The sequence below is a fragment of the Halostagnicola alkaliphila genome, from assembly GCF_055379965.1.
The window spans coordinates 2790317-2846215 of the sequence record NZ_AP043826.1; the positions used below are offsets into that span (position 1 = coordinate 2790317).

56 protein-coding genes and 1 tRNA gene (2 of these 57 only partly in view) are annotated in these 55899 nt (G+C 61.5%); 35 read left to right on the forward strand and 22 right to left on the reverse strand.

Annotated elements, in window-relative coordinates; translation table 11 throughout:
• Together trpE and trpG are read left to right on the forward strand one after the other, a co-directional pair.
• On the forward strand, positions 1–1513 hold the 3' portion of the coding sequence (gene trpE / locus ACZ5C7_RS19215) for an anthranilate synthase component I (protein ID WP_464377869.1). 200 nt of this gene lie to the left of the window's left edge; 1513 of the gene's 1713 nt are visible here — the last part of the coding sequence; its start codon lies beyond the left edge, outside the window; the stop codon is at positions 1511–1513.
• Complete coding sequence (gene trpG, locus ACZ5C7_RS19220; RefSeq protein WP_464377870.1) at positions 1510–2121, forward strand: anthranilate synthase component II; 612 nt, start codon at positions 1510–1512, stop codon at positions 2119–2121. The genes trpE and trpG overlap by 4 nt, the downstream gene beginning before the upstream one ends.
• Positions 2122–2384: 263 nt before the next feature.
• On the opposite strand, the gene ACZ5C7_RS19225 is transcribed toward trpG, so the two are convergent.
• The gene (locus ACZ5C7_RS19225) at positions 2385–2561 is read right to left on the reverse strand and encodes a hypothetical protein (protein ID WP_464377871.1); all 177 of its coding nucleotides are present in this window, start codon (positions 2559–2561) and stop codon (positions 2385–2387) included.
• Between the two features lie 418 nt (positions 2562–2979).
• On the opposite strand from ACZ5C7_RS19225, the gene ACZ5C7_RS19230 reads away from it, so the two are divergent.
• Both ACZ5C7_RS19230 and ACZ5C7_RS19235 read left to right on the forward strand, forming a co-directional pair.
• Entirely contained in the window at positions 2980–6105 is a 3126-nt protein-coding gene (locus ACZ5C7_RS19230) for an adenosylcobalamin-dependent ribonucleoside-diphosphate reductase (RefSeq protein WP_464377872.1), read from the forward strand.
• Between the two features lie 200 nt (positions 6106–6305).
• Complete coding sequence (locus ACZ5C7_RS19235) at positions 6306–6479, forward strand: HVO_2523 family zinc finger protein (RefSeq protein ID WP_464377873.1); 174 nt, start codon at positions 6306–6308, stop codon at positions 6477–6479.
• A gap of 3 nt (positions 6480–6482) precedes the next feature.
• Here the strand turns inward: ACZ5C7_RS19235 and ACZ5C7_RS19240 are convergent, their stop codons facing one another.
• The 4 genes from ACZ5C7_RS19240 to dnaK form a co-directional block, all read right to left on the reverse strand.
• Positions 6483–7280, reverse strand: coding sequence for a hypothetical protein (locus ACZ5C7_RS19240; protein ID WP_464377874.1), 798 nt, complete (start codon positions 7278–7280; stop codon positions 6483–6485).
• Positions 7281–7376: 96 nt separating this feature from the next.
• Complete coding sequence (locus tag ACZ5C7_RS19245) at positions 7377–7970, reverse strand: DJ-1/PfpI family protein (RefSeq protein ID WP_464377875.1); 594 nt, start codon at positions 7968–7970, stop codon at positions 7377–7379.
• Between the two features lie 133 nt (positions 7971–8103).
• On the reverse strand, positions 8104–9270 hold the full coding sequence (dnaJ, locus tag ACZ5C7_RS19250; protein ID WP_464377876.1) for a molecular chaperone DnaJ: 1167 nt from the start codon (positions 9268–9270) through the stop codon (positions 8104–8106).
• 89 nt (positions 9271–9359) lie between these two features.
• Positions 9360–11330: a molecular chaperone DnaK gene (dnaK, locus tag ACZ5C7_RS19255; protein ID WP_464377877.1), complete on the reverse strand. Its 1971-nt coding sequence runs from the start codon at positions 11328–11330 to the stop codon at positions 9360–9362.
• Positions 11331–11534: 204 nt separating this feature from the next.
• On the opposite strand from dnaK, the gene ACZ5C7_RS19260 reads away from it, so the two are divergent.
• Complete coding sequence (locus ACZ5C7_RS19260; RefSeq protein WP_464377878.1) at positions 11535–12218, forward strand: helix-turn-helix domain-containing protein; 684 nt, start codon at positions 11535–11537, stop codon at positions 12216–12218.
• Positions 12219–12307: 89 nt separating this feature from the next.
• Positions 12308–13108, forward strand: coding sequence for an alpha/beta fold hydrolase (locus ACZ5C7_RS19265; protein WP_464377879.1), 801 nt, complete (start codon positions 12308–12310; stop codon positions 13106–13108).
• Between the two features lie 9 nt (positions 13109–13117).
• Here ACZ5C7_RS19265 and ACZ5C7_RS19270 read toward each other — a convergent pair whose 3' ends face one another.
• Positions 13118–14392, reverse strand: coding sequence for a DUF418 domain-containing protein (locus ACZ5C7_RS19270; protein ID WP_464378479.1), 1275 nt, complete (start codon positions 14390–14392; stop codon positions 13118–13120).
• 241 nt (positions 14393–14633) lie between these two features.
• Positions 14634–15572, reverse strand: a complete 939-nt coding sequence (locus tag ACZ5C7_RS19275) for a nucleotide exchange factor GrpE (protein WP_464377880.1) — start codon at positions 15570–15572, stop codon at positions 14634–14636.
• A 167-nt stretch (positions 15573–15739) separates the two neighbouring features.
• Between ACZ5C7_RS19275 and ACZ5C7_RS19280 the strand changes: the two genes are divergently transcribed.
• The 3 genes from ACZ5C7_RS19280 to ACZ5C7_RS19290 all read left to right on the forward strand — a co-directional run bounded on the left by ACZ5C7_RS19280 (position 15740) and on the right by ACZ5C7_RS19290 (position 19149).
• On the forward strand, positions 15740–17167 hold the full coding sequence (locus tag ACZ5C7_RS19280; protein WP_464377881.1) for a DEAD/DEAH box helicase family protein: 1428 nt from the start codon (positions 15740–15742) through the stop codon (positions 17165–17167).
• A gap of 65 nt (positions 17168–17232) precedes the next feature.
• Positions 17233–18795: a DUF790 family protein gene (locus ACZ5C7_RS19285; RefSeq protein WP_464377882.1), complete on the forward strand. Its 1563-nt coding sequence runs from the start codon at positions 17233–17235 to the stop codon at positions 18793–18795.
• A gap of 60 nt (positions 18796–18855) precedes the next feature.
• Complete coding sequence (locus ACZ5C7_RS19290) at positions 18856–19149, forward strand: hypothetical protein (protein WP_464377883.1); 294 nt, start codon at positions 18856–18858, stop codon at positions 19147–19149.
• A 156-nt stretch (positions 19150–19305) separates the two neighbouring features.
• Here the strand turns inward: ACZ5C7_RS19290 and ACZ5C7_RS19295 are convergent, their stop codons facing one another.
• Positions 19306–20544, reverse strand: coding sequence for an alanyl-tRNA editing protein (locus tag ACZ5C7_RS19295; protein WP_464377884.1), 1239 nt, complete (start codon positions 20542–20544; stop codon positions 19306–19308).
• A 94-nt stretch (positions 20545–20638) separates the two neighbouring features.
• Positions 20639–21160, reverse strand: a complete 522-nt coding sequence (locus ACZ5C7_RS19300; protein ID WP_464377885.1) for a transcriptional regulator — start codon at positions 21158–21160, stop codon at positions 20639–20641.
• Between the two features lie 135 nt (positions 21161–21295).
• On the opposite strand from ACZ5C7_RS19300, the gene ACZ5C7_RS19305 reads away from it, so the two are divergent.
• From ACZ5C7_RS19305 to ACZ5C7_RS19315, 3 genes are all read left to right on the forward strand, one after another.
• Positions 21296–21380 (forward strand) — tRNA-Leu (locus ACZ5C7_RS19305).
• Between the two features lie 219 nt (positions 21381–21599).
• The gene (locus tag ACZ5C7_RS19310; RefSeq protein WP_464377886.1) at positions 21600–22163 is read left to right on the forward strand and encodes a DUF420 domain-containing protein; all 564 of its coding nucleotides are present in this window, start codon (positions 21600–21602) and stop codon (positions 22161–22163) included.
• A gap of 72 nt (positions 22164–22235) precedes the next feature.
• Positions 22236–22817 carry a DUF7097 family protein gene (locus ACZ5C7_RS19315; RefSeq protein ID WP_464377887.1) on the forward strand — a complete coding sequence of 194 codons (582 nt, stop codon included), beginning with the start codon at positions 22236–22238 and terminating at the stop codon, positions 22815–22817.
• A gap of 55 nt (positions 22818–22872) precedes the next feature.
• On the opposite strand, the gene ACZ5C7_RS19320 is transcribed toward ACZ5C7_RS19315, so the two are convergent.
• Entirely contained in the window at positions 22873–23502 is a 630-nt protein-coding gene (locus ACZ5C7_RS19320; protein ID WP_464377888.1) for a DUF4013 domain-containing protein, read from the reverse strand.
• A 245-nt stretch (positions 23503–23747) separates the two neighbouring features.
• On the opposite strand from ACZ5C7_RS19320, the gene ACZ5C7_RS19325 reads away from it, so the two are divergent.
• Positions 23748–24356 carry a twin-arginine translocation signal domain-containing protein gene (locus ACZ5C7_RS19325; RefSeq protein ID WP_464377889.1) on the forward strand — a complete coding sequence of 203 codons (609 nt, stop codon included), beginning with the start codon at positions 23748–23750 and terminating at the stop codon, positions 24354–24356.
• Positions 24357–24402: 46 nt separating this feature from the next.
• Here ACZ5C7_RS19325 and ACZ5C7_RS19330 read toward each other — a convergent pair whose 3' ends face one another.
• Positions 24403–24600, reverse strand: coding sequence for a DUF5800 family protein (locus tag ACZ5C7_RS19330; RefSeq protein WP_464377890.1), 198 nt, complete (start codon positions 24598–24600; stop codon positions 24403–24405).
• A 228-nt stretch (positions 24601–24828) separates the two neighbouring features.
• Between ACZ5C7_RS19330 and ACZ5C7_RS19335 the strand changes: the two genes are divergently transcribed.
• From ACZ5C7_RS19335 to ACZ5C7_RS19355, 5 genes are all read left to right on the forward strand, one after another.
• The gene (locus ACZ5C7_RS19335; protein ID WP_464377891.1) at positions 24829–25683 is read left to right on the forward strand and encodes a polymer-forming cytoskeletal protein; all 855 of its coding nucleotides are present in this window, start codon (positions 24829–24831) and stop codon (positions 25681–25683) included.
• A gap of 262 nt (positions 25684–25945) precedes the next feature.
• Positions 25946–26809: an electron transfer flavoprotein subunit beta/FixA family protein gene (locus ACZ5C7_RS19340; RefSeq protein WP_464378480.1), complete on the forward strand. Its 864-nt coding sequence runs from the start codon at positions 25946–25948 to the stop codon at positions 26807–26809.
• A gap of 2 nt (positions 26810–26811) precedes the next feature.
• Positions 26812–28503 carry an electron transfer flavoprotein subunit alpha/FixB family protein gene (locus ACZ5C7_RS19345; protein ID WP_464377892.1) on the forward strand — a complete coding sequence of 564 codons (1692 nt, stop codon included), beginning with the start codon at positions 26812–26814 and terminating at the stop codon, positions 28501–28503.
• Positions 28503–30200 (forward strand): flavoprotein, encoded by a 1698-nt coding sequence (locus tag ACZ5C7_RS19350; RefSeq protein ID WP_464377893.1) that lies wholly within the window; start codon positions 28503–28505, stop codon positions 30198–30200. The genes ACZ5C7_RS19345 and ACZ5C7_RS19350 overlap by 1 nt, the downstream gene beginning before the upstream one ends.
• Before the next feature lie 43 nt (positions 30201–30243).
• A complete protein-coding gene (locus ACZ5C7_RS19355; protein WP_464377894.1) occupies positions 30244–30618 on the forward strand; it encodes a hypothetical protein in 375 nt (124 codons plus the stop codon).
• A 28-nt stretch (positions 30619–30646) separates the two neighbouring features.
• Here ACZ5C7_RS19355 and ACZ5C7_RS19360 read toward each other — a convergent pair whose 3' ends face one another.
• The 3 genes from ACZ5C7_RS19360 to ACZ5C7_RS19370 form a co-directional block, all read right to left on the reverse strand.
• The gene (locus ACZ5C7_RS19360; RefSeq protein WP_464377895.1) at positions 30647–30877 is read right to left on the reverse strand and encodes a hypothetical protein; all 231 of its coding nucleotides are present in this window, start codon (positions 30875–30877) and stop codon (positions 30647–30649) included.
• Between the two features lie 163 nt (positions 30878–31040).
• On the reverse strand, positions 31041–31712 hold the full coding sequence (gene phoU, locus ACZ5C7_RS19365) for a phosphate signaling complex protein PhoU (RefSeq protein WP_464377896.1): 672 nt from the start codon (positions 31710–31712) through the stop codon (positions 31041–31043).
• Positions 31713–31804: 92 nt separating this feature from the next.
• Positions 31805–32227, reverse strand: a complete 423-nt coding sequence (locus tag ACZ5C7_RS19370) for a hypothetical protein (RefSeq protein ID WP_464377897.1) — start codon at positions 32225–32227, stop codon at positions 31805–31807.
• A gap of 142 nt (positions 32228–32369) precedes the next feature.
• On the opposite strand from ACZ5C7_RS19370, the gene gfcR reads away from it, so the two are divergent.
• Positions 32370–33020 (forward strand): transcriptional regulator GfcR, encoded by a 651-nt coding sequence (gfcR, locus tag ACZ5C7_RS19375; protein WP_464377898.1) that lies wholly within the window; start codon positions 32370–32372, stop codon positions 33018–33020.
• Positions 33021–33279: 259 nt separating this feature from the next.
• Here gfcR and ACZ5C7_RS19380 read toward each other — a convergent pair whose 3' ends face one another.
• Positions 33280–34242 (reverse strand): transcription initiation factor IIB, encoded by a 963-nt coding sequence (locus ACZ5C7_RS19380; protein ID WP_049953109.1) that lies wholly within the window; start codon positions 34240–34242, stop codon positions 33280–33282.
• 160 nt (positions 34243–34402) lie between these two features.
• On the opposite strand from ACZ5C7_RS19380, the gene rnhA reads away from it, so the two are divergent.
• Both rnhA and ACZ5C7_RS19390 read left to right on the forward strand, forming a co-directional pair.
• Positions 34403–34996, forward strand: a complete 594-nt coding sequence (gene rnhA / locus ACZ5C7_RS19385; protein WP_464377899.1) for a ribonuclease HI — start codon at positions 34403–34405, stop codon at positions 34994–34996.
• 108 nt (positions 34997–35104) lie between these two features.
• Positions 35105–35773: a DUF7108 family protein gene (locus ACZ5C7_RS19390; protein WP_464377900.1), complete on the forward strand. Its 669-nt coding sequence runs from the start codon at positions 35105–35107 to the stop codon at positions 35771–35773.
• Between the two features lie 54 nt (positions 35774–35827).
• On the opposite strand, the gene ACZ5C7_RS19395 is transcribed toward ACZ5C7_RS19390, so the two are convergent.
• Positions 35828–36187 carry a PadR family transcriptional regulator gene (locus ACZ5C7_RS19395; RefSeq protein ID WP_464377901.1) on the reverse strand — a complete coding sequence of 120 codons (360 nt, stop codon included), beginning with the start codon at positions 36185–36187 and terminating at the stop codon, positions 35828–35830.
• Between the two features lie 200 nt (positions 36188–36387).
• On the opposite strand from ACZ5C7_RS19395, the gene ACZ5C7_RS19400 reads away from it, so the two are divergent.
• The 11 genes from ACZ5C7_RS19400 to ACZ5C7_RS19450 all read left to right on the forward strand — a co-directional run bounded on the left by ACZ5C7_RS19400 (position 36388) and on the right by ACZ5C7_RS19450 (position 45907).
• Positions 36388–36921, forward strand: a complete 534-nt coding sequence (locus ACZ5C7_RS19400; RefSeq protein WP_464377902.1) for an inorganic diphosphatase — start codon at positions 36388–36390, stop codon at positions 36919–36921.
• A gap of 239 nt (positions 36922–37160) precedes the next feature.
• Complete coding sequence (locus tag ACZ5C7_RS19405; protein ID WP_464377903.1) at positions 37161–37283, forward strand: hypothetical protein; 123 nt, start codon at positions 37161–37163, stop codon at positions 37281–37283.
• 216 nt (positions 37284–37499) lie between these two features.
• Positions 37500–38843, forward strand: coding sequence for an alkaline phosphatase family protein (locus ACZ5C7_RS19410; RefSeq protein WP_464377904.1), 1344 nt, complete (start codon positions 37500–37502; stop codon positions 38841–38843).
• Between the two features lie 72 nt (positions 38844–38915).
• Positions 38916–39419, forward strand: coding sequence for a DUF371 domain-containing protein (locus ACZ5C7_RS19415; protein WP_464377905.1), 504 nt, complete (start codon positions 38916–38918; stop codon positions 39417–39419).
• Between the two features lie 80 nt (positions 39420–39499).
• On the forward strand, positions 39500–40336 hold the full coding sequence (locus ACZ5C7_RS19420; RefSeq protein ID WP_464377906.1) for an endonuclease III domain-containing protein: 837 nt from the start codon (positions 39500–39502) through the stop codon (positions 40334–40336).
• 69 nt (positions 40337–40405) lie between these two features.
• Complete coding sequence (locus tag ACZ5C7_RS19425) at positions 40406–40777, forward strand: rhodanese-like domain-containing protein (protein ID WP_464377907.1); 372 nt, start codon at positions 40406–40408, stop codon at positions 40775–40777.
• Positions 40778–40985: 208 nt separating this feature from the next.
• Positions 40986–41672: a 5,6-dimethylbenzimidazole synthase gene (gene bluB, locus ACZ5C7_RS19430; RefSeq protein WP_464377908.1), complete on the forward strand. Its 687-nt coding sequence runs from the start codon at positions 40986–40988 to the stop codon at positions 41670–41672.
• A gap of 217 nt (positions 41673–41889) precedes the next feature.
• Positions 41890–43032, forward strand: a complete 1143-nt coding sequence (locus ACZ5C7_RS19435) for an ABC transporter substrate-binding protein (protein WP_464377909.1) — start codon at positions 41890–41892, stop codon at positions 43030–43032.
• 26 nt (positions 43033–43058) lie between these two features.
• A complete protein-coding gene (locus ACZ5C7_RS19440; RefSeq protein WP_464377910.1) occupies positions 43059–44192 on the forward strand; it encodes an ABC transporter ATP-binding protein in 1134 nt (377 codons plus the stop codon).
• A 1-nt stretch (position 44193) separates the two neighbouring features.
• Positions 44194–45111, forward strand: coding sequence for an ABC transporter permease (locus ACZ5C7_RS19445; protein WP_464377911.1), 918 nt, complete (start codon positions 44194–44196; stop codon positions 45109–45111).
• Positions 45104–45907 carry an ABC transporter permease gene (locus tag ACZ5C7_RS19450; protein ID WP_464377912.1) on the forward strand — a complete coding sequence of 268 codons (804 nt, stop codon included), beginning with the start codon at positions 45104–45106 and terminating at the stop codon, positions 45905–45907. Before ACZ5C7_RS19445 ends, ACZ5C7_RS19450 begins: the two co-directional genes overlap by 8 nt.
• 45 nt (positions 45908–45952) lie before the next feature.
• Here the strand turns inward: ACZ5C7_RS19450 and ACZ5C7_RS19455 are convergent, their stop codons facing one another.
• From ACZ5C7_RS19455 to ACZ5C7_RS19465, 3 genes are all read right to left on the reverse strand, one after another.
• The gene (locus ACZ5C7_RS19455; protein WP_464377913.1) at positions 45953–46759 is read right to left on the reverse strand and encodes a ZIP family metal transporter; all 807 of its coding nucleotides are present in this window, start codon (positions 46757–46759) and stop codon (positions 45953–45955) included.
• Between the two features lie 256 nt (positions 46760–47015).
• A complete protein-coding gene (locus ACZ5C7_RS19460) occupies positions 47016–47978 on the reverse strand; it encodes an EamA family transporter (RefSeq protein WP_464377914.1) in 963 nt (320 codons plus the stop codon).
• A 176-nt stretch (positions 47979–48154) separates the two neighbouring features.
• A complete protein-coding gene (locus tag ACZ5C7_RS19465) occupies positions 48155–50089 on the reverse strand; it encodes a beta-CASP ribonuclease aCPSF1 (protein ID WP_464377915.1) in 1935 nt (644 codons plus the stop codon).
• Between the two features lie 318 nt (positions 50090–50407).
• On the opposite strand from ACZ5C7_RS19465, the gene ACZ5C7_RS19470 reads away from it, so the two are divergent.
• On the forward strand, positions 50408–50896 hold the full coding sequence (locus ACZ5C7_RS19470) for a hypothetical protein (RefSeq protein ID WP_464377916.1): 489 nt from the start codon (positions 50408–50410) through the stop codon (positions 50894–50896).
• 113 nt (positions 50897–51009) lie between these two features.
• Here ACZ5C7_RS19470 and ACZ5C7_RS19475 read toward each other — a convergent pair whose 3' ends face one another.
• Positions 51010–51624: a hypothetical protein gene (locus ACZ5C7_RS19475; protein WP_464377917.1), complete on the reverse strand. Its 615-nt coding sequence runs from the start codon at positions 51622–51624 to the stop codon at positions 51010–51012.
• 161 nt (positions 51625–51785) lie between these two features.
• On the opposite strand from ACZ5C7_RS19475, the gene nucS reads away from it, so the two are divergent.
• Positions 51786–52502 (forward strand): endonuclease NucS, encoded by a 717-nt coding sequence (nucS, locus tag ACZ5C7_RS19480; RefSeq protein WP_464378481.1) that lies wholly within the window; start codon positions 51786–51788, stop codon positions 52500–52502.
• A 63-nt stretch (positions 52503–52565) separates the two neighbouring features.
• On the opposite strand, the gene ACZ5C7_RS19485 is transcribed toward nucS, so the two are convergent.
• Positions 52566–52937: a 4a-hydroxytetrahydrobiopterin dehydratase gene (locus ACZ5C7_RS19485; RefSeq protein WP_464377918.1), complete on the reverse strand. Its 372-nt coding sequence runs from the start codon at positions 52935–52937 to the stop codon at positions 52566–52568.
• Between the two features lie 129 nt (positions 52938–53066).
• Between ACZ5C7_RS19485 and ACZ5C7_RS19490 the strand changes: the two genes are divergently transcribed.
• On the forward strand, positions 53067–55025 hold the full coding sequence (locus ACZ5C7_RS19490) for an ATP-binding protein (protein WP_464377919.1): 1959 nt from the start codon (positions 53067–53069) through the stop codon (positions 55023–55025).
• A gap of 3 nt (positions 55026–55028) precedes the next feature.
• On the opposite strand, the gene mutS is transcribed toward ACZ5C7_RS19490, so the two are convergent.
• Positions 55029–55899, reverse strand: the 3' portion of a protein-coding gene (gene mutS / locus ACZ5C7_RS19495; protein WP_464377920.1) for a DNA mismatch repair protein MutS. It continues 1922 nt past the right edge of the window; only the last 871 of its 2793 coding nucleotides appear in the window; its start codon lies off the right edge, out of view — the gene reads right to left on this strand; the stop codon is at positions 55029–55031.

The following is a 55899-nucleotide window of genomic DNA, read 5'->3' on the forward strand; positions in this document are numbered from 1 at the left end:
GAACCCCAACGTGGCTCAAAAGCAAGACGGCGGAAAAAACCCCTACGCCTTCTTGCTGGAAAGCGCACAGAAGACGCCCTCGAGCGATCCGGACGGCGCGTTTCGGCCGAGTTCCGCGGAGGCCGAACGCCACGCCCGGTTTTCGTACGTCGGCTACGATCCCGAGGCCGTCGTAACTGTCGGCCCCGACGGGACGACCGTCGAGGCGCTTTCCGACAGCGCCCCGATCGACCTGATCGAACCGAACGAGAGTGGCGACACCGTCGATTCGCTCCGTGGCGCGCTCCCGGATGTCCGACTTGCGAACATCCCGGATCGCGATCGACAGCACCTCGAGGGCGGCCTCGTCGGTTTTCTCGCCTACGACGCCGTCTACGATCTCTGGCTCGAGGAAGTCGGACTCGAGCGACCCGACTCACGGTTTCCGGACGCCCAGTTCGTCCTCACGACGAAGACGCTCGCGTTCGACGAGCGCGACGGAACGATCTCGCTCGTGTTTACGCCGGTTCTGGAGCCGGATGACGATCCAGCCGCCGTATACGAGGATATTTGCGAGGAAGCAAAGAGAGTCGGGTCAATTCTCGACGCAGCGGAGGAACCCGAAACTGGCGGGTTCGTCCGCGAAGGCGAGGTTGCGGGCTCGAAAGACGAGTACGAGGAGAGCGTTCGGCGGGCGAAAGAGCACGTTCTCGACGGCGACATCTATCAGGGCGTGATTTCGCGGACTCGAGAGCTCTACGGCGATATCGACCCGCTCGGCTTCTACGAGGCGATGCGCGACGTGAATCCCTCGCCGTACATGTACCTCCTCGATCACGGCGACCTCACCGTCGTCGGCGCGAGTCCTGAAACCCTGCTTTCGGTACGAGGAACGGAGGTTATGTCGAATCCGATCGCCGGAACTTGCGACCGGGGCTCGAGCCCCGTCGAGGATCGACGGTTAGCGGGCGAGATGCTCGCCGACGACAAGGAACGATCCGAGCACACGATGCTGGTCGACCTCGCGCGCAACGACGTTCGACGCGTCTCGAAAGCGGGCTCGGTCCGCGTCGAGGAGTTCATGAACGTCCTCAAGTACAGCCACGTCCAGCACATCGAATCGACCGTAACCGGCCAGATAACCGCCGACGCCGACGCGTTCGATGCAACTCGAGCGTCGTTCCCCGCCGGAACGCTCTCGGGAGCCCCCAAGGTTCGCGCCATGGAGATCATCGACGACCTCGAGACCGAACCGCGCGGACTGTACGGCGGGGGCGTCGGCTACTACTCCTGGACCGGCGACGCGGATTTCGCCATCGTGATTCGAACGGCGACGGTAGAGGACGACACGCCCGCGGATGTCACGGCTTCGCAGCGAATAACGGTTCGGGCGGGCGCGGGTCTCGTCGCCGATAGCGACCCGACCGCGGAGTACGAGGAGACCGAAAAGAAGATGGGCGGCGTACTCGCCGCCCTCGAGCGGATCGAGGAGGAGCCCCCCGCCGTGACGGCCGCCACGGAGGTGTCCAAATGAGTACGACCGCATCCTCGAGCGACGCCGCTCGTCCGACCGTGCTGTTCATCGACAACTTTGACTCCTTCACGTACAACCTCGTCGAGTACGTGAGCCAGCACGCCGACACCGAGGTGCTAAAGAACACCGCCTCGCTCGCCGAGGTGCGAGCCGTCGATCCGGATGCGATCATTATCAGTCCCGGCCCCGGCCATCCGAAACACGACCGCGACGTCGGTGTTTCCATGGACGTACTCCGAGAAGTGAGTACCGACGTTCCGACGCTCGGGGTCTGTCTCGGGCTCGAGGCAGCCGTCTACGAGTACGGGGGATCGGTCGGCCGAGCCCCGGATCCGATTCACGGAAAGGCGTCCTCGATCGATCACGACGGAACGACCGTCTTCGACGGACTCGAGGACGGATTCCGCGCGGGCCGGTATCACTCGCTCGTCGCGACGGAGATTCCGGAGTGTTTCGACGTTTCGGCGACGGCCGACCACGGTTCCGAAACGCTCGTGATGGGCGTGCGTCACCGCGAGTATCCGATCGAGTGCGTGCAGTTCCATCCAGAGAGTGTGCTGACCGCAGTCGGACACGATTTGATCGAAAACTTCCTCGAGATCGTTTGAGGAAGCTTCGAACAGCCTCCCTCAGCGATATCGAGTCCCGTAACTAGTCAGTTCCCGGTGACTATCTACTACCGTTCCAAGCGTCGACTGATGAGTGAAATCGGGAACACGCCATCGATTTCACCCATTAGTTCAGGCTTGGACCGCCACTACTCGATGTCTCTGGGTACTTCGAAAGAACGTGGAGAGAACCGTTGCATGATCGATTTTGGAAGTACTGCGATTTCCGCTATCAAGCGGTACTGTGGATGTTTCGGTGTCGACTATCCGACATATCCTAAGTAGCCAGCGGTATAGTAGGCACCGAGAACGACCGCGGCCAGTATGCCAACCCGGATTGCGAGTTTGATTGCGATACGAATAGCGATGACAGCGACCAGGAGGGCAGCGAGTGCTGCCATGACGAGGAACATCGTCGATCCTGTGAGTACGCCGATCATATTGGATATGTTGAACGGAAGGACGTAACCTTTCTGGTGTCGTGAAAAACGATGCGCGATGAACGTAACTACCACGAGACTGTCCCGTAACACCCTGAACGGGTGGATATGGATGAATAAATCAACTGAATATTCTACTTTCAGTTCGGTCTGAAAATCATTAAGACCGTCCACTCCCTACTAGCTGTTACCCACGCAGACGGCCGTCTCGGCTGTCGCACTACAGACCATCGCACAATACTTGGCAGAGACTTCTGTCCAAGTGAAATTGTGCTAATACAAGAAAGATAGGACTGGATCACCACGTTTTATGAGGAATGCATGAATACCAGACTTTCGTCACGAATGATTCGAACGAGGACCAACTTCAGCACGGAAATGGCAGGCTGCGACGTCTTTGCCTCGAGGTGTCTCGCGCATGAGTAAGTCAGATCTCTCTGCGGACGATCTAACACTGCCGATCAAGCGCACCGACGGGGACGCCCTCGAAGAGCGCATGACCGACAACGCGTATCAGAATATTCTGCCGGCTCGCTACCTTCGCAAGGACGCAAACGGCGACCTGATCGAGAGTCAGGAAGATCTCTTCGAGCGCGTCGGACGGAACATTGCGCTCGCAGAAGCGCCGTATGAAGCTGAAAGACGCGATCTCGAGATCGCGGTTACGCCCGATCAGCTCAAGCCGGACCACCCGCGACGCGACGAGCTCGCCGAGGAGGTCTTTGGCGAGGGTGTCACGGCAACCGACGACGTGGAAACGACGCTCACGGAAGCGAACGTCAACAAGTTCGCCTACGACACCGTCGTTCCGGAACTCCCCGCGGAGGTCCGTGAGCACGTCGAAGACGTCGCCGGGACGTTCACCGAGGGAATGGAATCGCTTTCGTTCATGCCGAACTCGCCGACCTTGATGAACGCCGGCGACGAACTCCAACAGCTCTCTGCCTGTTTCGTCATGTCTCCGGACGACGACCTCTCGGATATTCACGAGACCGCAAAGAAGGCGGCCGAGGTCTTCCAGTCCGGCGGCGGCGTCGGCTACGGCTTCTGGAAGCTCCGTCCGTTCGGCGACTCCGTCGGTTCGACCGGCGGCATCGCCTCCGGACCGATCACGTTTATGCGGACCTACGACCAGCTCTGCGAGACCATCGCCCAGGGCGGGACCCGACGCGGTGCCCAGATGGGGATCATGCGCGTCTCCCACCCCGACGTTATCGAGTTCATCCACGCGAAGAACAAGGACGTCTCGTTGGCCCACACGCTCCGTCTCAACGACCCCGACGACTACACCTACACTTCCTTTAGCGAAGCGCTCGAGGAGTCTCGGGATCTGATCGACGAGGACGGCCGCGTTCCCAAACACCTGCGCAACGCCGTCGAAGGCCACCTCTCGAACTTCAACATCTCCGTCGGCGTCACGGACGACTTCATGGAAGCCGTCCAGAACGACGAGGAGTACACGTTCACCAACCCACGCACGGAAGAGCCACACATCGCAACCGAGGAGACCAAGGAGATGTACGGTCGCTACGATCTCGCCGAGCACGTCGAGGTCGGCGAACCGCTCTCGATTCCCGCCGAACTCATCTTCGAGCGCATCGTCGAAGGCGCGCACGAAAACGGCGAACCCGGCGTCATCTACCTCGAGCGAGTCAACAAGCAACACTCCTTCGACGTCGAGCAAGAGCCAGACCACCAGATCCTCGCGACGAACCCCTGCGGCGAACAGCCCCTCGAGGAGAACGAAGCCTGTAACCTCGGCCACATCAACCTCTCGACGCTCGCAGACCTCGACGCGCCCGACTGGCGCGTCTGGTCCGAGGAACACGCCGATGAGTTCGACTCCCACGAAGCCGCCATCGAGGCCTTCCTCGAGGAGGCCATCGACTTCGAGGAGTTCGACGAACGCATCGAGTACGGCACGCGCTTTTTGGAGAACGTCGTCACGATGTCGGACTTCCCCGTCGAAGACATTGAACAGACCGTCCGCGACATGCGCAAGATCGGTCTGGGCGTCATGGGTCTCGCGCAGCTGTACGTCCAACTCGGCGTGAAGTACGGCAGCGAGGAGGGCAACGAGATCGCCAGCCAGCTCCTGACTCACATCAACCACGGCGCGAAGGCAAAGAGTCACGAACTCGCGACCGAACGCGGTTCGTTCAACGACTGGAACGAGTCCAAGTACGCGAACCCGACCGACTACCGCGAGTGGTTCGAACACCAGACCGGCGAGGACGCCGACGACTGGGCCGACGGCTTCCCGATCCGCAACCACAACGTCACCACGATCGCGCCGACCGGAACGACGTCGATGGTCGGTAACACGACCGGCGGCTGTGAACCGATCTACAACGTCGCCTACTACAAGAACGTCACCGACGACGTGCAGGGCGACGAGATGCTCGTCGAGTTCGACGACTACTTCCTGCGCACCTTGGAGGACAACGATATCGACGTCGACGCCGTCAAGGAAGAGGCCCAAGAGCAGATGGCGACCAACCGGTTCGACGGCGTCGAAGGCCTCGAGACGGTTCCAGACGCCATCGGCGAACTGTTCGTCATCACCAGCGACCTCTCGGCGAAACAACACGCTGCGGTCCAGTGTGCCTGCCAGAACGGCGTCGACTCGGCGATTTCGAAGACGGTCAACGCCCCGAACGACTCCACGCTCGAGGACGCGAAGGAAGTCTTCGAGTGGGTCTACGACAACGGCGGTAAGGGCGTCACCTACTACCGCGACGGCACCCGCTCGAAACAGGTGCTGACGACCCGCGCGGACAACGCCGACTTCGCCGACGAAACCGAAGCGGCAGAAACGCTCGTCGACCAGATCGAGGAAATCTTCGGCGGACTCGAGGCGTTCCTCGAGAGCGAGAACGTACAGGACATCCTCGAGGAAGACGTCGAATCGCTGCTGGCCGATGTCGATAGCGAACCGGTACACGTCGACTTCACCGAGAAGCGCGAGCGACCGGACGCCCTGCAGGGCGTCAGCCAGCGCATCGACACCGGGTACGGGAAAATCTACGTGACGATCAACGAAGATCCCGAGACCGGCCAGCCGTTCGAACTGTTCGCGAACATCGGCCACTCCGGTGGCTTCACGAACTCCTTTACCGAAGCCCTGGCGAAGGTCATCTCGACCTCGCTTCGCTCCGGCGTCGATCCCGAGGAGATCGTCGACGAACTCTGTGGCACGCGCAGCCCGAAAGTCGCCTGGGACAAAGGCGAGCAGATTCAGTCGATTCCGGACGCCATCGGAACCGCGATGCGTCGATACCTCGACAACGAGATCGACAAACCGTATCCGAAACAGGCGACTCTCGAGGAGTCGGCCGACGCCGACGTGGCCGTCGAGCCGGCCGATGATCACGAGACCGACGGCGGTGCCAAAGCCCAGTCGCCTGTCAAGGAGGACCACGACGCCACCCAGGATCTCATCGACGCCGGTGAGTCCCCGGAGTGTCCGTCCTGCGGATCGCTCTCGCTGTACTTCTCCGAAGGCTGCAAGACCTGCGAGTCCTGCGGCTGGAGCGAGTGCTAACCGGAACCGTATCGACTCGTAGCTGAGTTTCTGCGATTCGAACACCGACTCGTCGATTTCACCTTCGATTCGTCAACGCGACGTTTGGCTCGTCGATTCGATTTTCCGAACGTCTCTCTCGAGCAGTCGTCACGTTGATAGTGACGCCAGCCGTCGAACGGGATACGAGAAGTCGGCCGGAATGCGGACGAAGAATACCAATGAGCAACCGTAACGAGACTGATTCCGGGGAGACGACCGGAGTAGAACGCGACCTCGAGCACGGAACCGGACCGCCGTGTCCGTTCTGCGAAACGGCGATGTACAAGCGCCACTGCAAGTACGTCTGCCCACAGCACGGCGTCGTCATCGACTGTAGCGATCCGTTTCTCTGAAGTCTAGAGCGAGACGCTCTCGAGATCGATGCGCCGGGGCTCGGGAGTCGATTCGCGATTCTCAGACGATACGGCGTAGGCCCCACGCTCGCCCGTAGGTGCGTCCGAATTGACCGCTTCGGAGTTCTCGGGACCACTCGAGAGGACGCAGACGCCGTCGGCGAGCAGGGGCGCGATCAGGCCGGCAGCAACCGCCCGGGGATCCGAAAGCGGCGCCCGCAGAACGACGCGGTCTCCCGACTCGAGTCCGTAGGATTCGACGACCTCCCGCCCGCTCTCGACGATTTCTCCGTGGGTGAGGGTTCGTTCGCCGTCGGTCAACAGGGGCGTCTCGGGAGCGATATCGATCGGCGGGAAGGAGGGGTTCTCGCTCCAGAGGCCGGTATCGAGGTGATGGACGGCCGGATCCTCCGGACTCTCGCCGTAACTGATCCGTTGAGCACCCTCCGGCAGGCGATAGTCGCCGACGCTCGAAGTGGGTGCAACTATCGCCCGGTACGCGTCGACATCCGCGGACGACGCTCCGGGAGCGTCGGAGGCGAGGCTCTTCGGCGGATCAAATCTGGCCGTCCCCTCCAGCAGCGCGGTACCAAAGAACGAGAGGAGCGCCATCGGTCCCGATCCGATGACGCCGACGCGGACGCCCTCCCGCACTCCGCTGTGGCGGAGGAAATTCCCGGCCTTCCAGGTGCTCGTACAGAGCCAGTGGGTGTCGTAGGTTCGGCCGGTCGTATCCTCGAGTGCGGGTCGGTCGGTTCGGCGCTCTCGAGTGAACAAGTCACCGACCGTTGCTGCGGTCATACGTGGCAATTCGTTCGGAGCGGAAAAAGACCGCCGACTCGAATCGTCCGAACGGAGACTGCGATCGGACGGTCCTGTCCGATCCGGCCAACGGCATCAGTCGTCCGCCGGAGCCGGCTTCGCGTGATCGATTTCGGTTCCGAGCACGTCTAAAAACTCGGCGAGCCATTCCGGATGATCGGGCCACGCCTGTCCCGTAACGAGGTTGTCGTCTCGAACGACGCCGTCTTCCCACGTCCCACCTGCGCCTTCGACGTCCGCTTGCAGTGCAGGATAGGCCGTACAGGTTCGTCCCTCGAGGACGTCCGCGGCGGCGAGGATCTGCGCGCCGTGACACAGCGCCGCAACGGGTTTGTCGGCCTCGAAAAAGTGGCGGACGATCTCGAGGACCTCCTCGTACGTTCGGAGATACTCGGGTGCGCGCCCGCCCGGAACGACGAGCGCATCGTACTCGTCCGGATCTACGGCGTCGAAATCGTGATTCAACTCGAAGTTGTGCCCCGGCTTCTCCGTGTAGGTCTGGTCGCCTTCGAAATCGTGAATCGCCGTCGGACAGGTATCTCCGGCTTCTTTCTCGGGACAGACCGCGTGGACCTCGTGGCCGACCATCTCGAGGGCCTGAAACGGAACCATTACTTCGTAATCTTCGACGAAATCGCCGGCGAGTAGCAGGATTTGTTGTGCTGGCATGGGTTTGGGTTCACCCATCGGCCACTCCCACGGCCACCGAAATAAGCCTCGTTCCGTGGTATCGAGACTGACAGGAAATTCAGCCGTTCGTCGATCGACCGACGACAACGAAATCCCGAGACAGGTTAGCCGCTTAGAACGCCCGCTTGATCTTCTCGAAGAACCCTTCGTTGACTTCGATCTCGTCGCCGCCGGCTTCCGCGAACTCCTCGAGCGCTTCTCGCTGTTCGGCGTTCAGACTGTCGGGTGTGACGATCTGGACTTGCACGAAGAGGTCGCCGCTCCCGCGTCGCTGGAGTCGCGGCATGCCCTTGCCCTCGAGGCGGAACGTTTCGCCGCTCTGGGTGCCGTCCGGAATCTCGAACTCGGCCGCGCCATCGAGCGTCGGCACTTCGACCGTGTCGCCGAAGGTCGCCTGCGGGAACGAGATCGGGAGTCTGTATCGGAGGTCGTTCCCGTCGCGTTCGAACTCCTCGTGCTCGCGGATCGAGACGTCGATCAAGAGGTCGCCGCTCGGACCGCCCTCCGGACTCGGACTCCCTTCGCCTTCCATCCTGAGCGTCTGGCCGTCCTGGATGCCCGCCGGAACGTCGACGGTGAGGGAGACTTCCTCGCGGACGTAGCCCTCGCCGCGACAGTCGCTACAGGTTTCGGAGTAAAGCGTCCCCTCGCCCTCACAGCGCGGGCACGAGGTCGTCTGTTGAACTCGTCCGAGCGGCGTCTGCTGGACCTGGGTAACCTGTCCGCGACCCTGACACTCCGGACAGGTTTCTGCGTCCGCTTCCGGCGGATGGCCCTCGCCGTGACAGGTGTCACACTCCTCGGGACGGGCGATCGTGAACTGCTTTTGGGCCCCGTCGTAGGCTTCCTCGAGATCGATCTCGAGTCCGGTTCGCATGTTTCTGCCTTTTCGAGGGCCGCGTCTTCCGCGGCCGCCGCCTCCGCCGAAGACCTGTTCGAAGATATCGCCGAGGCCGCCCCCGCCGCCACCCATACCGCCGCCGCCCATACCACCGAAGGGGCCACCACCCATGCCGCCAGCACCGCCACCGCTCGCGTCGTAGCCGTGTTTTTCGGCCTGTTCGTACTGATCGTGGCCCATCCGGTCGTAGGCGCTTCGTTTCTCTTCGTCCGTCAGGACCTGCTTTGCCTTCTGAATCTTCTTGAACTTCTCTTCGGCGTTGGGATCGTCGCTGACGTCGGGATGATACTCCGTCGCTTTCGTTCGATAGGCCTGCTTGATCTCCTCGGGAGAGGCGTCCGGACTCACGCCGAGAACATCGTAGAAATCCTCACTCATTCGTTAGTCCACGGTAATCGATTGAGCCACTTGAAACGAACGTTTGTGCTGCTCGCTGAAGAATCGCCGCAACCGAGCGTTCGAAGTCGCTAGGAGTCGTCGCCGTCGGCGTCTTCGTCGCTGTCGTCCTCGACGTCTTCGAAGTCGGCGTCGACGTACTCGTCGTCATCCGCGTCCGGGCCGCCCGCTCCCGGGTTGGGTCCGCCACCCATGCCGCCGCCCATGCCTGCACCGGCTGCTGCGCCTGGTCCTGCTCCTGCACCAGCGGCTCCGCCCGCCCCAGCGCCGGGACCTGCACCGCCCGCCGCCGCACCTTCGCCGGCGTCTTGGTATACCTGTTTGCCGATCTCTTGAAGCTCCTTGCTCAGCGTCTCGGTCGCCTCCTCGATGTCGTCGGCTTCGGCATCCCCGTCGTCGATCGTCTCCTCGAGATCCTCGACGGCTGCTTCGACGTTCTCTCGAAGCTCGTCGTCGACGTCCTCGTTCTCCTCGAGGAGCGTCTCGGCGCGCTGGATCGCGGCTTCGGCGGAATTCCGAGCCTCGATCCGCTCGCGGCGCTGCTGGTCCTCTTCGGCGTGTTCCTCGGCTTCTTCCTGCAGTCGGTCGATCTCGTCGTCCGAGAGACCGGCGCCGCCTTCGATCGTGATCTCCTCGCTCGTGCCGGTTCCTTTGTCCTCCGCGGAGACGTTGACGATCCCGTTCTCGTCGATCGAGAAGCCGACTTCGATCTGGGGCGTTCCGGCCGGTGCCGGCGGGATGCCGGTCAGGTGGAACTCGCCGAGCAGTTCGTTCTTCTCGGCGAGTTCGCGCTCGCCTTGGAAAACCCGAACCTGGACCGAGGTCTGGTTGTCCGCGGCGGTCGTGAAGACCTTCGACTCCTCGGTCGGAATCGTCGTGTTCTTCTCGATGAGTCGCTCGAAGAGGCCGCCCTTGACCTCGATGCCCAACGAGAGCGGCGTCACGTCGAGCAGAACGACGTCGTCGACCTCGCCGCCGAGGACGCCGCCCTGAATCGCCGCGCCGAGCGCGACGGCTTCGTCGGGGTTGACGTTCTTCTGTGGCTCCTCGCCGATGAGTTCCTCGACCTTGTCCGAGACCTGTGGCATCCGGGTCGAGCCGCCGACGAGCAACACTTCGTCGATGTCGCCTTTCCCGTAGCCCGCGTCCTCGAGCGCCTGCTCGGTCGGTTCGACCGTGCGCTCGATGAGATCCGACGTGAGCGACTCGAACTTGGCTCGAGTCATGCTCTCTTCTAAGTGGATCGGGCCGTCGTCGGTCGCCGTGATGAACGGCAGGTTGATTTCGGTTTCCTTTCGGCTGCTGAGCTCGATCTTGGCCTCCTCTGCGGCGTCTTTGAGCCGTTGGAGGGCCTGTCGATCCTCGCGGAGGTCGACGCCGTGTTCGTTCTCGAACTGCTCTGCCAGCCAGTCGATGATGGCGTGGTCCCAGTCGTCGCCACCGAGGTCGTTGTCGCCGTTTGTCGCGACGACCTCGTAGACGCCGCCGCCCAGATCGAGGATGGAGACGTCGAACGTTCCGCCACCGAGGTCGTAGACGAGAACGGTCTGATTGGAGTCGTCCTCGAGGCCGTAAGCCATCGACGCCGCGGTCGGCTCGTTGATGATCCGCTCGACGTCGAAGCCGGCGATTTCGCCGGCGTTTTTCGTCGCCTGGCGCTGTCGGTCCGAGAAGTACGCCGGCACCGTAATCACGGCCTTCTCGAGGTCGTCACCGAGGTACTCCTCGGCGTCGTGTTTGATCTTCTGGAGAATCATCGCCGAAATCTCTTCGGGCGTGTACTCCTCGCCCTCGATTTCGACGGTGTAATCCTCTTCGCCCATGTGGCGTTTGATCGAGGAGATGGTCTTTTCGGGGTTCTGAATCGCCTGATTCTTGGCCGGTTTACCGACGAGCCGTTCGTCGTCGGTGAACGCGACCATCGACGGCGTCGTTCGGTCTCCCTCCGAGTTGACGATGATCTCCGGGTCACCGCCTTCCATCACTGCGAAGGCACTGTTCGTCGTCCCGAGGTCGATCCCGAGAATCTTGTTGCTCGTCATCTGGGATGGTCTAATGCGCACTTTGTTTTAAAGCTTACTAGCTACGATCGCCGTGCGAATAAAACGCCACGTGAGCCCGTTTACCGCCGACTCTCGGTACTTGGGAATCGAATAAAATATCGGGGTTCTCGAGTCTCCGGTCCGCGAATCGACGGGCTCGGTCGTATCAACACATGGATAGCCATCGATCGAAACCGTCTCAGCATGGGACTGGTCGCCGAGTTCGAAATCCACTGCGAAGCGCTCCCGTTAGTCGAAGTGGCCGACGCCGTCCCGGCAGCGACCATCGAGGTTCAGATCCAGTTCAACCACGGTGATCGCCCCCCGTTTATTGTCCACGTAACGGACGGTTCACACGATGCGGTCGAGCGCGCGCTCGAGTCGTCGTCGTTCGCCGCGGCGTATACGGTACTCGGAGAGGCGGGCGAGACCCGTCGCTATCAGGTGGTCCCAGCCGTCGGGGTAGCGGATCAGCTCGGCGGCCAGGTCGACCTCTCGGGGCTCCGTGCCCTGGCGACCACCGAGTCGGCCATCGAGCGGATCAGAGCCACGCCGAACGGGTGGATCCAGACCGGCTGGTTCGCCAACCGCGGCGCGTTCCACGAGTTCCGCCGATTCTGGCAGGAGAACGCGGGATTTTCGCTTCGACGACTCGGCCGCGGCGGCGAACCCGAGGAGCCGGGCGACGGACTGACCGATCCCCAGCGCGAGGCGCTCCGGATCGCCTACGAGATGGGATACTACGAGATCCCCCGTGGTGCCTCGCTCGAGGCGGTCGCAGACGAACTCGAAATCTCGCCGTCGTCGCTCTCCGAACGGCTCCGTCGCGCGCAGACGCACCTGATCGAGACCACCGCCGCTTCGACCTGGCCGCCGTTACCCGAATGAGCCGACGAGGCCACGCCGACCTCGTATAAACTGCCGAATCATTTCGAGACGGGCTTAGGCTGACTGGCATCCTCCCTGTTCTTGTACCCATGCAAACGATCACGTCAGCGGATGGGACCAGTATCGCGTACGAAACAGACGGCGACGGACCGCCGCTGGTCCTCCTCCATGGCGGCGGGACGCGCCACTACTGGAAACCGCTCGTTCCCCGACTAGCCGACGACTTTACCGTCGTCCGTCCGGACCGGCGCGGACGCGGCGACAGCGGCGACGCCGAGGAGTACGGAATCAAACGAGAAGTCGAAGACGCTCGAGCAGTGATCGACTCGGTCACCGGCGATCCGATCCTGTTCGGCCACTCCTTCGGCGGCCTCCAGGTGATCGAGGCCGCCCGCGAGCGGTCGGTCGAGGCGGTCATCGCCTACGAACCCGCCTACCTCGTCGGCGAGTACCGGAAGCGAGCGGACCTTGCATCCCAGATGCAGGCGCAACTCAAGGACGGAAACCGCCGCGAGGCGATGAAACTGCATCTCGAGGAGGTGATCCACGGCGGCGAGATCGACGACCTCGGCCGTTGGCTCGAGGAGTGGCCGGCCTGGCCCGACTGTGTCAAACACGTCGAAAACACCGCTCGGATGGACCGAGCGCTTGAGGAGCATCGCCTTCCCGACACGCTCGAGGTCGACGCGCCGACGCTCTTGCTTACCGGGAGTGAGGGGCCGTCGCACCTTCGAGATAGCGTCAGTGCGGTCCACGATGCGCTCCTCGACGGTCGCCTCGTGGAGTTCGAGGGCGTCGGTCACCTCGGGGCCGTCGAAGCGCCGGAACGGACCCTGGCCGAGGTTCAGCATTTTCTCGAGGACGTGCGGCGAACGAATTCGACGGAGTAGCGTGTTCGACTAGTTCCCGAGACGCATCGGCTGACGCTCCCCGTAGGTGAGCATCCGCCAGAGCCACTCGACGGGGCCGAATCGGAACCGCTGCAGCCAGGCGACCGACAGCGGCACCTGGATCGCCCAGATCACTACGACCACACCGAGGAGTTCGGCCCTGCTCAACGTGGCGAATAACCCGAGGCCGTGGCCGTAGAAGATCGTCGTCGCGAGGACGGTCTGGAGGAGGTAATTCGAGAACGCGGTTCGGCCGACGGCCGAGAGCGCGGTTGCGACGTATCCGCTCGCCGCCGCTCGACAGAGCAACATGATCCCCGACACGTACGCGAGTGCGAGCAACAGCGATCCCCAGTAGTTGAACTGATGGGCCAACAGGAGAACGTACCCGGTATCCCAGCCGACCAGTTCGCGGTACCAGACGCCGGTGAGGATCAGACCCACCCCCGCTATCCCGCCGACGGCGAGGAGCCGTCGGTAAAACCGCGTGCTCCGCTGGTTCGAGAGAACGCCCCACTTGAAAAGCGCCATTCCGACGATCATGAGCCCGCCGTACGTCCAGAAGGACTCGAGCGCGAATCCGACGGTCTGGAGCATCAAGACGGTCGAGAATCTGTGCTCGAGTTGCTCGCTCCAGCTCCCCCGATAGGCGTCGATTTCATCGTCGATCGCGTCGGGATCTGCGCCCGATCCGACGAGGATTTCGTTCTCGATTTCAGTTTGCATTCCCGGCTCAGCCGCCACGTAGCCGACGCCGGTCAGAAGATAGAAAAGGGCCGGGAGCGCGAACATGACGAGTCCGAGCGCGAGGAGCCGTTTCGGTCGCCAGTTCCGGACGAACACGACGAGAAAGCCACAGAGCGCGTAGATGACGAGGATGTCCCCATACCACAGCAGATAGGCGTGGGTCAGCCCGATCACGAGCAACCAGAACGTCCGCTTGAAGTGGAGTTGTCGCGCCGGCTGGTGCTTTCGCTCCTTCGAGTTCATGAACAGAACGATCCCCGCGCCGAAGAGGAACGTAAACAGCGTGACGAACTTCTGTTCGAAGAAGACGTGACCGAAGAGCCAGGCCGCGTAATCGACGCCGGAAAAGCTCCCGTACATCGACGGATTTAGCCAGCCGATCGTCGGCAGGGCAAAGAGCCAGATATTGATAACGAGAATGCCCAGAAGTGCGAATCCCCTGAGCACATCAAGACTCAGGATGCGGTCCGAGGGTGCTGTCGGTCCCGGATCGTCAACAGATTCGATGTCGGTCGATTCAGTTCGCCCGTCGACCATTGAGCTTTCAGCCGACACGGTGATCGCTCGCACATTTCGTGTATTCTCACTTATAATTTTACACGAGTGAGTACGGCCGGCCGACACCTTCTGGTCGCAGCGACTGCGAAAACGTCGAAAAAGCGGTTCGGCTTCGGTTCATAGGGATTATCGTAGCCAGCCGGATGTTTCGCCTCATAAGGGTTGACACCGTGTTTCGATTTTCGAACAAGAAATCTATGAATCCCTACGATAATCCCTATCAGTTCCCGGCGGTGTCGTCTACAGACCCGTCGCCGCCGCTCGTGTCCTCGGTAGCAGAGGCGGTCTCGTCTCCGCTCTCGTCGTCCGCGTTTTCCTCACCGCCGTCGGCGAGCTCCCCGTTCGAGACGGTTATCTGTGCGTTCTGGATGACCTTCTCGCCCATCTCGTAGCCTGGTGTGAACACGTCCGCGACGGTCCCCTCGGGCTGGTCGCTGTCGACGTTCATCATGACCTCGTGCCGTTGGGGATCGACCTCGGCTCCCGGTTCCGGATCAATCTCTGTGACGTTCTCGTCCTCGAGAATCCGGTCGAACTCCCGGAGGGTCATGTCTACGCCGTCCCGAAGGCTTTCGACGTCGCCGCTTTCCTCCTCGAGCGCGCGTTTGAGGTTGTCCCGAACGCCGACTAGTCGTTCGACCAAGTCTTCGGTCGCGCGCTCTTTCATCTGCTCTTGGCGTTTTTTGGCCCGTTTCTTGTAGTTCTGGAAGTCGGCCTGCTTGCGTTTGAGCCGGCTCTGGAGGTCCTCGACTTCGGCTTCTGCCTCCTCCAGTCGTCCGTCTCGTTCCTCGAGTGCGGCCTGCAACTCGCCGATGGTCTCGGCTTGCTCTTCGATGCGGTCGGTAAGGTCCTCCTCGCGTTCGACGAAGTCCTCGAGCAGTCGGTCGACCTCGGCCGAGGTTTCCTCGTCCGAAAGCTCCTCGACGGAGTCCGAGAGCGTCGCGGAGAGCATCGGGTCGACTGCGCTCTCGTCCTCGGTCGACTCGTCGACTGGCGTTTCGGTCTCGGAACTCGACGCGGTCGAATGCTCGGTACCGTCGACAGCGCCAGATCCGTCCGTTTGGCCTGCGGACTGCTCAGCCCCCTCGGCGACGTCGTCGGATTCCTCCTCGGACGGGACGGCCTGGGCGTCTGCGTTCGTCCCCTCGTCTTCGCTCATATCCCAGTCAAAGAACAGCGGTAATAAAAGGATTGAGGTCCGCCCTCGGACGTGTCACCTTTCCGGATAGCGATTGTGAACGTGCCGTGTCCCCTCGAATTCGCACAGCAGCCGGCCGAAATGACCCCAGCCAATCGATATATGTGCATCCAGTGTGATTGGGGGCTATGATGGCTCCGGGCTCGGGCGACGGGTTCCATCTCACGCTTCGGTACGAAGACGGGACGGTCCGTCTCGACGGAGCCCTCCCCGAAGGCGTCCGCTCGAAGCTTCTCGACTCGCCCACCCTCGAGTTCGAATCGGACTCGCGAACCGAGACGCACCGCGTTCCGGGCGTTCAGTACGCGCCCCTTCTCGAAACCGTCCAGAACGATCGAGCGACAGTCGACGATCGCGTGCTGACTCTCGAGGACCTTCCACAGCTCGAGTCGGCCTACACGCTCCGTGACTACCAGAACACGGCGCTCGAGGACTGGCTCGAAACCGATCGGTTTGCGGGCGTCGACGACGCTCCTCCCGCCCCTACGGGCGTCCTTGAACTCCCCACGGGGAGCGGCAAGACGGTCATCGGGCTGAAAGCGATCGAGCGGCTCTCGAGACCAACGCTGATCGTGGTTCCGACGATCGACCTGCTCGAGCAGTGGCAGCGAGAGCTCGAGCGGGAGTTCGACGTTCCGATCGGGCGGTTCGGCGGCGGAGAACAGCGGCTCAAGGCGATCACCGTCTCGACGTACGACTCGGCGTACCTGAAGGCGGACTCGGTCGGCGACCGGTTCGGCCTCGTCGTTTTCGACGAAGTCCACCACCTCGGCGGGGAGGGATACCGCGATATCGCTCGACTGCTTGCGACACCCGCGCGGCTCGGACTCACGGCGACGTTCGAGCGGCCGGACGACGCCCACGAAGTGGTCGCCGACCTCGTCGGCCCGCTCGTCCACCGGATCGAGGTCGACGAACTCGCCGGCGACCACCTCGCGCCCTACGACGTCAAACGCCTCGAGGTCTCGCTCACCGACGAGGAACGCGAGGAGTACGAGAAGAACCAGGACATCTTCACGGACTACCTCGCCAGTTCGAACATCCGGATGACCAGCGGCTCGGACTACCAGCAATTGGTCAAGCGATCTGGCAACGATCCCGAGGCGCGCGAGGCGCTCCTCGCACGCCAGCGTGCACGCGAGATTACTCGAGGAAGCGACGCCAAAATCCAGACGCTCGAGACGATCCTCGACGACCATCGCGACGAACGAATCATCGTTTTCACCGCTTCGAACGACCTGGCCTACGAGGTGAGCGAACGATTCTTGATTCCCACGATCACCCACCGGACGGGAACGGACGAACGCCGAGAGATTTTGGAGCGCTTTCGCGAGGGAACGTACTCGCGCGTGGTCACGTCGAACGTCCTCGACGAGGGCGTCGACGTTCCCGACGCCTCGGTCGCCGTCGTCCTCTCCGGAAGCGGAAGCGAACGGGAGTTCACCCAGCGTCTCGGTCGGATTCTCAGACCGAAAGCCGACGGCGGACGAGCGTTGTTGTACGAAGTCGTGAGCCAGGAGACGAGCGAGGAACGCGTCGCCGACCGTCGGCGATAGATCGAGACCAGCGAGACCCCGCATTCCGGGTGACTTTTACCCTCCCTCGACTGATAGGTTGGTAGATGTTGACGAAGGACCTGTTGCGCGTGTCGCGCGCAGGAGGGGGGTATCAGCCGCGCTTTGCCGGACGCGAACACCGCCCGCTCGCGGCGCGAGTTATCGGAATCTACCAGGGGCACGTCGGCGAGTCGCGGGGCTCGCTCGAGTCGTCGCTCGAGGAACTCGAACGGGGTGTCGGCCGAACCGACGACTCCGCCGCGGGCTCGTCCGGAGGAGACCGCCAGCGCCCCGTCGACGAATTCAAACTGATTCGGGGATTCGGCGCGCTCTTGGACCGCGAGACGACCGTCCAGACCGAAGCGCCGCTCGAGCCGGTTCGCGCGAGACGGGCGGCGTTCGAGGCCGCGGAAGCCGTCGGCGGGGTCGCCTCCCAGGAAGAACGCGCGCTGGCGCTGGTCGGGGCCGGCGAAACCCTCGAAATTTCCGCGGACGACATCGCGGCGTCGCTGTACGCCGATCTCGAGGACCGACAGATCGTCGAGCGCGTCGACGCGCGGTGGAGCCCCGACGAGCTACTCGCACAGTACAACCTTTCGCTGGCCCAGACTGCGCTGTTTGACGCCACGGAGATTCGCGTTCGCTCGAGCGATCCGAAAGCGCTGATCTCGGCGATCAAACGACTGCGGCTGATGTACGAAATCGAGAAGACGGCTGAGGGCCGCGAGGTCGTCGTCACCGGACCGACGCACCTCTTTCGGGCCACGAGACGGTACGGAACGCGGTTTGCGAGACTCTTGCGAACGGTCGCGAAGACCGAGGAGTGGCGACTCGAGGCGACGGTAGACGACCGTGGAACGGAGCGGACGATGGCGCTCTCGAGCAAGGATCCAGTGTCCGTCCCCGACGCGGAACCGGTCGTAGACGTTTCGTTCGACAGTAGCGTCGAATCGGAGTTCGCCGCTCGCGTCGGAGCGGTCGACCTCGAGTGGGATCTGGTCCGCGAACCCGAGGCCCTAGAGAGTGGTACACGGGTGATGATCCCCGACTTCGCCTTCGAGTATCACCACGCCGACTTTCGGATCTTCCTCGAGATTATGGGCTTTTGGACGCCCGAGTACGTCCAGAAGAAACTCGAGCAACTCGAAAATCTCGAGGATGTCGACATGATCGTCGCCGTCGACGAATCGCTCGGCGTCGGCGAGGAGATCGCGGCTCGAGACCATCGGGCGATCCCCTATTCGGGCTCCGTTCGACTCAAAGACGTCGCGAGCGTACTCAGAGAGTTCGAATCCGATCTCGTCGCCGAGAGCGTCGAGTCCTTGCCCGACGAAATTATCCCCGATGACGATGTCGTGACCCTCTCGTCGCTCGCCGAGACGTATGACGTCAGCGAAGACGCGCTGACTGAGCCGTCCTACCCCGACCACGAACTCGTCGGGCGAACGCTCGTCCGTCCGGCGGTTCTCGAGGAACTCGAGACGGAACTCGAGGACGGGATGGACCTCGCGGACGCTGAAGTGACGTTCGACTCCTACGGCGTCTCCGACTCGAGTGCACTGCTGTCTCGGCTCGGATACGGCGTCGACTGGGAGGGACTATCCGGCGGCACCGTTCGCGAGCGGTGACGTGTCTGGCACTGTGCGCGAGCGGTGACGTTTTGACGCTTCGCGGGCGATGCTAATCCGATGAACGATGCCGACCGACCGCTTCCTCCCGAAGGCCTCGACGAGGACGTTCTCGACTCTCTCGCCGTATTCGAGGCGGAGGAACCGTCGACGCTCCGGGCGGTCGCAACGTACCTCGAGGAGCGTGCGGCGTGGGAGGAGTCGAGAGAGTCCGATCGAGGAGGGCCGGAGTTGCCCGACGGCGTCCCGGAACGGGCGACCGTCTCGGTCACGGAAATCGCCGGAACCGAGTACCACTACTACCAGTGGCGAGAGGGTGACGAGATCAAGTCCGCGACGAGAAAGCGAACGTAATCGAGGACGGAAAGTAGGTCGGCAACGGAAATTAGGGCGACAACAGAAGTACGCCGAGAAACGCAGATCCGTCGAGAGACGCAGATACGCCGAGAAACGCAAACCCGCCGAGCGACGACAGCACGCCGAAACACGAGAGCCCGTCGAAACGGAGGCTCACTCGAGCATCGAGATGATATCTTCCGGTGAGGCGTCGAACCCGCCGCCCTGAGCGAGCCGATCCGATCCGCCGCCTCCGCCGCCGAACTCGGCGGTGATGTCCTCGAGCACCGCCGTCGCGGACGTCGATCCGTCTGTGGCGACGACGGCGAAGACGGAATCGGTTTCTCCGGTCGCGACGACGACATCCCCGAACTCGCTTCGACGATCCTCGAGAACGTCGCTGGCGACTCCCGTCGAAATCTCGCCGACAGCCGCGAGTAGCCATCGTCTTTCGTCGTCATCCTCGTCATCTTTGACCGTTCGACCGTTCTCGAGGCGCTCCGCGACGAGTTCGCGTTCGCGCGCTCGGAGTTCGTCAGCGAGGTCCTCGCGCTCTGTGGCCCGGCGCTCGAGTTCGTCTGTTACGTCCTCGAGACTGACACCCAGTTTCGACTTCGCCGCGAACGCTGTTTCTTTCTCTGTGGCCCGCCGATCGATGGCGTTCGGGCCGACGGCGAACTCGACTCGAGTCATGCCTTCGCCGGGATTGGACCGTCCGAGGACGGTGACCGGACCGATTTCGCGGGTGTTTCGAACGTGCGTTCCACCACACGCCGCGACGTCCCACGGGTTCTTCGGAGTGATGCCGCTATTGGCGTTCTCGTCTTTTTCGCCGATCGTCACGAGGCGAACCCGTCCCTTCTCGAACGCCTCCTCCTCGGTCGCCTCGTTGAAGGCGATATCCTCTCGTTCGCGCGCATCCGTGACCGGGACATCCTCCCAAGAGACGGACCGGGATTCCCAGACGACCCGATTCAGCTGTTCGTTCAACTCGACGAGCGTCTGGTCGTCGATTTCGGTCGAGGTCTCGAGGTCGACGCGGACCTTCTCCTCGCCGATGTCGAACCCGCCGTATCCCAAATCGGAAAGAAGCTCTCTCCCCGCTCCGTAAAGCGCGTGACTCGCCGTGTGTGCGCGCATGCAGTACATGCGAAACGACCAGTCGATCCGACAGAGAACGCGGTGGCCGTCGGCGAACGACGGCTCCTCGGCCAGCACGTGCACCTGTTCGCCGTCGACGAGTTGCACGTCTTCGACCTCGACATCGCTTATCGTTCCTCTATCCGCAGGTTGGCCGCCGCTTTCGGCGTAGAAATAACTCGTCTCGAGCCAGACACGCCGGCCGTCGACGGCCACAACCTCGGTTTCGAACCGCGTCGTGTACGGCTCCGCCGCCGCTTGTTGCCCGCTCATCGGTTGACCTCCGTTTGCCGACAATAAAAGTCTGCTCGCCGACCCGTGACCTACCGTCGATTCATCCGTCCTTGAGAACCGAGTCCAGAGATGGTTACTCCTCGAGTTCGATATCCAGCCGGTCCTCGAGTGCTGCGATGAGTCCGCCACCGATTCCGGCCTGGGTCGCTCTGCCCTGTTCGACGGCGAGCAGGTCGCTTTCGGGAACGCCGAGCTCCTCCGCGAGTTCCTCGCGTTGAAGCCCGGCTTCCTGTCGAGCCTCGACGAAGACATCTCCGTAGCCCGAAATCAGGTACGGGAGCGGGTCGTCGTCGTAGTTTGTCCCCTCTTTCTCCCAGTGCTCGGAGTCGCCGTCCCAGATCGGGTTCGCTTTGGCGACGTTTTGGGCCGCTTTCTGCTTTCGGCTCGGTTCGTTTCCCCGTCCGCTGTCGTGTCCACTGGAACCGCTGTCGGACCCGCTCGTTCGCTGGGCGTCGTCGTGCGGTGCACAGCTCGGACAGACCTCGAGTTCCGCGCCTGCGACGTTCGCTCGAGTGAGCGAATCGCTCTCCGCGCCACAGAGTTCACAGGACGTCCCGCCGCCGCCGGAGGACGATCCGGTCGAGTACTTGGCCATGATACTATTTGGCAATTCGAGCATTTGAACGCTCCGCTTGTGACGGATCCATGTGATGTCGCCGCAGGCACCGATCTAAAGGAAAGGGCTTTAATAGTCACACTGGATACGATTGAGTGCAGAAAGAGAACGCGAGCGTGGGTAGCCAAGCCAGGCCAACGGCGCAGCGTTGAGGGCGCTGTCCCGTAGGGGTCCGCCGGTTCAAATCCGGTCCCACGCATCGCATGCGCGGCGCTACGCGCCGCGGAACGTGAGACGGCATCGCCGTCGAGCGAAACGATGCAGGTGATCTCCTTCGAGGACATCACCCACGCACAATTCTACAGGAAACAACACCCACAAGCGTCGGCTCTCGCGATGTGGTTCTCCTTCCAAAACTCTCTTCGAGTCCCTACTCGAGGACAGTAACCGCTTTCCCGTACCAGACGAACGATCATCTATGGAGTACGTCTCTCGAGAACGCGTCGGTCCCCTCACCGGAATACTGAGCGTCGTTTCGCTCGCGGTGGTCTTTGCGGCGGCGGGTGGACAGATTCCGCCGTCGGTCGTCCCGACCGCACCGGAGTGGCTACTCGACGCGATTCCGCACGTCAACGTGCTCATCAGCCTGACCGCGATCGGAACGATAACGCTGGGATGGCGATCGATTCGACGCGGCGAGATCTCGAAACACAGAGCCGCGATGCTGACCTCGTTCGGCCTGTTCGCGTCGTTTCTAGTTCTCTACCTCTACCGGCTGGTCGCGACCGGCGGACCGCAGGCGTTTCCCGGTCCCGAAACCGTCTACCAGTTCGTTTACCTGCCGATCCTCGCCGTTCACATCCTGCTCGCGGTCGCGTGCATTCCGTTCCTCTACTACGCGCTCTTGCAGGCGATCGCGTACCCGCTCGAGGAACTGCCCCGGACCACTCACGCGCGATACGGCCGGATCGCCGCGAGTCTCTGGCTGATTTCGTTCTCGCTCGGGATCGTCGTCTACCTGCTTCTCCACGGCGTGTACTGACGCCAATGTGGGGCGTCCGTGTTCTTTCGAGCCCAGTGGATTCAAACCGCCTCGAGCCCAATACCCTCCAAAATGGAGAAAACGCCGCGAGGGACGTCGGTGGGGGTCGACGATCCCTACGAGTTCGCGGGCCTCTGTGATTACCTGACCGGCGAGGGGCAGTGCCGGTACGCCTTCGACCACTACGAACACGATCCGGAGTTCGCTCGAGAGCGCGCCGAGGACGACTACACGTGCCCGGTCGCGAATCCCGAAACCGACGAGACGTGGGCTGATTGTCCGCACTTTCGATCCCGGAATCAGGACAGGGAGTGCGTTCGCTGCGGACTCGAGGAAAAACGAAACGAACTGACCGACGAGCGACCGCTCCTGGAGGAACACCATCTCTCGTACAAGGACACCCTCGAGACCACGGAGAACGACAGTACCGGTAATCCCGAGAACGAAACTGACGACGCCGACCCGGAGCTCTCCCACGAAATCACGATCTACCTCTGTCGATGGTGCCACGCGAAGGTCCACAACTCGTGGGCGCGGATCACCGACGACGTCGCACCCGATCCGGAAGCCGTCGCCGCGCTTGAGGAACGCCGAGGGCGCGAACTCGAGGAGACGGGCTTCGAATCCGCGGCGGACAGGTACGGAACGGAGTAACCGTCGGCCGGTCGCCGCTCGAGTCCGCTCCGTTTGAGAATCGATTCTGAACGTGTTATGCGCTCGAGCGGGCCGCCGATCCGTCGACCTGGCCCATCAGCTTGGAGTAGACGATGAATTCGTAGATCAACGTCGCGGGGATCAGTAGAAGGCCGATGATCGTAAACGCCAGCGCGACCTGGAAAATCGCGAAGGCGATCGGTCCGATGAACACGACGAACAGGGCGATAGCGAGGTACCGGAGACTGAAGGCCGTTTGCAACACGTCCCGGACGTCCAACGCGTCGCTGATCCTCCGGTTTCGACTGAAATGGAACATGATCGAAACCGATGCGTAGATCAACCCGAAGTAGGACGGGACGAGGAGCGCCCACATCAGCGCCAGCCCCACCGTTTCGTTGAGTTCGGCCACGAGGGCCGTCGCGAACAACAGGACCATGATCGCGACGAAATAGAGCAGGAACACCGCCGTGAGTTTCAGCCCGTCGACGAGGAGCCCACCGTAGTCGCCGAACTGCGGCGGTTCAACGCCGTTGGATGCGCTCTGGATAGTTCTCGTGATGTACCCCATGAGGATAAAGAAGGGAAGTATCAAAACGGATGTCACGATGAGCACCGAGCCGATAAGCAGCGTTTTGAGGAAATCGTCGTCCTCGAGGGGGTACTTCAATGCGTTGACGAGCATGGGTTGGGGTCGTGCCCGACGACTCATAAGTATTCATTGGTGTTTCTGAACCGGACACAACCCGCCGACTACTGTGGTTCCGACATGGCAAGTGGTTCCGGCATGGGTTTGCTCGAGTTGCGAACTCGAAACGGCTCCGCTTGCTGTCGATGAAACGGTTCGCCGAATCGGGTGAGCCCGACAGTCGCGAGTTACTGAGAGTATGGAGGGCGTACCAATAGTGAGGAAACTGGACAATCGACGCAATGGAACGATCGAATTCGGTGGCCCGGCGGCGGGCACTGAAACTGGCGGGCGGCGTCGCTGCAACCGCGCTCGTCGCCGGCTGTCTCAGCGGTGACGACAGCGGCGAGGAATCGAACGACGGCAACGAAACGCCAAACGGGGAAAACGAAACGGCAAACGACGACGCTACTGGTGACGATGGCACCGCTCGAGATACCGAGGACGAACGGGACGACGGGAACGAGGGAGCCGACGACGAACCACCTTCGACCACCGATCCCGAAGCCTGGGAGGGAGTCGACGAGATCGTGTTGAGCGCCACGACCTCGAGTTGGGAAGGCCTCGAGCCCGAGCTCATCGAGGGCGCGGAGAATCCGACGCTCGTCCTCTTCGAAGGAAACGAGTACGTCATCACGTGGGAGAACGCCGACGGCCAGTCACACAACCTCGAGGTCTGGGACGACGACGAGGCGGTCGTCGCGGACTACAGCACCGAACTGATGGCCGAGGAAAACGAGACGCAGTCGCTCGAGATCGTAGCCAGCGAGGAGATGGCCGAGTACACCTGCCAAGTTCACGTCGATTGGGGAAAACGCGCTTCAATCGAGATCGAAGCGGCTGACAGCTGACGGTGCTGTTAGGGGTTCCCCTAGTGCCACCTCGAGCGGCCGCTATTCACTCGATTATATCGCCGATCCGTCGCGGTTCGCCCTGCAGGTCCGGCTGTTCGGCGACGATCTGTAACACTTCGTGGTCGGTGACGTCGTAGTAAGACTTCTCGGTCGCCTCTTCGATAAGGTCCTGCTCGAGGCGAAACTCCGTTCCTTCGTAGACGACATCGACGCCGGTGTCGTCGAACGCAAGCGTTGTCATAGCTGACTGTATGCGACGGTGGATTAAAAGCAGGGCGACTGCGCTTTCGCGGCGTCGACCGATTCGACGGCCGGTCTCCGAAGCTGGTCGGCGGATTCCTCGAGCGAATCGCCGGTAATCGAAAGCGGTGATGAAGAGCGGCCGAAGTAAAACGAATTGACATCTTCGTCTGACGAACGGCGGACGGCGCGAGAGGTTTAATACCGGGGGGCCACATTCGTTGCGAGTGTGGCCTTCAGTAGGGATCCGCTCGACGAACTCGTCGTTCCCGACGGGACGGAAGCCAAGGAAGTCGACCTCGTGACCGACGGCGACGTCCTCGTCGGCGGTCGCTCGACTATCGAGTTCGGTATCCGGGGGCGAAACGTGCTGCTGGGCGAAAACGTCGAAGTCGACGGCGCAATCGAAGCCGAAGGCGATTGTCGACTCGACATGTGGTGTGACATCGACGACGACGTGCTCGTCGGGCAGGATGCTTACCTCGGCGAGCGAGTGCACATCAACGGCGAACTCAAGGTTGCGGGCGATCTGGATATCGGCGACGACGTCGATATCGAGGAGGGCTTCGAAGCTAACGGCTGGATCGTTATCCGCAATCCGATGCCGACCATCGTGTTTCTGTTCGTCTACCTCAAACACCTCCTCTTGATCGGCGAAGACGACGCGGCCCAGAAGCTCATCTCCGAAATGGTCGACGAAGAGGAGGAAGTCGAAGCCGATCCGCTGGTTATTCCTCGCAACGCGACCGTCAACGACGACGCCTGGCGCGTTTCGACACCCGCCCGGATCGGCTCGGACTGTCGACTTCACGGGAACGTTCGAGCCGAGACGATCGATGTCGACGAAGACTGCGACGTCTTCGGAAGCCTTCGCGCTCGAGGGGACGTCACCGTCGGGAGCGCCACTCGAATCCACGGCGACCTGACGACGCGAGACGGCGACGTCGTCCTCGAAAAAAACGTTCGGGTGCTCGGGGACGTGTCGTGTGATACGCTCGATATCGCGCCTCGAGCGGAGGTCGACGGGACGATCCGCGCGGACGGCGAAATCACGATGGGGACGACCGAACGCGAGCTAGAGTGAACTAGGTTTGCGCTCGAGTGATAGCCCCGAACTCGCGCGAGTGGTCCGGCAACGCGTGCCGCCTGCTCTCGAAAAGCCGATACGCCGTCGAGCAAGGAAATTTCCGACGAGGCGTTCGATCGGATCTTCACAGCGATCCGCAAAACCGGTGCCTCGCCGTCTTTCCGGTGGTGATTCTCACCCACATTCTTAATAGTACTAGTTACGATAGAGTAAGGTGAGTTATGCTACGGACACACATACCACAGACATGGAGGGGCACATGCGATCCGTCGTGCTGACGAAAGGCGTCCCCGACTTCTCGGAGGGTGCCGTCTCCTTCAACGAGGAGGGCCATCTCGAGCGCGGGAAGACGCCGACGGTGATGAATCCCAACGACGAGGTGGCTCTGGAGGCCGCGCTTCAGACGAAGGTTCGCCACGGCGGGCACGTCAGCGGGATGAGCATGGGACCGCCGGGCTACGCCAGCGTCCTCGAGGAGGCCATGGAATCGGTGTACGCCGACGACAGTTACCTCCTTTCGGATCGGGAACTCGCGGCGTCGGACACCTGGGCGACGGCAATTACGCTCTGTTCGGGACTCGAGAAGTACCAGGAAGAGGTCGCGGACGTCGACCTCATCTTTGCGGGCTTCAAAACGGCCGATGGCGAGACGGGACAGACCGGGCCACAGACCGCCTGGGCGCTCGAGTGGCCGATCGTGACGCACGTATTAGCGCTCGACATTGACCCCGAGGAGGGAATCCTTCGGGCGAAGCGCCTCGTCGAGGGCGACGTGGACGAGATCGAGACCGTCGAAGCGCCGTTGCCGTGTATGGTTATCGCCGATCCGGAATTTTCCCCGACCTACCGCAAGGCCTCCCATCGCCTGACGCACAAGCGACTCCGCGGGGAGACCGAGGAGCGGGCGGCCGATCACGAGGCCCAGCTAACGACGTGGGACCATCAAGATCTGAACCTCGATCCGGACTACATCGGCCTCGACGGTTCGCCGACCATCGTCTCTTCGGTCGATCCGATTCCGAAAGCGCCGTCCGAACGCGAGGCGACGATGATCGAGCCCGAAGACGGAGAGGGGATGGGACAGGTGCTCGAGGAGCTACAGCCACACGCGGGAGGTGACTGACGATGGGAATCGATCCGGAGGAACACACCATCGACGAACTGACGGAGGAACTCGAAGCGATCGACGACGCCGAGGAATTGAACGCGGTGCTCGAGGCCGAACGTGCGGGTCAGGACCGAAAGACTGCCCGGGAGGCCGTCCACAAGCGTCTCGAGGAGATCGGCGACCCCGACGAACTGATCGGAGAATCACACGGCGACCCGGACGCCGATGTCGAAGCTGACGAAGCGGCGGATTCGAGCGACGAGACCGAAGGAGAGTACGAGGAGACGAAAGAAGACGTCGGCGAGGAGGCCGAAGGCGAGGACCTCGAGGAAGCGACGGAAGCCGACGCCGCTGAAAGCGAAGACGCCGACGAAGAAGTGCCTGAAGAAGACGACGGCCTCTCGCACCCGACTCGAGACAAGCGACACGTCCGCGCGCTCGACGGCGGTGACTACGAGGACATGTGGGTCTTCTGTGAAACCCAGCAGGGCGAGTTGCTCGAGGTCTCGACGGAGATGCTCGGCAAGGCTCGCACGCTGATGGACGAGTTCGAGGACGAGTATGGGGACGACGAGCGAGTCGTCGCGTTCCTCATGGGCGAGGATTGCGAGGGACTCGCCGAGGAGTGCATTGCCCACGGCGCGGATGTCGCCGTCTACCACGACGACGAGCGCCTCGAGCGATTCCTCCACAAGCCCTACACCGAAATCTCGGCGCACATGGCCCGCGGGGAGGGGACCGTCGAGAGCACGGACTGGCGCGAGTACGATAAACCTCGGTACGTGCTATTTCCGGCGACGAACAACGGACGGGACCTCTCGGCGAAGGTGCAGGCGGAACTCGACTCGGGGCTCGCTTCGGACTGCTCGGATCTCTTCATTAAGGAAGAGGAGGTCTCGAACCCGGTGAAGACGGGCGAACCCGGCGTCAAGAAGACCTTCGAGAAGGTCTTGCACATGAAGCGGCCGGACTTCTCCGGCTTCGAGTACTCGACTATCCTGTGTCTGGACAACCCCGGTCGGGACTTCCACCCGCAGGGGGCGTCGATCATCCCTGGAAGCTTCGAACCGATGGAAGCCGACCGCGATCGGGACGGACTCGTCGTCGAACACGACATGGAACTCGAGAAAGACTGGTTCGCGGTCGAGATCACCGAACACGACCAACTCGAGGAGGGGATCGACCTGACCGGCCACGACGTGATCGTCTGTTTGGGTCGGGGAATCGCCGACGATCCCACCGAAGGGATGGAACTCGGTCTCGACCTCGTCGACGCGTTCGAGGACGCGGCGCTCGGAATTACGCGGGGAATCGTTACCTCCTCCTACCAGTTCGAGGGTCACGTCGAACAGTACTCGAAGGAGGAGCGACAGATCGGTGAGACCGGCCAGGTCGTGGCGCCCGATGTCTATATCGCGGCCGGCGTTTCGGGTGCCGTCCAGCACAAGGTCGGAATGGACGAGTCCGATACGATCGTGACGATAAACACGGATACGGACGCGAGAATACGAGATTTCAGTGATTACTTCATCGAGGGAGATCTCTTCGAGGTGCTCCCCCAACTCACGGCGGCGGTCGAATCGGGCGAGTTCGAACTCGAAGCCGTTGCGGACGGCGGTAGTGCCGACGCCGGAGACGGTGTTGGTGACGACGCCGACGGACCGAACGCGGAGAACGAAGCGACCGACGAAAACGGAGGTGAGGACTGATGTCGACCAATGAAACGAGCCAAGCGAACGACGAGTACGAGCACTACGAAGCAATTGTCGTCGGCTGTGGACCCGGCGGAGCCGCCGCCGCGGCGAGGTTCGCAGACCACGGCGTCGAGACGCTCGTCCTCGAGCGCGGTACCGAAGCCGGGTCGAAGAACGTCTCCGGCGGACTCATCTACGCCGAAGACTCGGCACCGTACACGATCGACGACCTCTTCGAGAACTTCCGCGAGAAGGCGGGTGAACGGCCGGTCACCGACTACCAGATCCACAATATCGCGGGAAACAAGGTCAAGACCTACGACCTGACCGAGCTCCACGAGCACGACACCGACTGGTGTGACGCCGTGCTTCGGCGACCGATGGACTCCTGGCTCGAGCAACGAGTTCACGAGAAGACCAGCGAGACGGGCGGGGGCGTGCTGACCGGCGTTCGAGTTAACGGACTGCTCCGAGAAAACGGCGAAATCGTCGGCGTAACGTGTGACGAACTCGACCCGATCACGGCGGACGTTATCGTCGCGGCCGACGGGGTGAACTCGGAACTCGCCCGCGACGCGAACCTGATGAACTGGGACGACCCCGACGAGTGGTTCCAGGGCGTCAAGGCGACCGTCGAGATGAACGGCGACACGATTGCCGAGCGGTTCGGAATCGACGACGACGAAGGAGTCGCCCACCTGTTTTCGGGGGACCTGTTCGACGACGTTCGTGGCGGCGGCTTCCTCTACACCAACGAGGACTCGCTGTCGATCGGCACCGTGTTCCACTTAGACAGTCTCGTCGCTGAACAGGCCGAACCGCACGAACTGCTCGATTCGTTGCTCACACACCCGCTGTTGGCACAGTGGTTCAGGGGTGAGTACGACGAGCGCGAGTACGCCGCGAAGCTGGTGCCCGACTCGAAGAAAGTAGCGCACAAAGAGCCCTACCGCGATCGGCTCGTCCTCGTCGGCGACGCGGCGGGCCAGATGCAAGCCCAGGGCCCCATCATCAAGGGGATGAATCACGCGGTCAGCGCGGGCGCGCTCGCGGCCGACGCCTTCGTCGTCTCTCGAGGCAACGAAGATCCCGAAAGCGCCGGTCGGCGCTACGCGAAGATGCTCGAGCGCTCGGGCACGATGGACAAACTCCGTCCGCGGCGGTACGACCTCGCTCGCACCGTCGGCGAGCGCGACGTGGTCACGAAGGCCGTCGACCGCGTCCTCGAGTCGCCGGTCGGGAGCGTCGCCGTCGGAAACCCGCTGTCGAAGCGGGCCATGAAACTGGCGTACAACTCGCCGTTCCTCGTCTCGATGCTTCCCGACACCAGCACGGGATACGTGACGCTCCCGTCGGTCATCGGCGAGAAACACGGCCGAACGATTCACTGGGAAAACGAGGTCGAACCGCCGACGCTCGAGGAACGGATCGGCGACCTGACCTACGATACCGACGTCGGGAATCCACACATTCGTCTCCGGGACGAGTCGTTCGAGGCGAGCGGCGATGCCGTCTACGCCTGTCCCGTCAGCGCCGAGGACTTCGGCGGCGGCTGTTATCGATCGGAAACGGTGAAAACAAACGGGAGCGAGGAGACGCTCGTGAGCCTCGACACCCAGCCCTGCGTCGAGTGTGGCACCTGCGCTATCGTCGCCGACACCGAGTGGGAGCATCCCCGCGGCGGAAAGGGCGTCGAGTATCGAGAGGGATGAACGGTCCCGAGGCGAGCACCGAAATGACCGACTCGTCACGACAATGAGCCGATACGGGCCGAAAATCGCAGCCCTCGCTCGGCGCGCCGAACGCGACCGCCGGGCGGTCGATCTCGAGACGGCGACGCCCGCCGACGGAGAGATGTACCTTCGAGAGGGTGCCGGCCAGGCGATCTGGCTCTACGTGGAGGCGCGAACCGGCGGTCGGCTGGTCCCGTTTACTGAACCCGAACTAACGGCGCTTCGCCGGGCGATGAACGCCTGGCTCGAGTGTTACGCGCGCTGTCACGGCGTCGAACTCGAGGCCGACTTTCCGGTTCGAGAAGCCGCGGAGGTGCTCCTCGAGACGAGGAACGTGTTCGATACGGCGCAGTTGTTGACGCGGGTGCCGAGTCGAACGGCCGCGACGACGCGGTGAACCGACGAGGGGCCGATACGACGTTCCGTTACTGCTCGTATTCGGTCGAGAGCGTCTCGGAATCGGGGTCGGGACCGATGAGCCGCTCGCCCTCGGCCTCGCGAAGCGGTTTGCCCGCTCGCATGAGTTCGTACCCGAGAAGGGCGACACCCAGGATTGTAAACGGCGGGACGAGGAGGACGATGCCGAGTATCAGTCGCTCTCGAGGAACGAAACTGAGTCGCGCCTCGAGTTCTTCGATGACGTTTCGATCGCTCATACGTACCCTACTCGAGTGCCGAAGTGATAGCTATGTGGGCTGAATGTGCAGGAACGACTCGAGTACACGGTTTCGAACACGCGATTCGAGCGGGCGAGTAGTGCTGAGAAAAGTCGCCGAGACAACTGCGAACGGAAGCCCGCGTCCGATCAGTCTGCGTTCCTCAGTAGATGAGTTCGTCGTCGTTTTCGACCATGTAGACAGTCCGGGCGGCGATGTTGACCGAGTGATCGCCGACGCGCTCGAGATCGCGGATCGTCAGGAGGAGTCGCGAAACGTCCTGCAAGATCGTTTCCACTTCGTCGGGAGACTCGAGTTCGCGCTCGATCAGGTCTCGAACGACGATTTCGCTCGCGCGCTCGGCGAAGTGATCGAGTTCGTCGTCGCGCGAGGAGAGTTCGTAGCAGGCGTCGACGTCCTCCTCGTCGTAGGCGACGATGGCGTCGTCGACCATCTCGAGGGTGAGTTCGCCCATCGCCTGCACGTCGACGTCGGGAAAGAGGTCGCGTTCGGCATCCATGCTGTACTCCCCGAGGTTGACCGCAAGGTCCGCGATGCGCTCTAAGTCGGTGATGATTTTGAACGAGGCGGCGATAAAGCGAAGGTCGCTCGCAACGGGCTGTTGGAGCGCGAGGAGGTCGATACAGTCCTGCTCGAGATCGAGATACATGCGGTTGATCTCCCCGTCGCCTTTGATCAGTTCTCGAGCGAGGTCGTGGTCTTTCTGCTCTAAGGCGTCCAGCCCCATCCGCAGACGCTCCATGACGACCTCTCCCATATAACAGACGTCCTCACGGAGTTCCGTGAGCTTCTCTTGATAGGATTTTCTGGCCATGGTTCACGGACCATTCCGGGCGGGGATATAGCTTGCGCCCGGTGTCGGTTTTTGCACCCGATTCGGGGCCGTACAGCGAGGGTGGAACGCGATTACTCGAAGAACACCGACCGTCGAAAAACGAGATACGACAACACGAGCGGCGGTGACACGACGCCCACGAACGCGAACGTTTGGGTGGTCGCGATATCGAACCAACCGATCATCGTTACGTAGAATCCGAGGACGCCGATGGCGAACGCGCCAATCCAACCGACCGGTCGACGTTGATAGACTGCCACTGAGAGCACCAGACTCGAGACGCCTAACAGACCGAATCGTACCCCCGCGACGGTCTGCGGACTCACGCTGTCTTCGGCGACGGGGCCGGCGAACTGGGAAAGAACTGCACTCCAGAACGCGAGTCCAGCCAGCCCGAGTAGTCCGAGAGCCAAGAGCGCGATGTCCACGGGCGGCGTTCCATCACCCCGCTTTCGAACCAAATTCCACAGCGTGAAGCCGGACGGACCGAACATAGGCGAAGAATTATTGATGGGAATACATATTATTGTGGGTTGGTGGTGGACCGTTCGACCGTCACCAGTGGTGCCTCGAGGTAACGGCCGCTTTCGTGAATGACGATACGCCTATAAAAACGGGGCCCAAATCACTCCGCATATGAAAAACGTCGACGACCTCATCGAAAGCGCGTCGGAACTCGCGACGCGCGGCCTGTCGAAAGGCGAAATCGCAGACGAACTGAACGTCTCCCGTGAAACCGCGAGCTGGCTCGTCGAGCGCAGCGATACGGCACCGCAGCCGTCCGACTCCGGTCAGTCCGACGGCGCGGCGCGAAGCGGCCCGCAGGACATCCACGTCGACTGGTCCGCCATCGGCCGCGACAGCGGGCGAATGGAGTCGATCGCGTCGGCGATGGCCGACCTCCTCGCCAAACACGGCGAGGGCGTGGACCTCACGATCGGGATCGAGAAGGCGGGCGGTCCGATCGCGACGCTGGTCGCTCGAGAACTCGAGACCGATCTTGCGACCTACACGCCGGCGAAACACCAGTGGGAGGAAGGCGACATCGACGAACTCGGTGGCATGTTCTCCCGCAACTTCGCGACGATTCGCAACCGCGATTGTTACATCGTCGACGACACCATCACGAGCGGGACGACGATGCGAGAGACTATCGAGGCGATCCGCGCCGATGGCGGCGACCCGCTCGCTTGCGTCGTCCTCGCGGACAAACAGGGCGTCGAGGAGATCGACGGCGTTCCCGTCTACTCGCTGTTGCAGGTTATCAGCGTCGGAAAAGACGACTGAACGGTCGACTTCTCGAGCCGGTCGAGGAGCGTCTCGGTATCGCATCGTGTTCTCGAGAACACACCATATTCCCGTCACCGCACAGATTCGTCATGACGCCAGATTGGAGGTTCCCGAGTGCTGTCGGAACGGTGCGGCATGATTTGAGGCCGTTCGCGGCGCCGTTGATCGGTTCGCTGTCGCTGTTACTCGATTGGTATGTGGCTAGTAGTTGCCGGTAGCCGTCGCGCCAGCGCTAAAAAATCCGGAGTACGAGTTGTTAGCCGTGGATCCCCATCGCTTCGATCTGTTCCTGATAGCGGTTCCGGATCGTCACTTCCGTGACCTGCGCGACGTCTGCGACTTCGCGCTGAGTCTTTTTCTCGTTACAGAGCAGTGAGGCAGCGTAGATCGCAGCTGCGGCGTATCCGGTCGGTGATTTGCCCGAGAGGAGCCCTTCCTCGGCCGTCTTTTCGATGATCTCGTTGGCTTTGGTCTGGACCTCTTCGGAGAGTTCGAGTTCGGAACAGAAGCGAGGGACGTACTTTTTCGGGTCGACGGGTCGCATCTCGAGGCCGAGTTCCTGCGAGATGTATCGATACGTTCGCCCGATCTCTTTGCGTTCGACACGTGAGACTTCCGAAATTTCCTCGAGACTGCGCGGGATGCCCTCCTTTCGACAGGCGGCATACAGCGCAGACGTCGCGACGCCCTCGATCGAGCGGCCGCGAATGAGGTCTTCTTTGAGCGCACGTCGGTAGATGACCGAAGCGACTTCCCGCACGGAACGTGGCACGCCGAGTGCGGATGCCATTCGGTCGATTTCACTGAGTGCGAACTGGAGATTCCGTTCGCCGGCATCTTTGGTACGGATGCGTTCTTGCCACTTGCGCAGTCGATGCATCTGACTGCGCTTTTTCGAGGAGATAGAACGTCCGTAGGCGTCTTTGTCTTTCCAGTCGATCGTCGTCGTCAGTCCCTTGTCGTGCATCGTCTGGGTCGTCGGCGCGCCGACGCGGGACTTCTGTTGCCGTTCCTGGTGGTTGAACGCCCGCCACTCAGGACCGGGATCGATTTTCTCTTCTTCCACGACGAGCCCACAGTCTTGACAGATGAGCTCACCCCGGTCGGAGTCTTTTACGAGATTATCCGATTCACACTCGGGGCAGGCACGTACCCCTTCTTGTTCCTCGGTCTCGTCCGTCTCACGTGTTCGCTCCCGCTGGCGGGTGGACCGTGTCATCGCACTTTTATAGTAGTATCACGGATGTATATAAATCCTTGGTAGGGGTTTTTTGTCAGTGGCACCAAAACCCCGAAATCCGCTATTAGAAGAACTCATGCCCGATGTTTGTAATTCGAAACCAGAAAGACTTTATCCGGATCTGGCCGAGTTCTCACGAATGCCGGTCATCGAATGTGACGTCGAACAAGCGCGCGAACGGCTCGAGGAGTCGGGGGTCAGCGTCGAATCCGGAAACACGGATCACGAGCGTTGGCGGGCGAGCCGCGGTGATGCGACCGGTATCGCCTACGACGATAAAATCGTCATCCAGGGCTCGAGCCCGCAAGACCTCGAGTCGTTGTTACGCGAGGGCGGCGGTCGCGCGCACGTCTACTTCGACGGCGGCGCGCGGGGAAATCCCGGTCCGGCGGGAATCGGCTGGGTAATCGTCACGAGCGACGGCATCGTCGCCGAAGGGAGCGATACGATTGGGCGCGCAACGAACAACCAGGCCGAATACGAAGCGCTCATCGCCGCACTGGAGGCCGCTCGCGATTACGACTACGACGAGGTACACGTCCGCGGCGACTCCGAACTCATCGTCAAGCAGGTTCGGGGCGAATACGACACGAACAATCCCGAACTCCGAGAGCGACGCGTGACCGCTCTCGAACTTCTCTCGGGGTTCGACGAGTGGACTCTCGAGCACATTCCTCGAGAGGCAAATAACAGAGCTGACGGCCTCGCAAACGAAGCGCTCGACCAGGCCTGAGAACGGCCAGAAGTCGGATCCTCACCGCACTCTGCTGGGACAGCGAGTCAGTCCTCACCGACAACGCGCAACTGAAAAGCCGGCCGCCCTACTTCTCGAGTATGCCGCATGAGTAACTCGAACGAAGACCCCACCACGGGATCGAATCGCGATAGTTCCGACGAGCGGGGAGAAACTGAAACAGACGAGTCGAGCGCAGGCGACGAAACCGAACCGCCACTCCCGAGGTCGGTGGTCGACGATGCGGAACGGCTCACCCGACTCGAGCGAAACGCCGTCAACGACGAGGAGGCCACCGTGTACGAAGGCGAGCGAGAGACGCTACTCGAGGATCACGAGTACACTGCACGCGTCAGAACGGAAGCCGATGACGTTCTCGTCCTCCACCCCGAGGAATGGCACGATGAGGAAGCAGGAGTCATCAGAACGGACCGGATCGACGACCTCGATCGCGCAGTCGAAATTCCGCTCGAGGGAGCCGCCGATCCGGACGACTGGGAAGCCGTCGACGCGGAAAACCGGGCGCTCGTCGACGACGTTCGACAAGCTCACGGCGATGTCCACGGCGACAACGCGGCGATGCTCGCGGATTTTCTGGGCAATCACTACGCGAAACCGATCGAATCCGCGACGGCCGCGGAGCTTTCGGAGTTTCGGAACGAGTACGTTGTTAGAAATGCGTGGCCGTCTGAATCCCAACGGGAAGCGCTCGATCGCTCGATCGAACTCATCTACGAAACGGCCGGGGAACCGGTGCCCGAATATCGGTCCCAGTAGTCGTCGGCGAGACGCACCTCGTTGGGTGAATCGATCGATTCGATAGTGGCGTTTTCAGTAGCTGTCTTCGACGATATCCGTGATCTCGTCCGCTCGGTCGTTGCCCGTGACGACCTTCGAGAGCGTCCAGTTGATGCCGTCGAGGACAGCGTCGTAGCCGTCGTCGGTCAGCGAGTACTCGTTGGTTCGTTTGTCGAGTTCGCTCTTCTCGACCAGACCGAGTTCGACGAGTTCGTCGAGGTTCGGGTACAGTCGACCGTGGTTTACTTCGGTCCCGTAGTAGTCCTCGAGCTCTCGTTTGATCGCTAGTCCGTACATCGGCTCTTTGGCGAGGATGACGAGAATGTTGTTCTGGAACGCGGTCAATTCGCGCGCAATGCTCTGTTCGCCCGTAACTGCTTGTGCCTCTGACATAGATTTGTAAATGTCACCAGACTATTTAAGACTTGCCAACTATTCGTCCAGATAGGACAGCAACACTGTCGCCGACGGCGGTATCGGCGTCTCTCGGACGGTTTCGTTGGCTCACCTCGTTGATTCGTCCGGTGGCCATCAGGTATATGTTCCAATTCGATTACGAAAGTACTTTTTGATTGACCATGATTCGTTCCGGTATGGTAAACCTCTGGGAAGACCTCGAAACTGGACCGAACGCACCTGAAGAAATTTACGCGGTCGTCGAATGTCTGAAAGGCGAACGAAACAAGTACGAGTACGACAAGGACGTTCCGGGTGTCGTTCTCGATCGCGTTCTTCACTCCAACGTTCACTATCCGTCCGATTACGGCTTTATTCCGCAGTCGTATTACGACGACGAGGATCCGTTCGACGTGCTCGTTCTCGTCGAGGATCAGACGTTCCCCGGCTGCGTCATCGAGGCGCGACCGGTCGCGCTGATGAAAATGGACGACGACGGCGAGCAGGACGACAAAGTCATCGCCGTTCCCTCCGAGGATCCGCGCTACGATCACATCGAGGATCTCGAGGACATTCCACAGCAGCAACTCGACGAAATCGACGAGTTCTTCGCGACCTACAAGAACTTAGAGGAGGACAAGGAAGTCGAGACCCAGGGCTGGGAGGACCGACAGGCGGCCTACGACGCGATCGAACACGCACAGGACCTCTACGAAGAGAACTTCGCCTGATCGGAACGCCTCGGAGCCGGTTTCACGGTTTGGTCGTTTCGATGACCACAACTGGCTCCGTTTTTCGACCAACGCACTTCGTTGGACAGTTATCGGAATGGGCCTCGAGTCGAGGACACTAGCGATGTCACTTCGATCCGGGTGAGACCGCTGATTCACGGTGGTAATCAACGCTCGAGCACTCATGCATTATGAGCATGGGTAATTTTATTGGCTTCGGGGGCGTTGGATTACTCGTTATGGCAGCCAAAGAGTCCCCCGTTGGATACCAGCGTTCAGACCGCGAGGAGCCCGACGCCGGCGTCGGTATGGCGCATCCAACCGTCGTTCCGACAAATTTCGAACCGAACGGCTCCGAGTAGCGCTGGAACCGTCTTGGAAGGCAATATTCGTTCGATTGATTTTCCGGGTCGTTCGAGAACAGCGCACTACCAGGATTCGCCCTCGCTATCTACGGAACCCAGCTCTCGTTCCAACGGAAACCCAGCTCGTTTTCGAGCGGGAAAGCCCACGCGCCCGTTCTCGAAAACAGTGTGTGGAAACGAACCTTCTTGTATGCGCTCGGACTACGACCCCGCATGGGTCTGTTTGACCGGTTACGGGGCGATGGAAGCCCTCGAGTCGCGTTTATCGGAGTTGATGGTGTTCCGTACAGTCTTCTCACGGATAACGAAGAACGGTTCCCGAACTTTGCGGCGTTGGCCGACGACGGGACCGCGAACGAAATCTCGAGTATCGTGCCGCCGGAGTCCAGCGCCTGCTGGCCCTCGCTGACGACCGGGATGAACCCGGGAGAAACCGGTGTCTACGGTTTTCAGGACCGCGAAGTCGGGACCTACGACACCTACGTTCCGATGGGCAACGAAGTGCAAGCCGACCGCGTCTGGGACCGCGTTCAGGAGGAGGGGCGAAACGCGACGGTGATGAACGTCCCCGTCACCTTCCCGCCACAACGCAACGTCCAGCGGATGGTTTCAGGCTTTCTCTCCCCCGGCCTCGATAAGGCCGCCTACCCCGACGATGTTCGTGACACGCTCGAGGAGTACGAGTACCGTATCGACGTGAATCCGAAACTCGGTCATCAGGAGGACAAAACCGAGTTCATCGAGGATGCACACGCGACGGTCGACGCGCGCTTCGAATCGTTCAAACACTACATCGAGGAAGACGATTGGGACCTCTTTTTCGGCGTCTTCATGACGACCGACCGGGTCAACCACTTCCTGTTCAAAGACTACGAGCGAGACGGCGAGTTCCGCGAGGAGTTCCTCGAGTTCTACGAGAAGGTCGACGACTACATCGGCAAACTGCGCGAGGCACTCCCGGAGGACGTCACGATGATCGTTGCCTCCGATCACGGCTTTACGAGCCTCGACTACGAGGTCCACTTCAACGAGTGGCTTCGAGCGAACGACTGGCTCTCGTTCCGAACCGACGAGCCCGAGGAACTCGGCGACATCACCGACGACACCAAGGCCTACTCGTTCATTCCGGGTCGATTCTACATCAACCTCGAGGGGCGGGAACCGCGCGGCTCGGTCCCCGAGGCAGAGTACGACGAGGTTCGCGACGAACTCAAGGCCGAACTCGAGGCCCTCGAGGGACCGGAGGGCCGAAAAGTGGTCGACCGCGTCGTCGAGAAGGAGGCGGCCTTCCGCGGCGACCACGACGAGATCGCACCGGATCTGGTCGCGATTCCGTCGAAGGGCTTCGACCTCAAGTCCGGGTTCAAGGCCGACTCGGACGTGTTCACGACCGGCCCCCGAAACGGCATGCACAGCTTCGACGACACGTCGCTGTACGTCGAGGATCCCAACGTGACGATCGGTGACGCGGACCTCTACGACATCGCGCCGACGATCCTCGACCTGATGGAGATCGAGTACAGTCGCGGCGAGTTCGACGGTGCGAGTCTCGTCTAAGCGAGAAGATACCACAAGCGGGCACGACCGCGCGATCGATCCCATTTTCCGAGTTAAGCTGGTACGTTCGATATGAACGACTCAGTCGACGGTGACGGGAACGACGGCGGCGAACGGGCTGACGACGAGAACGCGACGTCGACCACGCTCGAGGAGGTTATCAACGCCCAGGGCCACGAACACGTCAGCGCCGAGCACTCGAGCACGTTCGAAATTTCGACGGACGACTTCCTCACCCCCGCCGGCGACTGTATCCTGGCGATCGAAGCCGACCGTGCCCCGGCGGATTTCGATCCGGAATTCGTCGACGCCTGCCGGAATCCCGAGGCAACGATCACGGTGGCTCTCGAGACTGACGAGCACCGAGATGTCGTGCAGGGACGGGGCGATCCGGAACTCGAGTTCTCGAGCGAACGAAGCGCCGTCGGTCGAACGAGCGACTACGTCGACGACCGGACGATCGTGCTCGGAGCGGAGCACGCGGCAGAAGGATTCGATCGGGAGCTCGTCGCTACGCTCGCGGACGGCGCGGACGTGACCGTGACGATTACCGCTTCTCGAGGCGGCTCAAAGTAACTGGTCTCCTAGTGACGTTGTGCGCGACGTACTCGAGCGAATCCACTGCCGTTTTGCGCGTTCGGTGCGTACGCGAACGCATGAGCGGCGACCCGGAACCGTCCCGGAACATCAGCGGCGGCGTCGACGGCGGCGGTATCGCGGCGGAGTTCGATCCCGCGACCGCGGACACGCGAGCGGAGGCCGTCGTCGACGAGCTTGGTGAACTGTACTGGCAGAAGACCTACGGCGGCCAAGACGCCTTCACGTGTCTCGTGCGTACCATCTTGAGCCAGAACACGAGCGACAAGGCCAGCCAGCCCGCACACGACGCGCTTCTCGAGCGGTACGATACCAGTGGCGTTGACGGCGATCCAGATACCACGTCGGATCTCGCCACCGCGCTCGCGAACGCAGAACAAAGTGCACTCGCCGAGACGATCAGTTCGGCCGGCTTGTACAATCAAAAATCGGAGACGATCATCGACACGGCCGAACGGGTTCTCGAGGAGTTCGGCTCCGCGACGGCGTTCGACGCCTTCGTCAAGGACGAGCCGCCGGAGACGGTTCGCGAGACCCTGCTCTCCGTTCGGGGCGTCGGACCGAAGACGGCCGATTGTGTGCTGTTGTTCGCCGGCGGACGCGGTGGCGTTTTTCCAGTCGATACGCACGTTCACCGCATCTTCCGGCGGCTCGGGATCGCACCGCCCGACGCGGACCACGAGGCGGTCCGCGAGATCGTCGAACGCGAGGTCCCCGCCGAGAAGTGCGGCTTCGGTCACACCGCGACGATCCAGTTCGGTCGGGAGTACTGCACCGCGCGCAAGCCGGCGTGTCTCGAGGATCCGGACGCCTGTCCGATGGCGGGACTGTGTGACCAGGTCGGCGTCTATCCGGCGACGGGAGAGGTCGTCGACCCGTCCGAAGCCGGGGAGTGACGACCGATCGAAACGGTTCGACAGAAACGATCCTCAAGGCTTTTGACGCTCGCTCGTTCACTCCGAGCAATGAGCAAGATTTCGCCGTCGGCGTTAGACGAGCAACTCGGGAGCGACGACGCCCCCGTCGTCCTCGATATTCGGTCGGCCGCCGAGTTTCGGGACGGTCACATTAAGGGCAGTCAGAACGTGCCAGTCTACGGAGATCTTCGTAACGGAGAAAGCGAAAGCTTTTGCGAACATCTCGAGGATATAGATCCCGACCGGCGCGTCGTCACGGTCTGTAAGGCGGGTATCGTCGCCCGAAAAGCGACCCGAATTCTCGATGAGGAGGGATACGAGGCGGAGACGCTGGCCGGCGGAATCCGCCGTTGGAACGGCTACGAGAACGACTCGTTCGGCTATCGAATGCGTTCGATACTGGGTTCAGTGTTTCCGTAGTGCGGATGCCGTACCTCTGTAGTGTGGATGCCGTACCTCCGTAGTGGGGAACTCATACTTCCATGCGGACAGATGCCGTACTTCCGTAAGTGAGTCTAAGCGCACTCAGTTCAACCCCACGGACATTCTCGAGAGACGACGCTTTCCGTGCGACCCGGCCACACTTCGATACGACTTTCTCACCCACTGAAATTGTTCTACTGAAGAGATGGTTGAATTCACGGACGCCGATCGCGAGGCCGTCTACAAAGCGATCTACGCCCGACGGGACATCCGTCGGTTTCGAGACGAGCCGATTCCCGATCCGGTCCTCGAGCGGCTCATCGATGCCGCTCACCACGCACCGAGTGTCGGCTTCTCCCAGCCGTGGGACCTGATCGTGATCAGCGACGAGGAGACGAAGCAGGGCGTGAAATCGATCGCGGATCGAGCAATCGCGGCCGCCGAAGCGGGCTACAAGGAACCTCGAAAGTCCGAGTACGCCGCGCTCAAACTCGAGGGTATTCTCGAGTCCCCGATTAACATCTGCGTGACCTGCGATCCGACGCGGGGTGCGCCCCACGTTCTCGGCCGGAGCTCGATGAAACGCACCGACGTCTACTCGACGTGTCTAGCCGTCCAGAACCTCTGGCTCGCGGCTCGAGCGGAAGGCGTCGGCGTGGGTTGGGTGAGCGTTCTCTACCCCTCCGAACTGCGGGAGTTGCTCGAGATACCGCCCCACGTCAAGCCGATCGCCTATCTCTGTCTGGGGTATCCCGAAGACGGATTCCCCAACGAACCGGTTCTTCAGACGGCGGGCTGGCGCGAGCGACTCGAACGCGACGCGGTCGTTCACGACGAGCGGTGGGAAGCGAAAATGGATGCCGAAAATAGTGACCGGCGTTCGAAGCGGTAACGAATTGTTAGAGTCGAGTGTGAGGGAGGTCAACTTGTGAATGGGCGCATTCCTCGAGTATTACCAGTATGGCCCGTAACGACCCTAATGACGGTATTTTGTTCGACCGAATCGAGTTCGGGCGTTTTTGACCGATCTCAGAACCCAATTCGTTCGTCTGTGTGCTCTCCAGACTTCACAACGGTTAAATGTATGAGTCCGGGTAAGGCTTCCTACCATGGGTGCAGACCGACACCGAAACGTCGCAGCTAATGAATCCGAGTCGGAGTTAGTGTCATCAACTGTATCTGGAGGTGAAACGACGTCTCGACGCCGTTTACTGTCGGCTACGGCAGTGGGTTCGGTAACGGCTCTCGCGGGGTGTGCGGAGCTACTCGGCAGTACCGACCAGCTGCGTGTCAGCGTCTGGAGCGGGAACTACGCCGATCACTTCGAAGAAAGCGTCGTACCGTTGTACGAAGACGAATACGACGCCGAACTCGACGTCCAGCGCGGTTGGGACGAGATCCTCACCGACATCCAGTCGGCACCGGACGACGACCCGCCGTTCGACGTGACCGTCGCGGAAGGGAACTTTTACTACTACGGTCGGCAGGATGATCTCTTCGAGCCGATCCGCGAGGAGAACGTTCCCAACGCCGACGAACTGATCGACTTCTACACGGAGATTCGCGATCCGGAGTACGGCATGCCGATCGACGGCGCGCCGTGTACGATCATCCACCGCGAGGATATGGATATCGACCCCGACAGCTGGGGCGACCTTTCCTCCGACGCCGTTCAGGACGGCGGCGGAATCGGCGTCGATACCGGCTTTTGGTGGTACCCACTGTACGCCGCCGCACTCGGCATGGACGAAGAAGACGGTGCCGGGGAGATGCACGACGAGGACCTCCACGACGACGTCCTCGAGGAGGTCGAGGACTGGGAGGTCGACAGTTGGGCCAGCTCCGGCGAAGACATCTGGCAGGCGTTCGAAAACGGAACGATCGATGTCGCACAGTGGTACTACGACCAGACCGAGAACGTCATCGACGACTACGACGGGCTGACCCACACGATGCCCGAAGAGACCACCGGTTGGTTCAACAACTGGAGCGTCGTCAGCGGCACCGATAGACGGGACGAAGCGGAACAGTTCATCAACTTCCTCATGGATGCTGAGGTTCAATCGGAGTGGTCCGAAGAGGCGCCGCTGGCGTTTAGCAACCAGAACGTCGACTACGCCGACGGTATGGAGGAGGACCTCCCGACCACGACCGAGGAAGCGGAGAACATCGCGTTCCCCGACTGGGAGTACCTCGCCGACCACGACGACAACCTCTCCGACGAAATCTCGAGCATCCAGCAGAGCTCCTAGACGCCGATAACCGATACCAGCAACCAATGACAGAAATCACGCTGAGCGAACTCGAGAAACAGTACGGGGAGACAACTGCCGTCGAAGACGTTTCGGTCGAAATCAACGACGGCGAGCTACTGTGTTTGCTCGGACCGAGCGGCAGTGGCAAATCGACCACGCTTCGAATGATCGCCGGCCTCGAGACGCCGACCGATGGCGAGATTTCCATCGGCGACGACGACGTCACCGACCGGCCGGCCTACGAGCGAAACACCTCTACTGTGTTCCAGGATTGGGCGCTCTTTCCGCACAAGTCGGTCCTCGAGAACGTCGCCTTCGGCCTGAAGATGCGCGGCGTAGCGACTGAAGAACGCGAGGAACGCGCTCGAGCGATGCTCGAGCGCGTCCAGATGGGAAGCTACGACGACGAGGATCCGACGAACTTGAGTGGGGGCCAGAAACAGCGAGTCGCGCTCGCGCGTTCGCTCGCGGTCAATCCCGACGTCCTATTGCTCGACGAGCCGCTTTCGAACCTCGACAAACGGCTCCGCGAGGACATGCAGATCGAGCTTCGAGAGATCCACGAGGATCTAGAGGAGACGTTCGTCCACGTGACTCACGACCAGGACGAGGCCTTCACGTTAGCCGACCGGATCGGAATCATGGCTGACGGGAATCTGATCCAGGTCGGCAGTCCGAACGAAGTCTACGAGAACCCGAAGAACCACTTCATCGAAGGGTTCCTCGGCGATACGAACTTTATCGACGGCACGGTCGACCGAACGACCGCCGAAACCGTCCACGTCGAAACCGAGCTTGGTCGGGAGATCGTTCTTCCGGCAGACCACGAACCTGACATCGCCGAAGGAGCCGAACTGACGCTCTCGCTTCGGCCGGAAATCCTCTCGATCGATCAGCCGGTGAGCGTCCAGTCCGACGGCGGTCAGACGGTGCTCGCGGACGGAAGCACGACGAACGCGGTGATCGGAACCGTCAAGAACGTCCTTTATCGCGGCTCGACGGTTCGATACTCCGTCTCGAGCGAGGGTACGACGATGTTCGTCGAACGAACGGGAGCGAGTACCGACGCGCTAACCGCCGGGGACGACATCCGTATCGACTGGAACGGCGCGGACGTTCTGGCGTTCCGCGCGGACGGAACGAGGGTCTCACTGTAACATGTCCGAGACGAATTCGTCTCTCCCGGGTTCGCTCGCGTCGGTCTGGGGATCGATCACCGACCAGTCCAGATCGAATCGAGCGCTCTTATTGATGGCACCGCTGATCGTTTTCGAGTTGCTGGTCTTCGTCGTTCCGTTTTTCATCCTGTTGCGAATCAGTTTCGCGGAGGAATCGTCCGATCTGGTGTACGCCGAGGGAACGTGGACGCTTCAGGCGTACGTAGATGTCTTTACGTCCGGCCTGTTACGGAGCATCGTCGGCTACTCGTTCATGCTTGGAATCGCAGTCACGGTGGTCACCGTCGTGATCGCCATCTTCTATGCGTATGCTATCTGGCGATCCGACGGCCTCGTGAAGACACTGCTGTTGTTCTCAGTAGTGCTCCCGCTGCTGACGACGCTGGTTATCCGGACGTACGCGTTTCAGCCGTTGCTCTCGCCGACAGGGACCGTCAACGAGATACTCCTCTCGTTGAACCTCATCGGGAGTCCGATTCAGATCGTCCCGAGTACTGCGGGGGTCATCATCGGTCAAACGTACATCGTTCTCCCCTACGCCGTGCTCGCGATTTACAGCGTGATGGCGACGATGGACTGGCACGTCGTCGAAGCCGCGCGCGATCTCGGCGCGAGTCGACCGCGATCCGTTCTTGAAGTAGTCGTGCCACAGGTGATGCCCGGCATAATCGTCGCGGCGGTCATCTCCTTCGCCTGGAGCGTCGGCGCCTACGCCGCGCCGGATTTGCTCTCGAACAGCATCTCCTTTGCGATGCAAGTCGAGGGCCTGATGCTCTCGGGGCTCCGGTATCCGCTTGCGGCCGCGTTCTCGGTCGTGATGCTCGTGCTGATGCTCGTCTGTATCGGCGTGTTGTTTACGGTCCTCAACCGCTTCGGAGGTGACTTCGAACTTGCATAGAGAAACGTTCGAAAACGTGGCGTTCCGCGCCGGATACCTGGCGTTGCTGGTATTCATGCTACTCCCCTTGCTCGTGGTCATCGTGACCTCGTTTTCCGGATCGGGACGGATCGCCTTCCCGCCGGATAGTTTCTCGCTCGTGTGGTACGGGGAGTTCTTCGAGAGCATCCGCTGGCTCAACGCGTTCACGAACAGTCTCATCGTCGGCTTCGGGACCGCTTTGGCCGCAACCGCCCTCGGCCTGATGGGCGCGTTCGGACAGGAGATAGAGGGCGGATCCTTCGGAAAGCTCCTGGCACCGCTCGTGCTCATCCCGCTTTTGATTCCGCCGGTTATCCTCGGGATCACGCTGTTGATGTACTTCAATGAGGTCGGCCTTCGAGGCTCCTACGCGAGTATCATCCTCGCACACACCCTGTGGGCGACACCGCTCGTCTACTTCGTCATGCGGTCGGTGTTCAGCCGATTCGACTGGCAACAACTAGACGCGGCACACGATCTGGGTGCTGGTCCGATCCAGTCGTTCGTCCAAGTCGTCCTTCCGAACGTAAAACACGGGATATTCGTGGGCGCGTTGCTCGCCTTTATCATCAGTCTCCAGGAGTTCGTGATGGCGCTGTTCCTCTCGACGCCGAACACGGAGACGATCCCGGTCCTGGCCTGGACCGAAATTCGTCAGGCGTTAGATCCGATGGTGAGCGTCGTCTCGACGTTCCTGATTCTGATCTCGGTCGGTGCGATCGTCATTGCGGCCATCGCGACGAACCTCGAGTGGCTGTCGAAACAGCTGTCCTGACCGATCGACAGCCGTTTCGAACAGTCGAAATTTTTGGCCGCCGCACTATTCGGTTAACAACATGATTGGAAGCATGAGCGCGACGCCCGTCGCGATTCCAACGGTCAGTTCGAATCGCCCGCCGCGAGCGAGGCCGGCATCGTGGCCTTGCTCGAGAGCGTCGGGAAAGATGTCGTGTAGGACCAGGTAGATCATCGCACCAGCGGCGAACCCGAACCCGTACGGGAGAAATTCGCGGGCGGAAGTGACGAACGCGTATGCGATGGCGGCCCCAATGGGTTGGGGGATGCTCGAGAAGATGGCCCACCCGAAGATTCGGGCGTTCGGGACGCCGAAGGTCTTTAGCGGGATCGCGACGGCCAGCCCTTCGGGGAGATTCTGGACGGATATCGCGACGGTGATAAAGATCGCGAGGGAGGGAACAACGAGACCGCCGACGACGAGATCGCCCTCGATTCCGAGGTCGGCGAACGCCACGCCGAGTGCGACGCCCTCCGGAAAGCTGTGAACGGTGAGGATGCCGACGATGAATACGAGCTTCTTGAAATCGGCGGCCGCCATCTCTCTCGGTGCAAATTCGTACCCGCTTATCGCTCGATCGGCCGCGATCACGATCGCGACGCCGATGAGAAGGCCGACGCCGACCTGAACGGCCGTCCCTACCACGAGCCCCTCAAACACGAATCCGAACACTGATGCGAACAGCATGACTCCACCAGCGAACCCCCACAGGACGACCGTGAGCCGATCGCCGATTTCGTCGACGAAAAAGACTGGAACGGCTCCGACGCCGCAGACGATGGCCGTAAAAATCCCAGCGGCGAGCACGAAACCGAACTCAGCACCGATCATTTTCGAATCACGTCGTTCGAACCGCTTTAGTGTACATCGCACTGGACCATAAGGAACCCCGTCGGTAGGAGAATCATTAAAAAGGCAAGGATGCCAACAGCAACTTCCAACGGCAATTAATAGATTGCCAATGATAATGACAGTGGCAGTCGTGTAACGATAGTGACAGTCGAGGTATCCGTAGAAGGGTTTCCATCGGAGGCCGGAATCGGGAGCAGTCGTCGATCAAACTGGCAACACTCGTCGGTAACGGGAGCTATCCGGAGCCGAACTGGATCAACACGCAACCGGACAGAATCAGCAGCGACGCCGTCCCCTTCTGAGCTAACGTGAAGGGATCGAACCGTTCGGTGAGTAGTTCGGGTGTCAACTTGCTCAACGACAGCGACCCGACGAAAACGAGCATCACGTCGAGTTTGGTGATCGCCGTCGCGAGCGAAACGGGTCCGGTCTCGAGCGCCCGAACGAACGTCAATAACGCGACGGCGTTCAACAGACCGCCGACGACCAGAAGCGAGGTCCCCCTCGAGAGCCGCCAGAATAGCGGATCGCTCGAGCCCGTGGCTGGCCGGAACCGAGCCCCTTCGCGAAACGGCGCAATCGCGACGAGCGAGGCTAACCCGCCGACGCTGATCCAGAAGAGGATCCCGAGGGTCCCGAACTCGGTGGTGAGAACTTTCATTCCCGTATTGAGGACGGCGAAGGCGGCCGCGGCGGCCACCGCGACGCCGATCGTCGACGGGCCGACGGTGCCGCGAAGCGATCCGCCCCCGTGCTCGTAAGAGATGAACAACGCCCCAAAAACCACGAGCAGGACGCCCCCGTAGACGCCCGCCGGAAATGACTCCTCGAGGAGCAAGAAGCCGAGTGCAAGCACGAATATCGTCTCGACGGCCAGGGCCGGAACGAACCGCGAGACGTCGCCGCTGACGAGGCCCCAATAGTAGATGCCGTAGCCGACCGTCGAAACGACGCCGAAGGCCATCGCCGTGAGCACCGCCGACAGCGGCGTCGGATCGGTGACGGCGATACCCGAAATCGTCGTCGGCTCGAGTAGCAGGCCGGCCGCGATGTAGACGGCGTAGAACGGTACGCAAGAGTAGATCGTCATCGTGATCGGGTCGTCGATCTCGGTCCCGCTGACGACTTTTGCCAAGAGCGCAATCGCCGCGTAGACGACCGCGGTCAACAGCGCGTAGACGAACCAGACCGGTATCACTCAGCACTCAGCCTCCGGCAACTCACAATAGCTCACGGAGAGGGTACCATCCCGAAGCGGAAAACACGCTTGATTCAGTTCGGGGTCGCGATTCGGAGGAAAGTGGAGTCGGTTGCGACGTGAATCTGAACCGGGTCGAAAACGACTGCAGGCAGTGTCGAACTGCGACTCCGGACCTAGAGGAAGCGGAACGTCTCGAGGTTTTTCGGCGCGAACGTACGCATGTTGTACTCGTGATACAGTGCGGAGGAGAGATCCTGCGTGGATCGTTCGTCGCCGTGGACACAGAGGACCTTCTCCGGGCGCGGGTTCATCGTGTCGACGAAGTCCTCTAGGCCCTGGCGGTCGGCGTGGCCCGAGAACCCGTCGACAGTTTCGACGTTCATATTGAGCGAGAGCGTGCCGCGTCCGTTTCCGTCGCCCATCGCGCCGACCTCGCTGGTCGGGATCTCGTCCCAGCCGTTCTGAATTCGTCGGCCGAGCGTTCCCTGTGCCTGGTAGCCGACGAAGACGAGCGAGGAATCCGGATCGGGACCGAGGTGGCTCAGCCAGGACATGATCGGACCGCCGGTGACCATACCGGAAGTCGAGAGGATAATACAGGAGTCGCCGTCGGTGACGTCCTGACGTTCCTCTTCGCCACCGTCGATGTGGTTGAACTCCTCGGCGAGGAACGGGTTCTCGTCGTCGTGGAAGATCCGATCCCGAAGGTCGTCGCGAAGATATTCAGGGTAGGTCGTGTGAATCGCCGTCGCCTCCCAGATCATCCCGTCGAGGTGGACCGGCATCTGCGGAATTTCGCCCTCGCGCATCGCCTTCTCGAGGACGAGCATGATCTCCTGGGATCGCCCGACCGCGAACGCCGGGATGAGGATTTTCCCGTCGCGGTCGGCTGCCTCGTTGATGACCTCCTTGAGTTTCTCTTCTGACTCCTCCTGGTCGGTCTGGTAATCGTTTCGACCACCGTAGGTCGACTCGAGGACGAGCGTTTCGACCCGCGGGAAGTCGTTGGTCGCGCCGTTGAACAGGCGCGTGTCGTCGTAGTGAATGTCGCCGGAGAACGCGACGTTGTAGAGGCCGTCGCCGATGTGGAAGTGGGAAACGGCCGAACCGAGAATGTGACCCGCGTTGTGGAACGTGAGTTTGACGTCCGGTGCGATGTCGGTGACATCGCCGTACTCGAGCGGGATGCAGTGTTTGATCGCCTCGCGGACCATCTCGGACTCGTACGGTGGCGTGCGCCCTTCCTTCGTGGCGACGTCGAGGTAGTCGAGCGTGAGAAGCCCCATCAGATCCCGCGTCGGTTCCGTACAGTAGATCGGGCCGTCGTAGCCGTATTTGAACAGAAGCGGGATCAGTGCGGAGTGATCGAGGTGGGCGTGAGTCAGCACGACGGCGTCGATCGTCTGCGGGCCGGCGCCGAGGGCTTCGGGCGCGTGGAGGTACGGCACTTCGCCTTCGGCACCGGGTTTGTCGCCGCAGTCGATCAGGATGCGCGTCTCGGGCGTCGAGAGGATAAAGGACGCACGACCGACCTCTCGACAGCACCCGAGCGTGGTGATCCGGACGTACTCGTCGTCGGACATCTCCTCGCGGTGGATCTGTCTGCCGACGCGTTCGAGAACGTCCCGGCGCTCGTCGCGTTCTTGCTTGAGGAAGTTTCGAACGTTCGATACCGTCGAGGACTCGATCGGCGGCGTGCGAACGACCTCCGGGGTCCAGCCGACGTTTTTCGTGATGTCGCGAAGCGTCGAGCCGTGCCGGCCGATTACCATGCCCGGCTTCTGGGCTTCGATGACGACCTCGCCCGTGTCCGCGTGGAAATCGAGGTCGGTAACTCCCGCCTCTTCGGGAATGACGCTCATGATCTCCTCTCGAGCCTCGTCGGGTCTCGAGAGGACGCTCGGATCGGGTCGGACGGTGATCCGTTTTCGAAGTTTACTCGCGAGTTGTCGAATGAGGTCGCCTTTCTGAGCGAACTTCTTCGGATCGCGCGTATAGACTACCAGTTCGGGGCCTTCGTATTTCACCGAGGAGACCGAGATATCTGCCGGTAACTCGCTCGTGATCTGTTCTTCCAAATCGTCGAGTTGCTGCTCTACAGTGCTCATAATCGCCGAATGTGATTGCGTGAACGGCCGACGGAAAGCGGGGAGTCAGGGCGGTTTCCTGTTCCCGAGAACGGTCGTTCGTATCGAATCCGTCGATGGTATCGAAGTACCGCCCCAAACGGGGGCTGTCATCCGTAGCATCTCACGACATCGATAGGTAGCTCGGGTACAGTCCGTCTTCGTACTGAGTACGCTCCCAGATCGGTTATCCTGGTCCGTGCGGGAAGATTCCAGGGAGAACCCGCTTACCCGAGGCTATTCCGTGCGTGGTATAAAAGCCTTCGCAAAGATGAGGGCAGTTCGTCACGAACCGACGGTATGGAACTCACACCGGCCCGCGTCGTCGAGGAACGAGACTGGGTGCGAGCACAAGCGGGAACCGTCGTTCCGACGATTAACGAGGTTCGAGACGATCTCGGAGAGCAATTCGACACCGACGTCGATCACGTCACGGAGGACCAATATCGTGCGGAGGTCGACACGATTTTTGCCGACGGCGATCTTGCGGTCAACGTCGCGGCGATGGTCGCTATTCTGCGCGATCTCGACGTCGAGAACGATTATCCCGGTTTCGTCGTCGACGAACTGCTCGGGCGCGAACTGGCGGCGACGATCTCGGGAACGCAACCGCTGCGCACGCTCGGCGAGGCGACGTTTCACTACGCGGACGTCCACGTTCAGGGCTCGAGCGACGAAAACGCGGGCGTCGACGATCTCGAGGCGGCGCTCGCCGCGGGGTTTCAAGAACGCATTCCGGGCTGGGACTGGGCCGAGCGCGATAGCCCGTTCGCCGTCGACTCCGCGTGAGAGAGAGATCGCAATCGTCGCTAAAAGTGAGGCGAGAGACGACGGGGGAGGCCGTCCTCGTGTTGAGGAGCGGTCACAGCCGACTCGAGGGGGAGTCGTTCGAACGGTCGCCTTTACTCGTCGCTTTCGTCGCCGTCCTCGGGTTCGTCGTTCCCGCCGTCTTCGCTGTCCTCGTCTCCATCCGATTCGTCATCTTCGCTGTCCTCGTCTTCGTCGCCATCCCCGTCTTCGCCATCCCCGTCTTCGCCATCCCCGTCTTCGCCATCCCCGTCTTGACCGCCCTCGAGGTCTTCCTCGGTCGGCGGCTCCTGTTGCCCGCCCTGGTTCTGTGCTAACAGAATCTCGTACGCACCGCCGTCGTACAACGTGAAGACGTTCCCGTTCACGAGGCCGTCGAGAATCGCTTCGGGAGCGCCGTCGATCAGAAAGAGGCCGATATCTTCCGACGACTCTTCGACGGTTATCGTGGAGTCGTCGACTCGAGATTCGAACCCCTCGACGGCTTCTTCGAAGAGTTCGCGTTCCTGCTGGATGAGCTCTTCCTGGCTCATCTCTTCGTCTATCGCGGCCTCGAACTCCTCTTGGGACGGCTGGACGATCGCCGTAACGTATCCGTCGCCCTCGTCATCGCTTCCGATCGAAAACGCCTCAGAACAACCGGCGATGGACGCCGTAAGGCCCGTTCCAGTGAGTTGGAGAAACCGACGACGGTTCTGATCGGCTGGCATAAGTACTAGCTCGCGGGTCCAAACCAGTATAAGACTTCTCCATCACCGAAACGCACACCGGCGGGGTCCGCGCTCGCACTCGATCCGCGTTCGTGTCGAGTTGTTTTTACCCGGCTACGGTCTATGCCGTTTCAGTGACGGCCTCCGATCACACAGCCCCGATAACCCTCGAGCAGCCCTCCTTCGAGACCGCCTGCGAAACGATCGCGGACGGTATCGCTCGAGACGCCCTCGTGACGATCTTCGGCCGGTGTACCGTCGACTACGACGGCCGGGCCTCGAGCCAACTCGACGCCGGCGATCGACACGTCATGTGTAAACCCGACGGAACCACGCTGGTCCACACCGACGAGGGCCAGAAGCCGGTCAATTGGCAGCCTCCTGGGTGTACCCACGAAGCGTTTTGTGACGGCGACGAACTCCACCTCGAGAGTCACCGTTCGACGCCCGAGGAGCGGCTACTGGTCGCGTTCGAAACGGTCCTCCAAGTCTCGGTCTTTCCGGTGTCGGACTCGAGCGAACTCACCCTCGTCGGCACCGAGGAGGACCTCCGCGAGCGGATCCTCGAGGATCCCGGCCTGCTCGAGCCCGGCTTTCGACCGCTGGCGACCGAGCGCGATACGCCGGCGGGTGCGATCGACATCTACGGCGAGGATTCGGTCGGGCGCGCGGTCGTCGTGGAGCTCAAGCGACGCCGGGTCGGCCCCGACGCCGTGAGTCAGTTGCGACGGTACGTCGACGCCCTCGAGCGCGATCTGCACGCCGACGCGTCGATCCGGGGTATTCTGGTCGCCCCCTCCGTAACGGATCGGGCTGACGGGCTGCTCGGCGAGCACGGCCTCGAATTCGTTCCGCTCGAGCCGACGAGTACTGCGTGACGTTCTCCGTGCGGTGGCACGCGCTGGATCGATTGGCCTGAAAAAGAGCGGTGGTCGACCTGACTACTCCCCGTCCTCGGAGTCGTCGGTCGGCGCGTACTCCTCGTGAATTCGATCCATCCGCGCGGCCATCACGAAGTCGCTCTTGTGGAGGCCGTCGATCTTGTGCGTCCACATCTCGACGACCACTTCGCCCCACGAGAGTTCGATATCCGGATGGTGCCATTCTTCCTCCGCGAGTTCGCCGATATCATAGGTGAACTCGAGAGCGTCGCGAAAGTCCTCGAAGGCGTAGGTTCCCTCGAGGTGGTGTTCGTCGACGACATCCCAGACGTCGGTGTCGATTCGGCCGTACAGTTCCTCGATTCCCTCGCCGGTGAGCGGGTCGTCGTCGCTTGTACAGGCGACGCACTCCTCTTCTGCGAGTTTTGGCATGCGAGGTCGTACGAACCGAAGGTGGAAAACTCGTTCGCACAGCTACTCTCACGTCAAGCGGTAAGTGCAATTGAGTGAGGACTCAGCAACGGAAGGGTTTACACGTCGCTCACTATTAGCGGTCGAAGAATGGGTTCGACTTCTGAAACAGACGCGGAGCTTCACGACCGAATTCACCAACAGGAAATGGTCGTCGAACTTGGACAACAAGCCCTCGAGACCGACGAACTCGACCGACTACTACAGGACGCGACGGATGTCGTCGCCGAAACGCTCGACGCGGAGTACTGCAAGGTCCTCGAGTTGCGTCCGGGAGGGAACGAACTCCTATTATGCCACGGAGTCGGTTGGGAGGAGGGGCTCGTCGGCACCGCGACGGTACCGACGGGGACCGGATCGCAGGCCGGGTATACGCTTCGGACCGACAAACCGGTCGTCGTGGATGACCTCGCTTCCGAGAAACGGTTTTCCGGTCCCGACTTGCTCGTCGATCACGACGTTGTCAGCGGGATGAGCGTCGTCATCGGTTCGTCCGACGACCCGTGGGGAGTGCTGGGGGTGCATACGACGGAGCGACGATCGTTCACCGAACACGATAGTAACTTCATTCGAAACGTCTCTAACGTTCTCGCATCGACTATTGACAACAGAGAGACCGAACGACGGCTCGAAGCGGAAAAGCAGCTCAGAGAGCAACTCGTCGAGACGAGTCCGGTGGGAATCGTCGTCGTCGGTGCCGATGGAACCCTTCGATTCGCCAACGAGCGCGCGGAGGAAATCTACGATCGCAGTCGAGAAGAACTCGAGGCGTACTCCCACGACGATTCTCGCTGGGATCTCGTCGATACGGACGGGGAGGCGCTTTCGGCAGACGAAACCCCCTTCGAGCAGGTGCTGGCCACAGGAGAGTCGATCTTCGACGTGGAACTCGGTTTGCGCCAACCCGACGGGCAACGCGTCTGGATATCCGTCAACGGTTCGCCGTTGCGAATCGACGACGACAGAAGCGCCATCTTCGCTTTTACCGACATCACCGAACAAAAACGTCTCGAGGCCGAGTTCACGGAAATCCTGGGCCGGGTTTCGGACGCGTTCTACGCCCTCGACGACGAGTTTCGATTCACCCACGTCAACGAACGCGCGGAAGAGCTCCTCCAGCACTCGGAGGAGGAACTGCTCGGCGAGAACCTCTGGGACGTGTTCCCCTCTGCGGCCGAGATAGACGAGGTCTGGGACGCCTTCCAGACGGCGCGAGACGAGCAGGTGCCGACCAGTTACGAACTCTATTACGATACGCTCGAGTTCTGGGTCGAGGCGAATATCTACCCGTCCGAAACCGGGATTTCGGTCTACTTCCGAGACATCAGCGATCGAGTTCGACGCGAACGATCGCTCAAGCGCTCGAACGAACGTCTCGAGCAGTTCGCCTACTCCGCTTCTCACGACCTCCAGGAACCGCTTCGGATGGTCTCGAGTTACCTCCAGCTGATAGAACGTCGGTACAGTGATGCGCTCGACGAAGACGGCGAGGAATTCCTCGAGTTCGCCGTCGACGGCGCGGATCGAATGCGGGCGATGATACAGAGCTTACTCGAGTATTCGAAAGTCGAAACCCGCGGCGAACCGCTCGTACCTGTCGACTTCGAGCGCGTTACTGAGGACGTTCTCGACGACCTTCACTTCCAGATCGAGGACCACGACGCCGAGATCACCGTCGAGGAGTTACCTCGAGTCGAGGGCGATCCCGAACAGTTGCGCCAACTCCTGCAGAATCTCCTGTCCAACGCGTTCCAGTACAGCGGCGACGAGCCGCCCGACGTGCATCTCTCTGCGGAACGGTCCGATTCGATGTGGACGATTTCGGTTCGGGACGAAGGAATCGGTATCGATCCCGACGAGACGAGCCGTATTTTCGAGGTGTTCGAACGTCTACACAGCCGAGAGGAACACCCGGGGACGGGAATCGGGCTCGCACTCGCCCAACGCATCGTCGAGCGCCACGGCGGCGAGATCTGGGCCGACTCCGAACCCGATGAGGGAACTACCTTCTCGTTCACGCTTCCGGCGGTCGAAGCGTCCGAACGATAGCGGTCACTCCTCGAGCAACTGCTTTAACCGATCCAGTTCGGTCAGCGCCTGCACCGGTGTGAGGTGTGCGAGATCGAGTGCGCGGAGTTCCGTGACGAGGTCGGACGGAACGTCGTCCTCTGCAGGAACGTCACCCTTCACAGATTCGAGACCCGATTCCCGCGAGAAGCTAGCGTCGGTCGCGTGTTCACCGCCGTCCGTCGTTGCTGGTGAGGCCCCAGTCGAAGAGTCGGGCGTGAGTGCATCCGCTTGAGAGCCGCCTTCGAGACTATCGGATTCCGCCTCGAGGACGAGTTCCCGCGAGCGCGCGACCACGTCCTCGGGGACGCCCGCGGCAGTCGCGACCTCGACGCCGTAGGAGCCGTCGGCCGCGCCGGGGGCGATATCGTGGTGGAAAACGACCTCGCCGTCTTCCTGCGTCGTTTCGAAGTGGAGCGTGAACGCGGCCTCGAGGTCGCGCGTCAGTTCGGTCAGCGGATGGTGGTGGGTCGCAAAGAGCGTCGTCGCACCGACCTCGTCGTGGAGGTGCTCGGTGATCGCCTGCGCGATGGCGAGCCCGTCGGCCGTGGAGGTGCCGCGCCCGACTTCGTCGAGCAGGACCAGCGAGCGCTCGTCGGCTTCCTCGAGGATCGTCGCGAGCTCGTCCATCTCGACCATGAACGTCGAGCGCCCGCCGGCGATGTCGTCGCTCGCGCCGACGCGGGTAAAAATCCGCTCGAGCGGCGTGAGCCGAACGGACTTCGCGGGAACGAAGCTCCCGACCTGGGCGAGGAGCGCAATCTGGGCGACCTGTCGCATGTACGTCGATTTCCCGGACATGTTCGGACCCGTGATGATCCCCAATCGGCGGTCGCTCGAGAATTGGGCCCCGTTG

What these genes read in the sequence shown, in the direction of transcription:
- ACZ5C7_RS19465 (WP_464377915.1), bottom strand. Translation starts at nt 50,089, where the DNA reads ATGAGCACTGTAGAGCAGCAACTCGACGATTTGGAAGAACAGATCACG.
- ACZ5C7_RS19370 (WP_464377897.1), bottom strand. Translation starts at nt 32,227, where the DNA reads ATGTTCGGTCCGTCCGGCTTCACGCTGTGGAATTTGGTTCGAAAGCGG.
- ACZ5C7_RS19265 (WP_464377879.1), top strand. Translation starts at nt 12,308, where the DNA reads ATGCAAACGATCACGTCAGCGGATGGGACCAGTATCGCGTACGAAACA.
- ACZ5C7_RS19275 (WP_464377880.1), bottom strand. Translation starts at nt 15,572, where the DNA reads ATGAGCGAAGACGAGGGGACGAACGCAGACGCCCAGGCCGTCCCGTCC.
- ACZ5C7_RS19405 (WP_464377903.1), top strand. Translation starts at nt 37,161, where the DNA reads ATGGCAGCCAAAGAGTCCCCCGTTGGATACCAGCGTTCAGACCGCGAG.
- ACZ5C7_RS19475 (WP_464377917.1), bottom strand. Translation starts at nt 51,624, where the DNA reads ATGCCAGCCGATCAGAACCGTCGTCGGTTTCTCCAACTCACTGGAACG.
- ACZ5C7_RS19380 (WP_049953109.1), bottom strand. Translation starts at nt 34,242, where the DNA reads ATGACACGGTCCACCCGCCAGCGGGAGCGAACACGTGAGACGGACGAG.
- ACZ5C7_RS19235 (WP_464377873.1), top strand. Translation starts at nt 6,306, where the DNA reads ATGAGCAACCGTAACGAGACTGATTCCGGGGAGACGACCGGAGTAGAA.
- ACZ5C7_RS19260 (WP_464377878.1), top strand. Translation starts at nt 11,535, where the DNA reads ATGGGACTGGTCGCCGAGTTCGAAATCCACTGCGAAGCGCTCCCGTTA.
- ACZ5C7_RS19245 (WP_464377875.1), bottom strand. Translation starts at nt 7,970, where the DNA reads ATGCCAGCACAACAAATCCTGCTACTCGCCGGCGATTTCGTCGAAGAT.
- ACZ5C7_RS19330 (WP_464377890.1), bottom strand. Translation starts at nt 24,600, where the DNA reads ATGACAACGCTTGCGTTCGACGACACCGGCGTCGATGTCGTCTACGAA.
- ACZ5C7_RS19240 (WP_464377874.1), bottom strand. Translation starts at nt 7,280, where the DNA reads ATGACCGCAGCAACGGTCGGTGACTTGTTCACTCGAGAGCGCCGAACC.
- ACZ5C7_RS19295 (WP_464377884.1), bottom strand. Translation starts at nt 20,544, where the DNA reads ATGAGCGGGCAACAAGCGGCGGCGGAGCCGTACACGACGCGGTTCGAA.
- ACZ5C7_RS19470 (WP_464377916.1), top strand. Translation starts at nt 50,408, where the DNA reads ATGGAACTCACACCGGCCCGCGTCGTCGAGGAACGAGACTGGGTGCGA.
- ACZ5C7_RS19280 (WP_464377881.1), top strand. Translation starts at nt 15,740, where the DNA reads ATGATGGCTCCGGGCTCGGGCGACGGGTTCCATCTCACGCTTCGGTAC.
- ACZ5C7_RS19345 (WP_464377892.1), top strand. Translation starts at nt 26,812, where the DNA reads ATGGGAATCGATCCGGAGGAACACACCATCGACGAACTGACGGAGGAA.
- ACZ5C7_RS19340 (WP_464378480.1), top strand. Translation starts at nt 25,946, where the DNA reads ATGCGATCCGTCGTGCTGACGAAAGGCGTCCCCGACTTCTCGGAGGGT.
- ACZ5C7_RS19445 (WP_464377911.1), top strand. Translation starts at nt 44,194, where the DNA reads ATGTCCGAGACGAATTCGTCTCTCCCGGGTTCGCTCGCGTCGGTCTGG.
- trpG (WP_464377870.1), top strand. Translation starts at nt 1,510, where the DNA reads ATGAGTACGACCGCATCCTCGAGCGACGCCGCTCGTCCGACCGTGCTG.
- ACZ5C7_RS19490 (WP_464377919.1), top strand. Translation starts at nt 53,067, where the DNA reads ATGGGTTCGACTTCTGAAACAGACGCGGAGCTTCACGACCGAATTCAC.
- dnaJ (WP_464377876.1), bottom strand. Translation starts at nt 9,270, where the DNA reads ATGAGTGAGGATTTCTACGATGTTCTCGGCGTGAGTCCGGACGCCTCT.
- ACZ5C7_RS19310 (WP_464377886.1), top strand. Translation starts at nt 21,600, where the DNA reads ATGGAGTACGTCTCTCGAGAACGCGTCGGTCCCCTCACCGGAATACTG.
- ACZ5C7_RS19400 (WP_464377902.1), top strand. Translation starts at nt 36,388, where the DNA reads ATGGTAAACCTCTGGGAAGACCTCGAAACTGGACCGAACGCACCTGAA.
- dnaK (WP_464377877.1), bottom strand. Translation starts at nt 11,330, where the DNA reads ATGACGAGCAACAAGATTCTCGGGATCGACCTCGGGACGACGAACAGT.
- phoU (WP_464377896.1), bottom strand. Translation starts at nt 31,712, where the DNA reads ATGGCCAGAAAATCCTATCAAGAGAAGCTCACGGAACTCCGTGAGGAC.
- ACZ5C7_RS19300 (WP_464377885.1), bottom strand. Translation starts at nt 21,160, where the DNA reads ATGGCCAAGTACTCGACCGGATCGTCCTCCGGCGGCGGCGGGACGTCC.
- rnhA (WP_464377899.1), top strand. Translation starts at nt 34,403, where the DNA reads ATGCCGGTCATCGAATGTGACGTCGAACAAGCGCGCGAACGGCTCGAG.
- ACZ5C7_RS19435 (WP_464377909.1), top strand. Translation starts at nt 41,890, where the DNA reads ATGGGTGCAGACCGACACCGAAACGTCGCAGCTAATGAATCCGAGTCG.
- ACZ5C7_RS19360 (WP_464377895.1), bottom strand. Translation starts at nt 30,877, where the DNA reads ATGAGCGATCGAAACGTCATCGAAGAACTCGAGGCGCGACTCAGTTTC.
- ACZ5C7_RS19230 (WP_464377872.1), top strand. Translation starts at nt 2,980, where the DNA reads ATGAGTAAGTCAGATCTCTCTGCGGACGATCTAACACTGCCGATCAAG.
- ACZ5C7_RS19485 (WP_464377918.1), bottom strand. Translation starts at nt 52,937, where the DNA reads ATGCCAAAACTCGCAGAAGAGGAGTGCGTCGCCTGTACAAGCGACGAC.
- gfcR (WP_464377898.1), top strand. Translation starts at nt 32,370, where the DNA reads ATGAAAAACGTCGACGACCTCATCGAAAGCGCGTCGGAACTCGCGACG.
- ACZ5C7_RS19395 (WP_464377901.1), bottom strand. Translation starts at nt 36,187, where the DNA reads ATGTCAGAGGCACAAGCAGTTACGGGCGAACAGAGCATTGCGCGCGAA.
- ACZ5C7_RS19350 (WP_464377893.1), top strand. Translation starts at nt 28,503, where the DNA reads ATGTCGACCAATGAAACGAGCCAAGCGAACGACGAGTACGAGCACTAC.
- ACZ5C7_RS19410 (WP_464377904.1), top strand. Translation starts at nt 37,500, where the DNA reads ATGGGTCTGTTTGACCGGTTACGGGGCGATGGAAGCCCTCGAGTCGCG.
- ACZ5C7_RS19425 (WP_464377907.1), top strand. Translation starts at nt 40,406, where the DNA reads ATGAGCAAGATTTCGCCGTCGGCGTTAGACGAGCAACTCGGGAGCGAC.
- ACZ5C7_RS19390 (WP_464377900.1), top strand. Translation starts at nt 35,105, where the DNA reads ATGAGTAACTCGAACGAAGACCCCACCACGGGATCGAATCGCGATAGT.
- ACZ5C7_RS19225 (WP_464377871.1), bottom strand. Translation starts at nt 2,561, where the DNA reads ATGATCGGCGTACTCACAGGATCGACGATGTTCCTCGTCATGGCAGCA.
- ACZ5C7_RS19285 (WP_464377882.1), top strand. Translation starts at nt 17,233, where the DNA reads ATGTTGACGAAGGACCTGTTGCGCGTGTCGCGCGCAGGAGGGGGGTAT.
- ACZ5C7_RS19315 (WP_464377887.1), top strand. Translation starts at nt 22,236, where the DNA reads ATGGAGAAAACGCCGCGAGGGACGTCGGTGGGGGTCGACGATCCCTAC.
- ACZ5C7_RS19440 (WP_464377910.1), top strand. Translation starts at nt 43,059, where the DNA reads ATGACAGAAATCACGCTGAGCGAACTCGAGAAACAGTACGGGGAGACA.
- ACZ5C7_RS19355 (WP_464377894.1), top strand. Translation starts at nt 30,244, where the DNA reads ATGAGCCGATACGGGCCGAAAATCGCAGCCCTCGCTCGGCGCGCCGAA.
- ACZ5C7_RS19320 (WP_464377888.1), bottom strand. Translation starts at nt 23,502, where the DNA reads ATGCTCGTCAACGCATTGAAGTACCCCCTCGAGGACGACGATTTCCTC.
- bluB (WP_464377908.1), top strand. Translation starts at nt 40,986, where the DNA reads ATGGTTGAATTCACGGACGCCGATCGCGAGGCCGTCTACAAAGCGATC.
- ACZ5C7_RS19325 (WP_464377889.1), top strand. Translation starts at nt 23,748, where the DNA reads ATGGAACGATCGAATTCGGTGGCCCGGCGGCGGGCACTGAAACTGGCG.
- ACZ5C7_RS19455 (WP_464377913.1), bottom strand. Translation starts at nt 46,759, where the DNA reads ATGATCGGTGCTGAGTTCGGTTTCGTGCTCGCCGCTGGGATTTTTACG.
- ACZ5C7_RS19415 (WP_464377905.1), top strand. Translation starts at nt 38,916, where the DNA reads ATGAACGACTCAGTCGACGGTGACGGGAACGACGGCGGCGAACGGGCT.
- ACZ5C7_RS19270 (WP_464378479.1), bottom strand. Translation starts at nt 14,392, where the DNA reads ATGGTCGACGGGCGAACTGAATCGACCGACATCGAATCTGTTGACGAT.
- ACZ5C7_RS19420 (WP_464377906.1), top strand. Translation starts at nt 39,500, where the DNA reads ATGAGCGGCGACCCGGAACCGTCCCGGAACATCAGCGGCGGCGTCGAC.
- ACZ5C7_RS19290 (WP_464377883.1), top strand. Translation starts at nt 18,856, where the DNA reads ATGAACGATGCCGACCGACCGCTTCCTCCCGAAGGCCTCGACGAGGAC.